General features: G+C 65.3%; 58 protein-coding genes (2 of these 58 cut by a window edge). 25 read left to right on the forward strand and 33 right to left on the reverse strand.

The genetic code is table 11. The annotated features are described in order from the left end of the window. From OSH10_RS15570 to OSH10_RS15585, 4 genes are all read left to right on the forward strand, one after another. Nucleotides 1-279, forward strand: partial view of an ABC transporter substrate-binding protein gene (locus tag OSH10_RS15570; protein WP_407660722.1) — the 3' portion only. Its footprint begins 747 nt before the window's first position; the window shows 279 of its 1026 coding nt (coding positions 748-1026); the start codon falls outside the window, past its left edge; the stop codon is at nt 277-279. Nucleotides 280-461: 182 nt separating this feature from the next. After that, complete coding sequence (locus OSH10_RS15575; RefSeq protein ID WP_266332770.1) at nt 462-1346, forward strand: ABC transporter permease; 885 nt, start codon at nt 462-464, stop codon at nt 1344-1346. Next, entirely contained in the window at nt 1343-2128 is a 786-nt protein-coding gene (locus OSH10_RS15580; protein ID WP_266332771.1) for an ABC transporter permease, read from the forward strand. Before OSH10_RS15575 ends, OSH10_RS15580 begins: the two co-directional genes overlap by 4 nt. A 22-nt stretch (nt 2129-2150) precedes the next feature. After that, the gene (locus OSH10_RS15585) at nt 2151-3221 is read left to right on the forward strand and encodes an ABC transporter ATP-binding protein (RefSeq protein WP_266332772.1); all 1071 of its coding nucleotides are present in this window, start codon (nt 2151-2153) and stop codon (nt 3219-3221) included. Between the two features lie 142 nt (nt 3222-3363). Here OSH10_RS15585 and OSH10_RS15590 read toward each other — a convergent pair whose 3' ends face one another. The 11 genes from OSH10_RS15590 to OSH10_RS15640 all read right to left on the reverse strand — a co-directional run bounded on the left by OSH10_RS15590 (nt 3364) and on the right by OSH10_RS15640 (nt 13314). Next, a complete protein-coding gene (locus OSH10_RS15590) occupies nt 3364-3780 on the reverse strand; it encodes a GFA family protein (RefSeq protein ID WP_266332773.1) in 417 nt (138 codons plus the stop codon). A gap of 23 nt (nt 3781-3803) precedes the next feature. Further along, nucleotides 3804-4268, reverse strand: coding sequence for an SRPBCC family protein (locus OSH10_RS15595; protein WP_266332774.1), 465 nt, complete (start codon nt 4266-4268; stop codon nt 3804-3806). Between the two features lie 2 nt (nt 4269-4270). Next, nucleotides 4271-4585 (reverse strand): ArsR/SmtB family transcription factor, encoded by a 315-nt coding sequence (locus OSH10_RS15600; protein ID WP_266332775.1) that lies wholly within the window; start codon nt 4583-4585, stop codon nt 4271-4273. 180 nt (nt 4586-4765) lie between these two features. Further along, nucleotides 4766-6202 carry an aldehyde dehydrogenase family protein gene (locus tag OSH10_RS15605; RefSeq protein ID WP_266332776.1) on the reverse strand — a complete coding sequence of 479 codons (1437 nt, stop codon included), beginning with the start codon at nt 6200-6202 and terminating at the stop codon, nt 4766-4768. 118 nt (nt 6203-6320) lie between these two features. Further along, a complete protein-coding gene (araD1, locus tag OSH10_RS15610) occupies nt 6321-7325 on the reverse strand; it encodes an AraD1 family protein (RefSeq protein ID WP_266332777.1) in 1005 nt (334 codons plus the stop codon). Nucleotides 7326-7400: 75 nt separating this feature from the next. Continuing rightward, a complete protein-coding gene (locus OSH10_RS15615; RefSeq protein ID WP_266332778.1) occupies nt 7401-8180 on the reverse strand; it encodes a FadR/GntR family transcriptional regulator in 780 nt (259 codons plus the stop codon). Nucleotides 8181-8467: 287 nt separating this feature from the next. Beyond that, the gene (locus OSH10_RS15620) at nt 8468-9178 is read right to left on the reverse strand and encodes a glutathione S-transferase N-terminal domain-containing protein (protein ID WP_266332779.1); all 711 of its coding nucleotides are present in this window, start codon (nt 9176-9178) and stop codon (nt 8468-8470) included. Nucleotides 9179-9403: 225 nt separating this feature from the next. Beyond that, a complete protein-coding gene (locus OSH10_RS15625; protein WP_266332780.1) occupies nt 9404-9565 on the reverse strand; it encodes a hypothetical protein in 162 nt (53 codons plus the stop codon). A 123-nt stretch (nt 9566-9688) separates the two neighbouring features. Then, nucleotides 9689-11170, reverse strand: a complete 1482-nt coding sequence (gene gatB / locus OSH10_RS15630) for an Asp-tRNA(Asn)/Glu-tRNA(Gln) amidotransferase subunit GatB (protein ID WP_266332781.1) — start codon at nt 11168-11170, stop codon at nt 9689-9691. Between the two features lie 109 nt (nt 11171-11279). Next, nucleotides 11280-11795, reverse strand: coding sequence for a CreA family protein (locus tag OSH10_RS15635; RefSeq protein WP_266332783.1), 516 nt, complete (start codon nt 11793-11795; stop codon nt 11280-11282). 82 nt (nt 11796-11877) lie between these two features. Further along, a complete protein-coding gene (locus OSH10_RS15640) occupies nt 11878-13314 on the reverse strand; it encodes an MATE family efflux transporter (RefSeq protein WP_266332784.1) in 1437 nt (478 codons plus the stop codon). A 292-nt stretch (nt 13315-13606) separates the two neighbouring features. On the opposite strand from OSH10_RS15640, the gene OSH10_RS15645 reads away from it, so the two are divergent. Together OSH10_RS15645 and OSH10_RS15650 are read left to right on the forward strand one after the other, a co-directional pair. Next, nucleotides 13607-14692 (forward strand): DUF2865 domain-containing protein, encoded by a 1086-nt coding sequence (locus OSH10_RS15645; protein ID WP_266332785.1) that lies wholly within the window; start codon nt 13607-13609, stop codon nt 14690-14692. Between the two features lie 213 nt (nt 14693-14905). Continuing rightward, a complete protein-coding gene (locus tag OSH10_RS15650) occupies nt 14906-16144 on the forward strand; it encodes an AGE family epimerase/isomerase (RefSeq protein ID WP_266332786.1) in 1239 nt (412 codons plus the stop codon). Between the two features lie 56 nt (nt 16145-16200). On the opposite strand, the gene gltX is transcribed toward OSH10_RS15650, so the two are convergent. The 3 genes from gltX to OSH10_RS15665 form a co-directional block, all read right to left on the reverse strand. After that, the gene (gene gltX, locus OSH10_RS15655) at nt 16201-17568 is read right to left on the reverse strand and encodes a glutamate--tRNA ligase (RefSeq protein ID WP_266332787.1); all 1368 of its coding nucleotides are present in this window, start codon (nt 17566-17568) and stop codon (nt 16201-16203) included. Between the two features lie 10 nt (nt 17569-17578). Further along, the gene (locus OSH10_RS15660; RefSeq protein ID WP_266332789.1) at nt 17579-19030 is read right to left on the reverse strand and encodes a glycosyltransferase family 4 protein; all 1452 of its coding nucleotides are present in this window, start codon (nt 19028-19030) and stop codon (nt 17579-17581) included. A gap of 121 nt (nt 19031-19151) precedes the next feature. Then, nucleotides 19152-20249 carry an ATP-dependent DNA helicase gene (locus OSH10_RS15665; protein ID WP_266332791.1) on the reverse strand — a complete coding sequence of 366 codons (1098 nt, stop codon included), beginning with the start codon at nt 20247-20249 and terminating at the stop codon, nt 19152-19154. A gap of 411 nt (nt 20250-20660) precedes the next feature. Here OSH10_RS15665 and OSH10_RS15670 point away from each other — a divergent pair, with 411 nt between their 5' ends. After that, nucleotides 20661-21476: a L,D-transpeptidase gene (locus tag OSH10_RS15670; RefSeq protein ID WP_266332793.1), complete on the forward strand. Its 816-nt coding sequence runs from the start codon at nt 20661-20663 to the stop codon at nt 21474-21476. A gap of 115 nt (nt 21477-21591) precedes the next feature. On the opposite strand, the gene OSH10_RS15675 is transcribed toward OSH10_RS15670, so the two are convergent. The 3 genes from OSH10_RS15675 to OSH10_RS15685 form a co-directional block, all read right to left on the reverse strand. After that, nucleotides 21592-23259 (reverse strand): NAD+ synthase, encoded by a 1668-nt coding sequence (locus OSH10_RS15675; RefSeq protein WP_266332794.1) that lies wholly within the window; start codon nt 23257-23259, stop codon nt 21592-21594. A gap of 99 nt (nt 23260-23358) precedes the next feature. After that, the gene (locus tag OSH10_RS15680) at nt 23359-24153 is read right to left on the reverse strand and encodes a DODA-type extradiol aromatic ring-opening family dioxygenase (RefSeq protein WP_266332796.1); all 795 of its coding nucleotides are present in this window, start codon (nt 24151-24153) and stop codon (nt 23359-23361) included. A 111-nt stretch (nt 24154-24264) separates the two neighbouring features. Then, nucleotides 24265-24882 carry a TetR/AcrR family transcriptional regulator gene (locus tag OSH10_RS15685; protein ID WP_266332797.1) on the reverse strand — a complete coding sequence of 206 codons (618 nt, stop codon included), beginning with the start codon at nt 24880-24882 and terminating at the stop codon, nt 24265-24267. Between the two features lie 79 nt (nt 24883-24961). Between OSH10_RS15685 and OSH10_RS15690 the strand changes: the two genes are divergently transcribed. Next, nucleotides 24962-26236: an MFS transporter gene (locus OSH10_RS15690; protein ID WP_266332798.1), complete on the forward strand. Its 1275-nt coding sequence runs from the start codon at nt 24962-24964 to the stop codon at nt 26234-26236. A 125-nt stretch (nt 26237-26361) separates the two neighbouring features. Next, nucleotides 26362-26847: a DUF992 domain-containing protein gene (locus OSH10_RS15695; protein ID WP_266332800.1), complete on the forward strand. Its 486-nt coding sequence runs from the start codon at nt 26362-26364 to the stop codon at nt 26845-26847. A 60-nt stretch (nt 26848-26907) separates the two neighbouring features. Here the strand turns inward: OSH10_RS15695 and OSH10_RS15700 are convergent, their stop codons facing one another. From OSH10_RS15700 to OSH10_RS15710, 3 genes are all read right to left on the reverse strand, one after another. Next, entirely contained in the window at nt 26908-28293 is a 1386-nt protein-coding gene (locus OSH10_RS15700; protein ID WP_266332801.1) for a class II 3-deoxy-7-phosphoheptulonate synthase, read from the reverse strand. Nucleotides 28294-28418: 125 nt separating this feature from the next. Beyond that, nucleotides 28419-29234 (reverse strand): LssY C-terminal domain-containing protein, encoded by an 816-nt coding sequence (locus tag OSH10_RS15705; protein ID WP_266332802.1) that lies wholly within the window; start codon nt 29232-29234, stop codon nt 28419-28421. 24 nt (nt 29235-29258) lie between these two features. Next, a complete protein-coding gene (locus tag OSH10_RS15710; RefSeq protein ID WP_266332803.1) occupies nt 29259-30056 on the reverse strand; it encodes a helix-turn-helix domain-containing protein in 798 nt (265 codons plus the stop codon). Between the two features lie 117 nt (nt 30057-30173). On the opposite strand from OSH10_RS15710, the gene OSH10_RS15715 reads away from it, so the two are divergent. Both OSH10_RS15715 and OSH10_RS15720 read left to right on the forward strand, forming a co-directional pair. Next, nucleotides 30174-30575, forward strand: a complete 402-nt coding sequence (locus OSH10_RS15715) for a hypothetical protein (RefSeq protein WP_266332805.1) — start codon at nt 30174-30176, stop codon at nt 30573-30575. A gap of 72 nt (nt 30576-30647) precedes the next feature. Then, a complete protein-coding gene (locus OSH10_RS15720) occupies nt 30648-31010 on the forward strand; it encodes a nuclear transport factor 2 family protein (RefSeq protein ID WP_266332806.1) in 363 nt (120 codons plus the stop codon). On the opposite strand, the gene OSH10_RS15725 is transcribed toward OSH10_RS15720, so the two are convergent. The 4 genes from OSH10_RS15725 to rpiA form a co-directional block, all read right to left on the reverse strand. Then, nucleotides 31007-31894, reverse strand: a complete 888-nt coding sequence (locus OSH10_RS15725) for a DNA-3-methyladenine glycosylase 2 (RefSeq protein ID WP_266332808.1) — start codon at nt 31892-31894, stop codon at nt 31007-31009. The genes OSH10_RS15720 and OSH10_RS15725 overlap by 4 nt on opposite strands. Before the next feature lie 120 nt (nt 31895-32014). After that, nucleotides 32015-33394 carry a glutathione-disulfide reductase gene (gor, locus tag OSH10_RS15730; protein WP_266332810.1) on the reverse strand — a complete coding sequence of 460 codons (1380 nt, stop codon included), beginning with the start codon at nt 33392-33394 and terminating at the stop codon, nt 32015-32017. A gap of 118 nt (nt 33395-33512) precedes the next feature. Beyond that, complete coding sequence (locus tag OSH10_RS15735; RefSeq protein ID WP_266332811.1) at nt 33513-34019, reverse strand: DUF2059 domain-containing protein; 507 nt, start codon at nt 34017-34019, stop codon at nt 33513-33515. A 28-nt stretch (nt 34020-34047) separates the two neighbouring features. Further along, nucleotides 34048-34743, reverse strand: coding sequence for a ribose-5-phosphate isomerase RpiA (gene rpiA, locus OSH10_RS15740; protein ID WP_323181612.1), 696 nt, complete (start codon nt 34741-34743; stop codon nt 34048-34050). Between the two features lie 158 nt (nt 34744-34901). Here rpiA and gph point away from each other — a divergent pair, with 158 nt between their 5' ends. After that, on the forward strand, nt 34902-35573 hold the full coding sequence (gene gph / locus OSH10_RS15745; RefSeq protein WP_266332815.1) for a phosphoglycolate phosphatase: 672 nt from the start codon (nt 34902-34904) through the stop codon (nt 35571-35573). A 24-nt stretch (nt 35574-35597) separates the two neighbouring features. Here gph and OSH10_RS15750 read toward each other — a convergent pair whose 3' ends face one another. Continuing rightward, nucleotides 35598-36476 carry a cell envelope integrity EipB family protein gene (locus OSH10_RS15750; protein ID WP_266332816.1) on the reverse strand — a complete coding sequence of 293 codons (879 nt, stop codon included), beginning with the start codon at nt 36474-36476 and terminating at the stop codon, nt 35598-35600. 186 nt (nt 36477-36662) lie between these two features. Between OSH10_RS15750 and OSH10_RS15755 the strand changes: the two genes are divergently transcribed. From OSH10_RS15755 to OSH10_RS15785, 7 genes are all read left to right on the forward strand, one after another. Then, nucleotides 36663-37127 carry a RidA family protein gene (locus tag OSH10_RS15755; RefSeq protein ID WP_266332818.1) on the forward strand — a complete coding sequence of 155 codons (465 nt, stop codon included), beginning with the start codon at nt 36663-36665 and terminating at the stop codon, nt 37125-37127. Nucleotides 37128-37130: 3 nt separating this feature from the next. Then, on the forward strand, nt 37131-37898 hold the full coding sequence (locus OSH10_RS15760; RefSeq protein WP_266332819.1) for a glycerophosphodiester phosphodiesterase family protein: 768 nt from the start codon (nt 37131-37133) through the stop codon (nt 37896-37898). Nucleotides 37899-38077: 179 nt separating this feature from the next. Continuing rightward, entirely contained in the window at nt 38078-39352 is a 1275-nt protein-coding gene (locus OSH10_RS15765; protein ID WP_266332821.1) for a GNAT family N-acetyltransferase, read from the forward strand. Between the two features lie 6 nt (nt 39353-39358). Continuing rightward, complete coding sequence (locus tag OSH10_RS15770; RefSeq protein WP_266332822.1) at nt 39359-41041, forward strand: sulfatase-like hydrolase/transferase; 1683 nt, start codon at nt 39359-39361, stop codon at nt 41039-41041. A gap of 31 nt (nt 41042-41072) precedes the next feature. Further along, nucleotides 41073-41501 carry an HIT family protein gene (locus OSH10_RS15775; protein ID WP_266332823.1) on the forward strand — a complete coding sequence of 143 codons (429 nt, stop codon included), beginning with the start codon at nt 41073-41075 and terminating at the stop codon, nt 41499-41501. A 68-nt stretch (nt 41502-41569) separates the two neighbouring features. Then, complete coding sequence (locus OSH10_RS15780; RefSeq protein WP_266332824.1) at nt 41570-42040, forward strand: carboxymuconolactone decarboxylase family protein; 471 nt, start codon at nt 41570-41572, stop codon at nt 42038-42040. Between the two features lie 69 nt (nt 42041-42109). Continuing rightward, nucleotides 42110-43012: a sigma-70 family RNA polymerase sigma factor gene (locus tag OSH10_RS15785; protein WP_266332825.1), complete on the forward strand. Its 903-nt coding sequence runs from the start codon at nt 42110-42112 to the stop codon at nt 43010-43012. A gap of 54 nt (nt 43013-43066) precedes the next feature. Here the strand turns inward: OSH10_RS15785 and clpA are convergent, their stop codons facing one another. Then, nucleotides 43067-45502 carry an ATP-dependent Clp protease ATP-binding subunit ClpA gene (clpA, locus tag OSH10_RS15790; RefSeq protein ID WP_266332827.1) on the reverse strand — a complete coding sequence of 812 codons (2436 nt, stop codon included), beginning with the start codon at nt 45500-45502 and terminating at the stop codon, nt 43067-43069. 9 nt (nt 45503-45511) lie between these two features. Beyond that, nucleotides 45512-45841 carry an ATP-dependent Clp protease adapter ClpS gene (gene clpS, locus OSH10_RS15795; protein WP_266332829.1) on the reverse strand — a complete coding sequence of 110 codons (330 nt, stop codon included), beginning with the start codon at nt 45839-45841 and terminating at the stop codon, nt 45512-45514. A gap of 238 nt (nt 45842-46079) precedes the next feature. Between clpS and OSH10_RS15800 the strand changes: the two genes are divergently transcribed. Continuing rightward, nucleotides 46080-46319: a hypothetical protein gene (locus OSH10_RS15800; protein ID WP_266332831.1), complete on the forward strand. Its 240-nt coding sequence runs from the start codon at nt 46080-46082 to the stop codon at nt 46317-46319. 85 nt (nt 46320-46404) lie between these two features. Here OSH10_RS15800 and OSH10_RS15805 read toward each other — a convergent pair whose 3' ends face one another. Then, nucleotides 46405-46737: a phasin family protein gene (locus OSH10_RS15805; RefSeq protein WP_323181611.1), complete on the reverse strand. Its 333-nt coding sequence runs from the start codon at nt 46735-46737 to the stop codon at nt 46405-46407. Nucleotides 46738-47174: 437 nt separating this feature from the next. Between OSH10_RS15805 and OSH10_RS15810 the strand changes: the two genes are divergently transcribed. Beyond that, entirely contained in the window at nt 47175-48716 is a 1542-nt protein-coding gene (locus tag OSH10_RS15810; RefSeq protein ID WP_266332832.1) for a D-alanyl-D-alanine carboxypeptidase, read from the forward strand. A gap of 54 nt (nt 48717-48770) precedes the next feature. Here OSH10_RS15810 and OSH10_RS15815 read toward each other — a convergent pair whose 3' ends face one another. Continuing rightward, a complete protein-coding gene (locus OSH10_RS15815; RefSeq protein WP_266332833.1) occupies nt 48771-49403 on the reverse strand; it encodes a DnaJ domain-containing protein in 633 nt (210 codons plus the stop codon). Nucleotides 49404-49595: 192 nt separating this feature from the next. Between OSH10_RS15815 and panC the strand changes: the two genes are divergently transcribed. Beyond that, nucleotides 49596-50444 carry a pantoate--beta-alanine ligase gene (gene panC, locus OSH10_RS15820; protein WP_266332834.1) on the forward strand — a complete coding sequence of 283 codons (849 nt, stop codon included), beginning with the start codon at nt 49596-49598 and terminating at the stop codon, nt 50442-50444. A gap of 3 nt (nt 50445-50447) precedes the next feature. Here the strand turns inward: panC and OSH10_RS15825 are convergent, their stop codons facing one another. Next, nucleotides 50448-50885, reverse strand: a complete 438-nt coding sequence (locus tag OSH10_RS15825) for a DUF1489 family protein (protein WP_266332836.1) — start codon at nt 50883-50885, stop codon at nt 50448-50450. A 229-nt stretch (nt 50886-51114) separates the two neighbouring features. Here OSH10_RS15825 and OSH10_RS15830 point away from each other — a divergent pair, with 229 nt between their 5' ends. The 3 genes from OSH10_RS15830 (at nt 51115) to OSH10_RS15840 (ending at nt 52376) form a co-directional block, all read left to right on the forward strand. Further along, nucleotides 51115-51306, forward strand: coding sequence for a hypothetical protein (locus OSH10_RS15830; RefSeq protein WP_266332837.1), 192 nt, complete (start codon nt 51115-51117; stop codon nt 51304-51306). A 75-nt stretch (nt 51307-51381) separates the two neighbouring features. Beyond that, nucleotides 51382-52083: a DUF599 domain-containing protein gene (locus OSH10_RS15835; RefSeq protein ID WP_266332838.1), complete on the forward strand. Its 702-nt coding sequence runs from the start codon at nt 51382-51384 to the stop codon at nt 52081-52083. Next, nucleotides 52080-52376, forward strand: coding sequence for a DUF3253 domain-containing protein (locus OSH10_RS15840; RefSeq protein WP_266332840.1), 297 nt, complete (start codon nt 52080-52082; stop codon nt 52374-52376). The genes OSH10_RS15835 and OSH10_RS15840 overlap by 4 nt, the downstream gene beginning before the upstream one ends. On the opposite strand, the gene OSH10_RS15845 is transcribed toward OSH10_RS15840, so the two are convergent. The 3 genes from OSH10_RS15845 to OSH10_RS15855 form a co-directional block, all read right to left on the reverse strand. Then, a complete protein-coding gene (locus OSH10_RS15845) occupies nt 52373-53164 on the reverse strand; it encodes a YdcF family protein (RefSeq protein WP_266332842.1) in 792 nt (263 codons plus the stop codon). The two genes, OSH10_RS15840 and OSH10_RS15845, sit on opposite strands and share 4 nt — an antisense overlap. A gap of 27 nt (nt 53165-53191) precedes the next feature. Beyond that, complete coding sequence (locus OSH10_RS15850; RefSeq protein ID WP_266332844.1) at nt 53192-54010, reverse strand: aldo/keto reductase; 819 nt, start codon at nt 54008-54010, stop codon at nt 53192-53194. A gap of 61 nt (nt 54011-54071) precedes the next feature. After that, a protein-coding gene (locus OSH10_RS15855; protein WP_266332845.1) for a GGDEF domain-containing protein crosses the window boundary here: on the reverse strand, nt 54072-54862 show its 3' portion. 361 nt of this gene lie beyond the right edge of the window; only the last 791 of its 1152 coding nucleotides appear in the window; its start codon lies beyond the right edge, outside the window — the gene reads right to left on this strand; it ends in the stop codon at nt 54072-54074.

A 54862-nucleotide genomic window follows, 5' to 3' on the forward strand; every position in this document is an offset into this window, starting at 1 on the left:
ATCAGCGCCTATGCGCCCCATCCGAACGCTGCCAAGCTGTGGATGGAATATCTCTATTCCGACGAAGGCCAGCTCGGCTGGCTGAAGGGCTATTGCCACCCGATCCGCTTCGACGATCTCGCCAAGAACGGCAAGATCCCGGCCGATCTGCTGGCCAAGCTTCCGCCGGCCGATTCCTATGCCAAGGCGGTGTTCCCGACGGTCGAGCAGCAGAACGCTTCCAAGGAAGTAATCAGCAAGCAGTGGGATTCGGTCGTCGGCGCCGAAGTCGCCAAGTAGTCGACGTCCGCGGGCCACAGCCCCTCGCGAAACGGAAGAGCCTGGTCTTGACCAGGCTCTTTTCCGTTGCTTCGCCGGCTATGTCCGGCTGCGCGGCGCGGTTATTTCGGCCCTGCCCCTTGCCTCTTGTTGGGTGCGCCAGCATCCTGCAATCCTGAACCGACGGCCAGCACAGGGTGCCCATGGCTCAATCGACAGTCGAGATCGCCACCACGAAGCCGCGCCCCATGTCGCTGAGCTGGCTTGGCGTCATGCCGTTCCTGATCTTCGCGCTGATGTTCCTGATCCTGCCGGCGGGCTATCTCGTCATCGGCGCGTTCCAGACCCCGGATGGCAGCTTCACGCTGCAGAACATCGCCAATCTCAACCAGCCGACCATTATCCGGGCCTACCGGATGAGTATCGCGATCAGCGCGGCCTCCGCCCTGCTCGGCTCGCTGCTCGGCTTCGCGCTGGCGCTTGCCATCGTCCTGGGCAAGCTGCCGCGGTGGGTACGACCGATGCTGATGACCTTTTCCGGCGTCGCCTCGCAATTCGCCGGAGTGCCGCTCGCCTTCGCCTTCCTGGCGACGCTGGGCCGAACCGGCCTGGTCACGGCGCTGCTGTTCAACATCTTTGGCATCAACATCTATCGCTACGGCTTCAACCTGCTCAGCTTCTCCGGGCTGACCATCACTTATCTCTATTTCCAGATCCCGCTGATGGTGCTGATCCTCACGCCGGCGCTGGACGGGCTGAAGCGCGAATGGCGCGAGGCGTCGTCGATCCTGGGCGCATCGACCTGGCAATACTGGCGCATGATCGCGCTGCCGATCCTGTGGCCGAGCCTGCTCGGCGCCTTCATGCTGCTGTTCGCCAATTCCTTCGGCGCGATCGCGACGGCCTATGCGCTGACCGGCTCGTCGCTCAACATCATCACCATCCTGCTCTACGCGCAGATCCGCGGCGACGTGCTGCATGATCCCAATCTCGGTTATGCGCTGGCGCTGGGCATGATCCTGATCACCGGCATCTCGAACGGCATCTATATCTGGCTGAGCTCGCGCACGGGACGGTGGATCCGATGAAAGAGTCCCGTCTCTTCCCCTGGCTCGGCGTCATCTTCGGCGCGACCTATTTTCTGGTGCCGCTGATCGCGACGTTCGAGTTCTCGCTGCGGATGGAGCGCGGTCGCTATTCGTTCGAGGCCTATCGCATCGTCCTGGCCGATCCCTATTTCCAGGCGAGCTTCGGCTATTCGGCCGTGATCGCGGTCTGCACCATTCTCGTCGGCATCGCGCTTTCGGTGCCGACGGCCTATGTCGTGCAGCTGAAGCTGCCGCGCCTGCGCCCCGTCGTCGAGTTCATCACGCTGCTGCCGCTGGTCATTCCGGCGATCGTCATCGTGTTCGGCTATCTCCGCATGTACAATTCCTCGTCCTGGCTGCCGCTCACCTCCAGCGCGCGCGGAACCGATCTTCTGCTGACCTTCAGCTATGTGACTCTCGCCCTGCCCTACATGTATCGCTCGGTCGATACCGGGCTTCGCGCGATCGATGTGCGGACCCTGACGGAAGCCGCGCAAAGCCTCGGCAGTTCGTGGCCGCGCATCCTGCTGACCGTGATCCTGCCCAATGTCCGCGTCGCCGTTCTCTCGGGCGCGTTCCTGACCTTCGCGATCGTCATCGGCGAATTCACCATGGCAAGCCTGCTCAACCGCCCGGCCTTCGGTCCGTACCTGCAGCGGATCGGCGCCAACCGCGCCTATGAGCCGGCGGCGCTCGCCATCATTGCCTTCGCCATCACCTGGGCCTGCATGGGCCTGATCAATCTATTCGCGGCCATGGGTCGACAGACCCAGCGCCGTTGAACGAGTTTCCAAGGAAGCGAACATGGCATTCCTGACGATCGAGAAATTGGTCAAGACATTCGGCGCCCAGACGACGGTCAAGGGCATTGACCTTGCGGTCGAACGGGGCGAGTTCGTGACGCTGCTCGGTCCCAGCGGCTGCGGCAAGACGACGATCCTGCGGATGATCGCGGGCTTCGAGACCGCCACGAGCGGCACGATCCGCATCGATGGCAAGGACGTCACCAATCTGCGCCCCAACCAGCGCCATATCGGCATGGTGTTCCAGGCCTACGCGCTGTTCCCCAACATGAGCGTCGCCGACAACATCGCCTTCGGCCTCAAGGTGGCACGGAAGCCCTCGGCCGAGATCGCGGCGCGGGTGAAGGAGATGCTGGAGCTGATCAAGCTGCCGGATCTCGGCGATCGCTACCCCTACCAGCTCTCGGGCGGCCAGCAGCAGCGCGTGGCGCTGGCCCGCGCCCTCGCGGTCAAGCCGCAGATCCTGCTGCTCGACGAGCCGCTCTCCGCGCTCGACGCCAAGATCCGCATTTCGCTGCGCGAGGAAATCCGCGCCGTTCAGCGCGCGCTCGGGATCACCACGATCTTCGTCACGCACGACCAGGAAGAAGCGCTCTCCATGTCAGATCGCATCTGCGTCATCAACGAGGGCAATATCGAGCAGTTGGGCACGCCGTTCGAGATCTACAATTATCCCAAGACCCGCTTCGTGGCGTCCTTCGTCGGCACGCTCAACATCCTGAACGGCCGCGTGCTGGATTCGACCTCGGGCCGGCTTTCGATCGATGATCAGGAAGTCATCACGGCGCGGGGAATCGGGGGAGCCAGCACCGGCGACACCCTGGCGCTCGCCCTGCGGCCGGAGGCGCTGTCGATCGGCCACGCCAATGGCGGCAGCAACAATCTGACCGGCACCATCGACGAGGTGCATTTCCTCGGCTCGGTGGTCCGCATCCGCGTCCGTTTCAAGGACAACATCGTCTCGCTCGACACCTTCAACCGCCCGCACAGCGCTCCCCCCGAGCGCGGCCAGCCGGTCACGGTGAACTTTACGCGGGAAGATATCCTGGTGCTGGACCGCCCGACGATCTGAGGGGCGGACCGGCGGTTTGTCGCGGCGAGTGTCTCGAGAGCTCCCATGTGGTGACAAACGCAGGTGAGCCCCCTCTCCCGCGCGCGGGAGAGGGCCGGGGTGAGGGTCTTGCTTCCCGACGGCTTGGCAGCGACGACCGCCCTTACCCGCTCGGCATGCCGTCGAAACGCGGCAAGGCGGGGTCGATCGCGTCCCAGGCGAGGGCACGACCGGAATAGGTCACGATCTGCGGCTTGAAGCAGGCCGGCTCGTCGAGACCGGCGGCGTGGACCGCGATCAGGTCCGGCATGGCGACGAAGGTGACGTAGACCGGCGTTCCACAGGTCGGGCAGAAGGCATGGACCTTGAGGTTGCCGCTGTCGCCGGCGACCTGCCATTCCCTCGCCTGGCCGGTGATCGTCATGTCGGAGCGCTGGGCAAAGGTGAGGTAGGAGCTATGCCCGGTGCCGCTGCGCTGCTGGCACTGGCGACACTGGCAGTGCAGTTCGACCATCGGTTCGCTGCCGGTTTCATAGCGGATCGCGCCGCACGCGCATCCACCGGTATAGGGCTTCGTCATCGTCTCGCTCCATCGCAACGGAATCACGCGGCCTTGGGCTTGGCGAAGATGTCGAGCGCGCGGCCGGTTTCCAGATAGGATTTGAGGCTGGAAAGAACGATCGGCCAGCCCTTCGTGATCCCCTGCTCCATGCCGCTGCCGGCTTCGAGCTCGTCATGCGTGACGGTCAGCCGGACCATGTCGTCATATTCGGCGATGTCGAATGTCACCCGGCTATGGCTTTCCGGATCGGCGGCCTGCGAGGCGTTCGCCCAGCTGATGACCAGCCGGTTCGGCGGCGTGACTTCCACGACCTTGCCGATCAGCTGGACCGTCCGCTCCGCATCGGCGCGGACATGCTGCCACTCCGAACCGGGCCGCCAGTCGGACACGTTCTCGTGGCCCCAGTAGCGCCGGGCGATCTCCGGCCTGGTGATCGCCTCGAACACCTTTTCGGGCGTCGAGAGGACATAGGTCACGTACACGAAGCGCGTCGTCTCTTTGGGCATGGCTACCCTCCTTCGAGTTCTTGCTTCAGATCATGCAGCAGGCTGAGCCGCTGCCGTTCGAATTTGCGCACCCACCGCTCATAGACTTCGTGCAGCGGCACGGGATTGATGAAGTGCAGCTTCTCCCGTCCCCGCCGGACCGTGCTGACGAGATTGGCCGCCTCGAGGATCCCGAGATGCTGGGTCGCCGATTGCCGGGTCATGTCGAGGTGCTCGCAAAGCTTCCCGAGCGTCTGTCCGTTCTGTTCGCAGAGCAGGTCGAGCAGCCGCCTGCGGGTCGGGTCGGCCAGGGCCTTGAAAACATCGTCGGCGTGCATCGCTCCTCACTCGCGTCGGAGGACAGAATATGCAGGTAGATACCTGCATGTCAAATCACGGCCAGGCCGACGCCCGTCCGGGCTAACGGCGGGGTAACGGGCCGTTACCGTGTTAACCCCTCGCCGAAACGAAAACGGGCGCCCGAAGGCGCCCGTTCGAAACTCGCTTGCGACAGCCGATCAGGGCTGCGTGTAGGACGTCTTGACCGTCGTGAAGAACTCGGCCGCGTACTTGCCCTGCTCGCGCGGGCCGTAGCTCGAACCCTTCCGGCCGCCGAACGGCACATGGTAGTCGACGCCTGCCGTCGGCAGGTTGACCATCACCATGCCGGCCTCGGCATTGCGCTTGAAGTGCGTGGCATGCTTGAGGCTGGTCGTGACGATGCCGGCGGCGAGGCCGAACGGCGTGTCGTTGGCGACAGCCAGCGCTTCCTCATAGTCCTTGACCTTGATCACGCTGGCGACCGGGCCGAAGACTTCTTCCTTGTTGATGCGCATGTCCGGCGTGGTGCCGGTGAACAGCGCCGGCTGCAGGAAGAAGCCGGGATTCTCGCGCTCGATGCGCTCGCCGCCGACGACGAGCGTGCCGCCTTCATCCTTCGCGATCTGGATGTAGTTCTGATCCTGATCGAGCTGGCTCTGGTCGACGACCGGGCCGATATGCGTGCCCTGCTTGATCGCGTCGTCGACGACGAGATCCTTGATGCGTGCCGACAGCGCCTCGACATACTGGTCGTGGATCTTCTCGGTGACGATCAGGCGCGACGACGCCGTGCAACGCTGGCCGGTCGAGAAGAAGGCGCTGTTCGCCGTGGTTTCGACGGCAACCTTCAGGTCGGCGTCATCGAGCACGATGGTCGGATTCTTGCCGCCCATTTCGAGCTGGAACTTGCGCATGACCGCGATCGAGGCCTCGGCGACCTTCTTGCCGGTGCCGACCGAGCCGGTGAAGCTCAGCGCATTGACCTTCTTCGATTCGAGGATCGCCTGGCCGACGACCGAACCGCGGCCCATGACCAGGTTGACGACGCCCTTGGGCAGGCCGTTGCGAACCAGGATGTCGACGATCGTCCAGGCGCAGCCCGGAACGAGATCGGCCGGCTTCATCACGACGGTATTGCCATAGGCAATCGCCGGAGCCAGCTTCCAGGCGGGAATCGCGATCGGGAAGTTCCACGGCGTGATCAGGCCGACGACGCCGACCGGCTCGCGGGTGATCGTGACGTCGATGCCCGGACGCACGCTCGGCAGGATCTCGCCGGCCAGGCGCAGGGTCTCACCGGCGAAGAAGTGGAAGATCTGCGCGGCGCGCATCGTCTCGCCAATGCCCTCGGGAAGGGTCTTGCCTTCCTCGCGCGACAGCAGGCGGCCGATTTCTTCCTTGCGGGCAAGGATTTCGTCGCCGGTCGCCTTCAGGATGTCGTGGCGCTGCTGGATGCCCGAGAGCGACCAGGTCTTGAAAGCGTCGGCGGCCGCGTCGATCGCGGCCTTGGCGTCTGCCGCCGTGCCCTGCGCGTATTCGCCGATCACTTCGTTCGTGTTGGACGGGTTGATGTTGGGGCGCGCATCGCCGCCAACCCACTCGCCGCCAATGTAATTCTTGTGAAGTTCGCTCATCAGATGATCCTTGAACGTCGTGAACGGGATTCGCCCGGACGGAGCCGGGCGAAGGGGGTGTTGGGAGCAAGGCTCGGAGTTACGCTCTTGTATCCCTCCAGCCCCCCATGGCCAACCCTCAAAGCTGGGTGACCGACACCTTCTCTTCCTTGGCGAAGGCGAGCGGGTTCTTCAGCGCGAGGCCGAAGGTCTCGGATTCGATGTCGAAAACGTCGCCGGCCTCCGTCTTGACGCCGAAAGCCACGCTCAACGTCGCCGTGCCATAGGTGTGGACATGCACCTGGCCCGGACGGCGGAAGAAGTCGTACTTGAAGTGGTGATATTCGAGGTTCGCCAGCGTGTGCGACATGTTGGCCTCGCCCGACAGGAAGGGCTCGTCAAAGATCACCTTGTCGCCGCGATGGATGCGCGAACGGCCGCGAACGTCGTCCGGCAGCGCGCCGACCAGCAGTTCCGGGCCGAGCGAGCAGGGACGCAGCTTCGAATGGGCGAGGTAGAGATAGTTCACCCGCTCCATGATGTGGTCCGAGAACTCGTTGGCGAGCGCGAAACCGATGCGGTAGGGCTGGCCATCGTCGCCAACGATGTAGACGCCGGCGACTTCCGGCTCCTCGCCGCCATCCTGGGCGAAGGAAGGCGCGGTCAGCGGCTGGCCGGGGCCAACGAGCAGCGCACCGTCACCCTTGTAGAACCACTCCGGCTGGACGCCCTGCTGACCGGCGGCCGGCTTGCCGTTCTCCAGGCCCATGCGGAACATCTTCATCGAATCGGTCAGCACTTCCGCCTCGTCCGGCGTCTTGTGCATGGCGTCGCGCGCCGAAGCCGAACCGAGATGGGTCAGGCCCGTGCCGGTGATCAGCAGATGCGCCGGATCCTCGTGGTCGATCGGGGTCAGGACGCGGCCGGATGCCAGCAGTGCCGCGCGGTCGACTTCCTCGGTCGCGCCGGCCGAAGCCTTCTCGACGATCGCCTCGATGCCGGTCTTGGCAGCAATTGCCGCCTGGGCCAGCGCATAAACGGTGGCGTAGCCCGGCACGATGTAGGACCGCTCGCCGGCGCCGTTCGGCACCGTAGCGACGACGGCACGTGCGCCGGCCTCGGTCTTGATCTGCATCAGTCTCATCGTTTCTCTCCTGTTGTGCCAAGCGGCCGTCTTCGCATGAGCCCGCGGCCTGTCCTGTATTGCGATCTGTATGAACTAGCCGGCGCTGATCTCGCCGTCGGCGTCCGCGTTGCGGCCGACCCAGATGGAATCGAACACATTGCCCTTCGCGTTGCGCAGCAGGCGGCGCATGGCGAGAAAGGCCTCTTCCGGATTGCGGTCGCGAATGGCCTCGAAGACGTCCCGGTGCTGGAGCACGGCATCGTCTCCCATGACCGTCCGCCAGCCGAGCGAAAAGCTGATGACCAGACCGGATTCGATCAGGCCGCCGACCGAACGAAGCATCGGATTGTGCGAGGCTTCCAGGACCGTCATGTGAAAGGCGAGATCGGCGCGGATCTGCTCGACGCTGCCGCGATCCCGGTTCTTGATGCCGTCCAGCGCCTTGCCGAGCAGTTCGATCTCCTCGGCCGTGGCACGCTCGGCCGCGCGCGACGCGGCGGCCGGCTCGATGATCTCGCGCATCTCGAACAGCGAATGGATGAAATCATCGCTCGGGCGCTGGTCGATCTGCCAATGCAGAACGTCCGAATCGAGCATGTTCCAGTCGACGCGCGGACGAACCTTGGTGCCGATCTTGGGTCGTGAGACCGTCAGCCCCTTGGCCGAGAGCAGGCGGATCGCCTCGCGCACCGCGGTCCGCGACACGCGGAACTCTTCCTGCACCTTCGGCTCCGTCGGCAGCGTGTCGCCCGGATTGTACACGCCGGACACGATGCGGCGGCCAAGCTCGGCTGCGACCTTGTCGGACAGACTCCCGGAACGTTCCCTGCCAGTCGCGCGAAGCTGTCGCGTCTTATCCTGGGCACCACGCATTGCCGGGCCCCTTCCTCGATCCCTGCCTTCAACCAAGACGCGGCACCCCGAGGGAAAGCCGGCCGAATTCCATTATCATAGTATGTTTGATCGGGTGAACTTTCAACTTGAATACCGGAAAGCGGGCGGCTCGATACGGATCGTATCCGCATATAGCCGCTTTCGTCATATGCTTGAAAGCAAAGGTCCTTTGCCGCCCCCCTGCCCCCGCAGGCGCCGGACGGAAAGCAGCCCGGGCCCGCCCTCCCGCTTCCGGGACGGCGAGCCCGCAATGGGCCGCGAAAGGATCAGCGGGCGCGCTGATTGAAGAGGATCTTCTGCGCTTCCGCATCATCCTTCAGGCTGACGGGAGCGACGGGGGCCTGCACCGCCATGCCGCGCGCCACGCCGGGACGCGCGTTCATGCGGTCGATCCAGGCCTTCACATGCGGAAACTCGGTGGTGTCGAACTGCTGGGTTTCCCATCCGGCCGCCCAGCCGAAAATCGCCATGTCGGCGATAGAGTAATCGCCGCCGACGAAATCGCGATCCGCGAGACGACGGTTGAGCACGCCGTACAGGCGATGCGTTTCGTCCTGATAGCGCTTGGTGGCGTAGGGAATGCGCTCCGGCGCATAGACCGAGAAATGGTTGCGCTGGCCGAGCATCGGGCCAAAGCCGCCCATCTGCCACATCAGCCATTCCTCGACCTCGACGCGGGCGCGCTCATCGGTCGTCGGATAGAATTTGCCGAACTTGCGGGCGAGATAGAGCAGGATCGCGCCCGACTCGAACACCGAGATCGGCTTGCCGTCCGGTCCCTCGGGATCGACGATCGCCGGCATCTTGTTGTTCGGCGAGATCGCCAGGAACTCGGGCTTGAACTGGTCGCCCTTGCCGATATTGACGTAGTGCAGGCTGTAGGGAACGCCGAGTTCCTCCAGCATGATCGTGATCTTCTTGCCGTTCGGGGTCGGCCAGTAATGCAACTCGATCGGTTGGGTCTGTGTATGGGTCATACGGAACCTTTGGCTGTTGCAACGGCTGGCGCATCGACAATCGGCCAGCGATAGGTCGGTCCCCATACATGCGTCGCCACATACGGCAAGGCAAGACATGCAACCCGGATTGAAGGGCGCCCGACGGCAGTTGATGCCTTTGGGGAAAGCACGTGACGGCCCCGCGCGCGCCAGGAGCACGGCCGTGATCCTGGAACCCGACCTCGGGCTCGCCCGGGACGGGCGCTACCGATCAGGCTCGCGCACGTCGAGTTTCTCCACGGTGAGCGTGCCCACGGACAATCGCTCGATCCGGGCCTCGAGGATGCGAAGGCGCCCGATGGCCAGTGCGCCGACGGCGATCGCACCGATCGCCGCCGCCCCAACCGCCAATGCGCCCAGCGCCATGGCGCCGCTTGCCCGAGCCCCGGTTACCTGCAACCCCCTGGTCATGGCTGTCCCTCGACAATTCGTTGAATGCAGGGACAACCATAGCGCGGAATCCGGTCCGCGGGAGCGGGCCGGCTGGGGCTATTCCAGGCCGAGCTTCTTCTTCAGAATGTCGTTGACGACCTGCGGGTTGGCCTTGCCGCCCGAGGCCTTCATGATCTGGCCGACAAACCAGCCCGCCAGAGTCGGCTTCGCCTTGGCCTGCTCGACCTTCTCCGGGTTGGCGGCGATGATGTCGTCGACCACCTTCTCGATCGCGCCGGTGTCAGTGACCTGCTTCAGGCCGCGCGCCTCGACGAGCGCCTTCGGGTCGCCGCCCTCGTTCCAGACGATCTCGAACAGATCCTTGGCGATCTTGCCGGAGATGGTGCCATCGCCGATCAGGTCGATGATCGCGCCGAGTTGTTCGGCCGAGACCGGGCTCGACGCGATGTCCTTGCCGTCCTTGTTCAGCCGCGCAGCCAGTTCCTGGGTGACCCAGTTGGCGGCGGTCTTGGCGTCACGGCCCTTGGCGACGGCCTCGAAGTAATCGGCCGTATCGCGCTCCAGCACCAGCACGCTGGCGTCATAGGGCGAAAGGCCGAAATCGCCGATGAAGCGGGCCTTCTTGGCATCGGGAAGCTCCGGCAAGGCGGCCAGCAGCCCGTCGACCCAGGCCGGCTCAAGTTCGAGCGGCAGCAGGTCGGGATCGGGGAAGTAGCGATAGTCATGCGCCTCTTCCTTGGAGCGCATCGACCGGGTTTCGCCCTTGTTCGCGTCGAACAGGCGGGTCTCCTGGTTGATCGTGCCGCCATCCTCGATAATGCCGATCTGGCGGCGCGCCTCATAGTCGACGGCCTGGCCGACGAAGCGGATCGAGTTGACGTTCTTGATCTCGCAGCGCGTGCCGAGCGCTTCGCCCGGTCGGCGGACGGAGACGTTGACGTCGGCGCGCATCGAGCCTTCGTCCATGTTGCCGTCGCAGGTGCCGAGATAGCGCACGATGGTGCGAAGTTTGGTGAGATAGGCCTTGGCCTCGTCGGCCGAACGCAGGTCCGGCTTCGAGACGATCTCCATCAGCGCCACGCCCGAGCGGTTCAGGTCGACGAAGCTCATGGTCGGATGCTGGTCATGCAGCGACTTGCCGGCATCCTGCTCCAGATGCAGGCGCTCGATGCCGACGGTCACGCTCTCGCCGCCGTCGAGATCGATCACGATCTCGCCCTCGCCGACGATCGGCTGCTTGAACTGCGAGATCTGATAGCCCTGCGGCAGGTCCGGATAGAAATAATTCTTCCGGTCGAACACGCTGTAGTTGTTGATCTGCGCCTTGAGGCCGAGGCCGGTGCGCACGGCCTGCGCGACGCATTCCTCGTTGATCACGGGCAGCATGCCGGGCATGGCCGCGTCGACGAGGCTGACATGGGAGTTCGGCGGGCCGCCAAATTCGGTCGAAGCCCCGGAGAACAGCTTCGACTTCGACAGGACCTGGGCATGGACCTCAAGGCCGATCACGATCTCCCAGTCCCCGGTCGCGCCTTTGATCAGCTTCTTGGGATCGGGCTGGCGGACAATGACGTTCATGCGAAAAAGCTCCGAATAGAATACTGATCACCCGGTTAGAGCCTCGCGCGGCTTCCGGCAAGGCTTGTCGGTCAAAACGGCGCGCGAGCCGCGCGCCGTCCTGCCCGCGCTACCGGATGAAATCGCCACATTTGGCGGCGGGCGTGTCGCCCCAGGGCATGATCGGCACGCTGGAAATCGAATTCTTCGGGCTGCCGTCGACCAGCTTGTCGGAGTAGACGAGATAGACCAGCACGTTGCGCTTCGCGTCGCAGCCGCGGGAAATCCGCATCTTCTTGAACCAGATCGAGCGGCGCTGATTGAACATCTCGCTGCCCTGACCGATCTTGTTCTTGAACTGGATCGGTCCGACCTGGCGGCAGGCGAGCGAGACATCCGACGTCTCCTCGGCGACACCGAACATGCCGGCCACGCCGCCGCGCTCGGCGGCTGCGAAATAGCAGGCGACGCCCTCCACTTCCGGGTCATCGATGGCATAGGTCGCGATCTTGTCGTTCGGCGTCACCCATTTGAAGGTGGTCGATTCCTTGAAGATCAGGTCGGGATCGGCCGCCAGCGCCGGCCCGGCACAGGCCAGCAGGGAGACAGTGGTCAAGGCGGCGGTCAGGACGGATCCGAGGCGCATGGTGTTCTCCAGGACAAAGCGGTGCGCCCAATATAGGAAGGCGCAGCGCCACAACGAGAGTGGTACGCAAAAGCTCCCGTGATCAGTGCACCGAGATCGGCGCCACGATCGGCTCGGTACCGCCGCGCATCAGGCCGAGCTGCTCGCGCCGGAGCCAGCGCGCGATCAGGAGCGCCGAGACCACGGCGAGGCCGGTGGCCAGCCCCATCCAGATGCCGATGCCCTCCAGCCTGGCCCAGAAGCCCAGGAGAACGCTGAGGCTGAGGCCGACGCCCCAGAAGCCGAGGCCGGCATAGATCATCGGGACGCGCGCATCATGCAGTCCGCGCAGCATGCCGCCGGCGATCGCCTGCGCGCCGTCGAAGACCTGGAACAGGGCCGCGATGCCGAGGAACGATACGGCGAGCGCGATGACCCCGGCATTGGAGGGATCGGTGCGGTCGAGGAAAATGCCGATCAGCGTTTCGGGAACCAGGAACATCATCACGGCGGTGCAGGCCATGAAGCCGACGCCCAGCACGAAGGGCGTCCAGCCCGCGCGGCGAATGGCGGCCGTATCGCCCGAGCCATAGGCGATGCCGACGCGCACGGTGGCGGCCTGCGAGAAGCCGAGCGGCACCATGAAGCAGAGCGACGCGATTTGGATGGCGATGGCGTGGGCTGCCACCGACGACGCGCCGATCAGGCCCATCAGGAAGACCGCAGCATTGAAGATGGTGACTTCCAGCCCCACCGCGATCGCCATCGGCAGGCCGAGCCGCCAGAGCGCGAGGAAGCGCGGCCAGTCGGCGCGCCAGAAGCGGCCAAAGACGCGATACCGCCGGAACTGGCGATCCCGGACACAGACCAGCGCCATGCCGAGAAACATCAGCGTCGCCGACAGCGTGCTGCCGATGCCAGCGCCGAACATGCCGAGCGCCGGCAGGCCGAAATGACCGAACACCAGCGCCCAGACGATGAGCGCGTTGAAGACGACGCCGGCCATACCGACCACGAGCGACCAGAACGGCCGCTCCAGCGCGGCGATGAAGGAGCGCAGGACCAGATACCAGAGGAAGGGCAGGATCGCCCATTGCATGCCGCGCATGTAGAGCGCGGCGAGATGCGCGAGGCCGGGATCCTGGCCGAGCCACAGCAGCAGCCGCTCGGTGTTCCAGAGCACGATCCAGAATGGCACCGCGATGGCAACCGAGGCCCAGAGTCCCTGCCGGACGGTACGGCGCACTTCGCGCACGGCGTGTCGATTTCGGCCGCGTTCGCGCGCCACCATCGGCGAGACGGCCGAGACCAGACCGATGCCGAAGATCAGCAAGGCAAAATAGAGATTCGTCGCCAGTGCGCTGGCCGCGAGGTGGTTCGCGCCGACCCAGCCCAGAATCACCACATCCGTCGCGGTGATGACCGTCTGCGCCAGATTGGTGAGGATCAGCGGCAGCGACAGCAGGATGGTCGCCCGGATCTCCGTCAGCCAGGGGTAGCCTCTGTCGGTCCCCGCGGGGACCCATTCGCGCACAGTCATGATTCCAACGGCTCTCATGGTGGAGGGTGCGGGGAAACCCGCGACGCCAGCGCGCCACCTAGTCACACCGGAGGCGAAATGACCAACCAAAGATCGTGATATCTGCCATCAGAGCGATGCGAGGCGTCGTTCGCGTCGCCGCTTTGTGGCAAAAGCACGGCCCGCATGATGACCATCCGGCCCATCCATGCTATTGGCGTCTTGCCCTCAGGGCAGCTTTGGCAGGCAGGCGCAGCGCACGCGATTAAGGGCCACATCAATGAGTGTCGAGAGAGTGTTTTCCCGAATTCTGATGGCCGCCATGATCTTCGCCGCCGGCGTGGAAATGGCCGAGGCAGCATCCAGCGTCTGTGTCCGCCTGGAAGGCCGACTTGCCTCCCTGCAGCGCAGCCAGAACTCCAGCGCCGGCAAGGCTGCGAATCAGGACGCCGCGATCAACCAGCAGCGCGCCGCGCTCAATGCGGCCAATGCCGAGGCACGCCGCGCCGGCTGCAAGGGCGGCTTCCTGATGTTCAAGTCGAATTCCGCCGCGCCGCAATGCGCGGGTATCCTGAAGCGCATCAACGGCCTGCAGGCGAATCTGAACCGATTGGAGCAACGCCGCAGCGCCTCCAGCTTCAATCCGGCCACCAGCGCCCGACAGCGCTCGGACATCCTGCAGCAACTGGCCCTGAATGACTGCGGTCCGCAATACGCGGCCTATGCCCAGCAGCGCCCGCGCAACTTCCTGGAGCGCCTCTTCAACCCGGAAAACCGCGTCTACGAGCAGCAGCAGATCGCCCGCGTCCCGGCGACCGCCGAGCGGGACCGCAATTATTCGACGGCCGACACGACCGAGCGTGGCTTCGGTCGCGGCAGCTACCGCACGCTGTGCGTCCGCACCTGCGACGGCTACTATTTCCCGATCAGCTTCGCGACACGCCGGGCCAATTTCGCGACCGACGAGCAGGTCTGCCAGCAGATGTGCCCCGGCACCCAGGTTGCCCTCTACGCGCATCGCAATCCGGGCCAGGACAGCTCCGACGCGCGCGCCGTCTCGGACGAAACGCCCTATAGCGCGCTGTCGACCGCCTTCGCCTACCGGACAAGCTTCAACCCCGGCTGCACCTGCGGCAGTCCGTCGTCGCTGCAGGCCTTCACCGGCGGCTACACGCCGGCGGCCCTTGCCGAGACGCCGATGGCCGAAGCGATGCCACCCATTCCCGGTCCGGCGCCGTTCCTCGGAGAAGACCCCGAAACACTCGCCAATCGCGCCGGTTCGCTCGATCCCGATTCGCTGGGCACCGCCAGCGTCGAAACGCCGGTTGCCTCGCTTTCGCCGTCGCGCCAGGCCGGCGTCACGCGCCGGGTCGGCCCGTCCTATTTTTACGCCCAGTAGATCGGAGCCCTCCGCTCCGCCCGCCTGTGAGGCAACGTCCGTCGCGTCATGGACGGCGGCACCGACTAGATGCTCAACTATCCAAAGCCGGAACGCGACCAACGCAGCGAGGCGTCGGGGTCGCGGTGCCTGGCAGGACCGCGAAGAAGCGACCAGGACGATCGCACTGCCGAAGGCGGGCCGTCCGACAAGACAAGACGGGAGCAGACGCCAATGACCCTTATCACCACGCCGCCCTGGCTCGGGCTGCCGACGCATCGAAACTGGCTGAACGACCAGACCAACCGCCTGATCGGCTTCCTGCAGGGAGCCCGCCTGGAGGTCGGCGGCTTCGGCTATCTGCTCGAGGATGGCACCTGCGATCCGACGCGCCCGCGCGAGCTCTACCTCAACGGCCGCATGACCCATGTCGCGGCCCTTGCCTATCTGCGCGGCATTCCGGGCGCCGGCCCGCTGATCGATCACGGCGTTGCCGCCCTGACGAACGACTTCCACGACAGGGTGAATGGCGGCTGGTACTCGGCGCTCGAGCCTGCCGGCGGACCGATCCCCGGCCGCAAGGCGGCCTATGACCATTCCTTCGTCCTGCTGGCCGGCGCCTCTGCCACGGAAGCCGGGCGACCGGGCGGACGTGAACTGTTCGATGCCGCGATCGAGGTCTTCCTGAAGCACTTCTGGGACGAGGAAGCGGGCATGTCGCGCGAGTCGTTCGCGGCCGACTTCACCGATATGGACAGCTATCGCGGTGCCAACTCGAACATGCATTGGGTCGAGGCCTGCCTCGCCGCCGGCGACGCGTCGGGCGACGCCGTCTGGTACGACCGGGCGCTTTCCATGGCGGATCGCCTGATCAACCGGGCCGCGCGCGAGCACAACTGGTTCCTGCCGGAGCACTTCGATTCCGACTGGAAGCCGCAGCTCGACTACAACACCGACGATCGCGCCCACCCGTTCCGGCCCTTTGGCTCGACGGTTGGGCACTGGCTGGAATGGTCGCGCCTGCTGGTACACATCGAGGCCTCGCTCACCGCGCCGCCGGCCTGGCTACGCGAAGCGGCCACGGCTCTCTTCAACCATGCCATCACCTTTGGCTGGGCCGTCGATGGCCATGACGGCTTCGTCTACACGACGGATTTCGAGGGAGTCGTCGTGACGGAGGTGCGCATGCACTGGTCGCTTTGCGAGGGCATTGCCGCCGCCGCCCTGCTCGGCGCGGCGACGGGTGACGCCCTCTACGAGCACTGGTATCGCAAACTCTGGGACCATGCCGCCCGATACTTCGTCGAGCCCGAGCGCGGCACCTGGAAGCACCAGCTCGCCGGCGACCTCACGGAAGCCGGTTCCGTCTGGCCCGGGCGGCCGGACACCTATCACGTGCTGAATGCGCTGCTTCTGCCGCAGCTTCCGGCAGCGCCGGGCGCCGCCACTGCGCTGGCGCGCGGCCTCGCCTGAACCCACGCGACCACCTGCGATCCAGTCCGAGGCCGGCTTTGCCGGCCTCGTTCATTTCAGGAAGAGAGCGCCGCCTCGAGCCGCGCCAGGGCCTGCTCGCGGCCGATCAGCGGCAGCAGCGCCGCCAGTTCCGGTCCGTGGTCGAGGCCGGTCAGAACCTGGCGGAGCGGCATGAACAGCGCCCTGCCCTTGCGGCCGGTCGATGCCTTGACCGCGTCGGTCCAGGCCTTCCAGCTCTGTCCGTCGAATGGCCCATCGGGCAGGAGGTCGCGTGCCGATGCCAGGAAGGCCCGCTCGTCATCGTCCGCCGGGACATGCGCCGTGACCGGCCCCGTCACCACCGCCCACCAGGCGATCGCGTCCTGGAGCAGGACGAGATTGCCGCGCACGGCGCTCCAGAAAGCCTCGCCGCCTTCGACGCCCAATGCTTTGAGACGGTCTGCGACCTCCGCATAGGGCTTGGCGTGCAGGAGCTTGGCGTTGAGTCCGTCAAGATCGGCCGGCTCGAACTTGGCCGGCGCCTTCGAGACCATGGAGAGATCGACCAGGCTTGCCAGCGTCGGCAGGTCGACAACCGGCTCGACGGAGACAGACGTCCCGATCAGAACGGCGAGCGAGTTGACCGCCATCGGCTCGTAGCCCGCCTCGCGCAGCGAACCCAGCGACAGCGCGCCGGTGCGCTTCGAAAGCCCCTCGCCCGTCGCCGTCGTCAGCGTGTTGTGATGGCCGAAGATCGGCAGGGGGGCGCCGAGCGCCTCGAACAGCTGCAATTGCACGCCAGTATTGGTGACGTGATCGTCGCCGCGAATGATGTGCGTCACGCCCATGTCGGCGTCATCGACCACGGAGGGCAAGGTGTAGAGATAGGTGCCATCCTCGCGGATCAGCACCGGATCCGACAACGAGCCTATATCGACCGTCTGCGGCCCGCGCACCAGGTCGTCCCAGGTCACATGCCCGGCCGACTCGTCGAGCTTGAAGCGCCAGTGCGGCCTGCGGCCTTCCGCTTCCAGCCGGGCGTGGTCGTCCTCGGTCAGCTTGAGCGCGGCGCGGTCATAGACCGGCGGCAAGCCGCGCGCCGCCTGACGCTTGCGCTTGCGGTCCAGTTCCTCGGCGGTCTCATAACAGGCATAGAGGCGCCCCGCCTCCTTCAGCCGCACAACGACCGCATCATAGGAATCGGTGCGCAGCGACTGGCGCTCGAACTGGTGCGGCAGGATGCCGAGCCAGTTCAGATCGCGCCGGATGGCCTCGGCATATTCCTCCTTCGAGCGCTCGCGATCGGTATCGTCGAGCCGCAGGATGAAGCGCCCGCCCGCCTTCAGGGCGAAAAGCCAGTTGAGCAAGGCAGGTCGCGCATTGCCGATGTGGAGAAAGCCGGTCGGAGACGGCGCGAAGCGGACGATAACGGAGGGGCTGGTCATGGCGAAGGCTTTAGCGCGCGCCGCAAGCCCGCGCAACGATCTGCCTGGTCCGCTTCACGAAACGCTCGATCTCCCGCGCGACGCGCCGGATCGGGCCGCGTTTCCGGCGCGGGATCGCCGCCGCCAGCGCGCCATATGCCGCGACGTCGTAGCGGGTGACGTAGCGGTCGATCGCATCCACAAGCGGACGCTCGGCCTCTGGAGGAAATCGCAATGGCCCCGCCTGGGGCAGGCTCGTGCCCAGCCGCTCGACAGCCTTCGCGATTTCCGGATCCGGAACGCCCGGCGAGGGCGCCATCGCATGGCGACCCAGGACGCCCGCCTTCAGTTGGCGGGCAACGATCGCTGTCGTGTAAAAGGAGGTCAGATTATCGTTCTGCCAACGGACAACGGCATCGCGAAGCGATGGGTCCGTCGCTGCCAGGACAAGCTCGGCCGCTTCGTCATAGTCCATGCGGCCTAGCGCCAAGGGGTGATGGGCAAGAAACTCGCCGATCGCGGTCGAGCGCAATCCCACAACGGGAAGCCCACTCCGCATGGCCTCGAAGATAGGGAGGCCAAATCCCTCATGCTCCGAGAGGCAAAGGAAGACGTCGCTGTCGCGATAGAATTCCCGCAATTCGGCAAACGAGACCTCGGCGGGAAAGCGCGCATCCACGCCGCACGCCTCAGCGAGCGCTTTCGCCTCCTGCACATAGGCCGGCATCGTCGGATCGGGCCGGCCGACCAGCGTCAATTGAACCCGCCGGCTGGACCGCTGCTGCAATGCCGCGGCCGTCATGACGAGATGCAGGTATCCCTTGTGCGGCACGATCCTGCCGACGAAGAGGATCCGGATGCATTCATCCGACGCTGCGGGCCGATCCGGCGGAGCGCTCTCTCCCTCGAAGAGGAAAGGCGAGATCGGATAGACGACATGCACGCGCTGCGGCTCGATGCCCAGAACGGCCAGTTGCTTGGCGGAATAGTTGGAATTGGTCCAGAACGAGGCGTTCGACCGGGCGCCGATCGCCATCACGCCCTTGAGCCCGTTCAGGGTATTCAGAGTCGCCTTCGCGGAATACCTGGCGAAGAACCACGGTGGCGTGTTGTTGTGCCAACGAACGATGACGGCCGCCGGCAAGTCCGGGATCTCGGTATCGAACGCGGGCCATCCATCACAAAAATGGTAGATCACCAGGGCTCCCGGCCGTTCCCCCAGCCAGGCGCGCAACGCCCCGATGGGCTCCGTGGGAATGCCGTCATAGTGCCGCCCGTTTCGGTGCTCGCAGAAGATCCGCACCTCGACTTCATCGCCGGCCCATTCGCGAAGCACGCGAAACTGGCCCAGGCAGTCATATCCGATGGAGTCGGAGAGTTCCCACAGATGGCGGATGACCAGCGCTATTCTTGAAACGGTTGCCAGTCCCGCTGTCGCGGGCCCCGATTCAGAGGCTTCACCAAAAGGACTGCGCGGATCCATGGCAGTTCCCTCCCCGACCGGCGCAAGAGAAGGTCGAACCGACATCCTGAGCCCACGCTAAAGTTGCAACCAAAATGAGCGGAATTAAGGAGAGCGCCCCATAGATTGCAAAGGAATCGACTTAGCGGACGATGGTGATCCGCTTCGCGGCCCGGGTCAGTCCGGTGTAGAGCCAGCGGTCGCGGTGCTCGCGAAAGGCGTAGCTTTCGTCGAACAGGACCAGATCATCCCATTGCGAACCCTGCGACTTGTGCACGGTCAGCGCGTAACCATAGTCGAACTCGTCGGAATTGCGTCGCTGCGCATAGGGCAGATCCTCGCCGCCATTCTCGAAGAAGTTCGGATGGACCGAGACCTTCACGGCCTTCCCCGTCGCGTCTTCCTCCGGCTTCAGGCTGAGGCGCAGGAAGCTCTTCCGCGGCGCGCCGAGTTCCGAGACCACCCAGGTGCCGCCATTGAGCAGGCCCTTCTGCTTGTCGTTGCGCAGGCAGACGAGCTTGTCGCCCACCGCCGGCATGGGGCTCAGCAGGCCCTTCAGCTCGCGGATGCGCTGGTTGTAGAGCCGGCGCGTCTTGTTGGTGCCGACGAGAACCTGGTCGGCGGCAAGGATCTGCGCGGCATCGATCTCGCGCCGCGAGATGACGCGGCTCTCGCCATGCTCGCCATATTCAATCGGCTCGCCGGCCCGGACCGACATGGAAAGGCGAATGATCGGATTGTCCTGCGCCTGACGGTGCACCTCCGTCAGCATCGAATCGGGTTCCTGCTCGGTGAAGAAGCCCCCTCCCTTGACCGGGGGAAGCTGCGCTGGATCGCCCAGCACCAGGACCGGCGTGCCGAAGGACAGCAGGTCGCGACCGAGATCCTCGTCCACCATCGAGCACTCGTCGATGATGATCAGGTCGGCCTTCGAGGCGGCGCTGTCATGGTTCAGCGCGAAGGTCGGCTGTTCGTCGTCATCGTCATTGGCGCGCGGCCGATAGATCAGGCTGTGGATCGTGCCCGCACCTTCGCAGCCCTTGGAGCGCAGTACGTGCGCCGCCTTGCCGGTGAAGGCGGCGAAGGCAACGTCGCCGTCAATATCCTCGGCGATGTGGCGGGCAAGCGTCGTCTTGCCCGTGCCGGCATAGCCAAACAGGCGGAAGACGGGACTATCCCCTCGCCGCAGCCATTCGGATACGGCGGAGAGCGCATTTTCCTGTTGGGGCGACCAGCGCATGAAGGCTCCGACACAATGATCGCCCCTGATAGCCGATTCATGCGCTTTGTGCAGGAACGCAGAGGGCGAAAGCCCGCGTCATTTAAGCAACAGTGCCCGGCTTCTCAAGGTGCCGGGGCAAAACATGCTTAACGTGCCTTGGTTTGGGCCAATCTGCGCCCCAGACAGGGGCGAATGGAAAACGGATACAGCCGTGGGTGCACTTGGATTGGCCCGCTGTGTGGCGAATTTGTCATTGCGACAAAATGCGAAAGCAACCAGTAAGGATCGATATCATTCTTATTGGATCGCGCCGCCAGGGCGTCGGCGGAATTCGAGCCAGTCGAGACGATCGGGTTCGGAAATGCTTCCCCCGAGGCGTTCCGGTTTTAATTGGGTTCTTCCCAGTATGATGATGAAAAGGAACAGGCTTTGAACGAGACGAAGCCTCTGAAGGCGGCCGGAAAGCTGAGCCGCCGAACATTCATGATCGGCCTGCCGGTCGTGCTTGCAGCATGCCAGACTTCGCAGCCGGGTGGCCCCGTCGCCAGCGGTGGCGGCATGGGCGGCGCCCCGGTCATCGACCAGGGCTTTGCGACGATGTACGGCCCGATCACGGATGAGCCGTTCCCGATCGCCGCCATCGACCTGACCAAGATCAACCCGCGCTTCTATCGCCAGGTGGTCAACCTGCCGAGCGAGATCAATGCCGAGCCGGGCACGATCGTCGTCGATCCGTACAACCACTTCCTGTATCTCGTTTTCGAGAACGGCACCGCGCTGCGCTACGGCGTCGGCGTCGGCCGACAGGGCTTCGCCTGGTCCGGTGACGCGACCATCCAGGCCAAGCAGCAGTGGCCGAAGTGGCATCCGCCCAAGGAGATGATGGCGCGCGATCCGGAAGCCGCGAAGTGGCCCGACGGCATGCCCGGCGGCCCCGGCAACCCGCTCGGCGCCCGCGCGCTGTACCTCTATCAGGGCAAGGTCGACACGCTGTACCGCATCCACGGCACGACGCAGCCCTGGTCGATCGGCAAGTCGCTCTCGTCCGGCTGCATCCGCATGATGAACCAGGACATCATCGACCTCTACAGCCGCACGCCGATCGGCACGCGGGTCAAGGTTCTCGGCAATTCGACGCCGGATCCGGTCGCGGTCTATGACTCCAAGGGTGGCGCACGCCCCGATCCGGAACCCGCTTCGACCGCCGGCTACGTTCCGATCCCGCCGGATAGCGTCCACGGCTGATCCGGCACGCGGCAGCGAATATGAAAAGGCCCTCCATCGGAGGGCCTTTTTCTTTTGCGCAGACGTTCGAACGCAGGGACTGGAGCCCGCCATTGCGGTCTCCACCAGAACGGATTCAGGCCCTGTCGCGGAACTTGTTGGTGATCGGGTAGCGGCGGTCGCGGCCGAAGTTGCGGCGGCTGAGCTTGACGCCCGGCGCGGCCTGGCGGCGCTTGTACTCGGCGATCGCCAGGAGGTGCTCGATCCGCTGCACCGTCGCGGCCTCATGCCCCCGCGCGATCACGTCGCCAACGCGCATCTCGCCTTCGACGAGGCTCTCGAGAATATCGTCGAGAATGTCGTAGGGCGGCAGCGAGTCCTGGTCCTTCTGGTTCTCGCGCAACTCGGCAGTCGGCGGCTTGGTGATGATCCGCTCGGGGATCACCTCGCCCGACGGGCCGAGGCAGCCTTCCGGGACCACCGTGTTTCGGAAATGCGAGATCCGGAAGACCTGCGTCTTGTACAGGTCCTTGATCGGATTGAAGCCGCCATTCATGTCGCCATAGAGCGTGGCGTAGCCGACCGACATCTCGGACTTGTTGCCTGTTGTCACGACCATTGCGCCGAACTTGTTGGAGATCGCCATGAGGATGGTGCCGCGCGCGCGCGATTGCAGGTTTTCCTCGGTGATGTCGGCCGCCTTGCCGGCGAACATCGGCGCCAGAGCATGCATGAAGCCCTCGACGGGTTCGGCAATCGGCACGATGTCGTAGCGCACGCCGAGCTTCTCGGCGCAGGCCTTGGCATCGACGAGGCTGTCCTGCGAGGTGTATCGATAGGGCAGCATCACGCAGTGGACGTGATCGGCGCCCAGTGCATCGACGGCGATCGCCGCAACCAGCGCCGAGTCGATACCGCCCGACAGCCCCAGCACGACGCCGGGGAAATTGTTCTTGCCGACATAATCGCGCAGGCCTAGCACGCAGGCGAGATAATCCGCCTCGTCACCCTCCTCGAGGCGCGCCTTCGGACCCTCTACGCAGCGCCAGGCGCCATCGACCAGGGCGAACTCGACGATTTCGATCGCATCGCGGAAAGCGGGCAACTGGACGGCGAGCGAGCCGTCGGCGTTGAGAACGAAGGATGCGCCGTCAAAGACGAGCTCATCCTGGCCGCCTACCTGGTTGAGATAGACCAGCGGCAGGCCCGATTCCGTGACGCGCGCGACCGCAACGTTGAAGCGCTGGTCCATGACGCGGCGGCGGAACGGCGAGCCGTTCGGCACGAGCAGGATCTCGCCGCCCGTCTCCGAGATGCACTCGACCGGATCGGGACCCCAGATGTCCTCGCAGATGGGAACGCCGATGCGCACGCCGCGCAGCACGATCGGTCCGGGATGCGGACCGGGCGTGAAGACGCGCTTCTCGTCGAACACGCCGTAATTCGGCAGATCGACCTTGAAGCGCACCGTCTCGATCCGGCCGTTGTCGCAGAGCGCATAGGCGTTGTAGAGCGCCTCGTCCTCGCGCCATGGCAGGCCGATCAGCACGGCCGGCCCCCCATCGGCGGTATCGGCGGCGATCGCCTCGCAGGCGGCGCGGCAGGCGTCCTGGAACGCCGGCTTCAGCACGAGATCTTCCGGCGGGTAGGCCGAAAGGAACAATTCGCTGAACATGACGACGTCGGCGCGGCCCGCCGCGGCGGTCGCGCGCGCGGCGCGCGCCTTTTCGAGATTGCCGGCGATGTCGCCGACAACCGGATTGATCTGGGCAAGGGCGATGCGGAGCGTGTCGGGGCGGGTCATAGTCTGCCTTTACCGCGCCGCCACAGCGGCGGCAACGGCTAGTCGTCGGCAGGCTTAAAAACGTCGCTCCGCCGCCCTCGCCGCTGCCCGCTGCGGTGCCTAGCCGAAGCGGTACATATCCATCGACAGGGCCTGATACTCGTAGGAATTGTGGATGCGCTCGCCCCTGGCGCCCTCGCCCGCGGCGCCCAGAGCGACGAAGAACGGCAGGAAGTGGTCATCCTCCGGATGCGCCATCACCGCATGCGGCGCCTTCGCGCGATAGTCGATCAGGCTGGCGGCATCGCCGGCCGCCGCCCGGTCGGCGACCCAGTCGGCGAATTCGCGCGCCCAGTCCACCGGGGGCGCGTCGACCGCCGGCATGCCGCCGGGATTGCGGAACAGCACGCGCAGATTATGCGTCGCCGCGCCCGTGCCGATCACCAGCACATCCTTGTCGCGAAGCGCCGCGATCGCCCGGCCGAGCGCATAGTGATAGGCGGCATCGCGATGCGGCTGGATCGACAGTTGTACCAGCGGCACGTCGGCCTCCGGCCAGACCAGCGACAGCGGAATCCAGGTGCCATGATCGAAGCCCCGCTTGGGCGCCACGTCGACGGGCAGGCCAGCTGCGCGCAGTTCGTCCGCGACTTCGGCCGCCACGGCGGCGTCGCCGGGTGCGGGGTAGTTGATCTCGTAAAGCGGCTTCGGGAAGCCCCGGAAATCATAAATCATTTCCGGATGGGGGTCGGAGACGACCATCGGCCGATCGGTCTCGAAATGGGCCGAGACGACCAGCACCGCGCGGGGGCGCGGGATGGTGGAAGCGAAGTGCTGGAGAAAGCGATGCGCCGGCGTGTCCGTCAGCGCCAACATCGGCGAACCGTGCGACAGGAAAAAGGTGGGAAGCGACATCGGACTATCCTTTGCGTGTTAGCCGAAAGGTAGTCTCGCAGGCCCTCACCCAGTAGATGCACAACCAAGCACGCAGTGTTCAATCCACGTGACCAATGCCCGGCTACGCGCTCAAGTCTTCAGGCTGTCCGTGATCAATCGATCGGCGGCGGCCGCCAACGACCGCGAAGGGCCGCCTTCTCCGAACAACTGGCCACTGGCATAAGCGCCCTCGGCGAGCAGATACAATCCGTCGCCCAGCATCTCCGGCTCCGCCGCGCCCATTGCCTTGGCCATCCCGGTAAGCCGGCGGCGCAGTTCGCGCTTGTTCTCGACAGCAACGAGCCGGGCCGGATTGTCCCTGGCCGGAAACTCGACCGCCGCATTGGTCATGCCGCAACCGCGATAATCGGCGCTCTGGGCACGCTCGCCGACGCTGGAGAGATAGGCGAGGATCTGCGCGCGCGGATCAACGGGATGCCTGGCCAAGATGGCGTCGAACCGCTTCCAGAACTCGGCGTCATAGTCGCGCATATAGTCGGCGGCCAGTTCGTCCTTGGAGGCAAAATTGCGGTACAGGCTGGGCTTTGTGACCCCGGCCCGCTCCACGATCTCCTCGATGCCAACGGCGCGGATGCCCTGACGATAGAAGAGGTCTCGCACCGTCGCGCGGATCCGGTCGGCGGCGCGCGGCGGCGCATCCGCCCGCTGGCCTGCTTTCGTCACCTGTCGATCGCTGCTGCCTGCCAAACTTATTCTCCTGCCCCGCTTGACGATGTAACTGAACGGTACGTATCATACTTTCAACTGAAACGGAACGGTCAGTAACATGAATATGGTCCGCCGTCGGCCCTATGGCCAGAACTATGCGTTCGTGGTCGCGGGCGTGATCTTCTTCTGCCTGCTGGCCGGCGCGGGACTGCGCGCCGCGCCGGGCGTAATGATGCTGCCGATCGAATCGGCTTTTGGCTGGAGCCGCGAGACGATCTCGCTCGCCGCCGCCATCGGCATCTTCCTTTATGGCCTCACCGGGCCCTTCGCCGCCGCACTCATGCAGAGCTTCGGCATCCGCCGCGTACTCATCGGCGCCCTGCTGCTGATGTCGGCCTCGACGGGCCTCAGCGTCTTCATGAGCGCGCCGTGGCAGTACGTCGCCACATGGGGCGTGTTTTCCGGCGTCGCTTCCGGTTCGGTGGCGATGGTCCTCGGCGCGACAGTCGTGAACCGCTGGTTTGTCACCAATCGCGGCCTGATGATGGGCCTGCTGACCGCCAGCACGGCGACGGGAACACTGATCTTTCTGCCGGGCATGGCGGCGCTGGCGCAATGGGGCGGCTGGCAGGCCGTCGTCATCTCGGTGGCGGTCATCTCCGCGGCGCTGGTGCCGCTGGCCTATTTCTTCGTGCCCGAGCGGCCGCAGGACATCGGCATTCGCCCTTATGGCGCGCCCGAGGGCGAACTGGCGCCGGCCGGCCCGCAAGGCAACGCACTCGCCAACGCCTTCAACGCCCTGTTCGAAGCGGCCCGCACGAAGACCTTCTGGTATCTGTTCGCCACCTTCTTCATCTGCGGCTTCACCACCAACGGCCTCGTCGGCACGCATATGATCGCCTTTTGCGGCGACATGGGCATGCCGGAAATCCAGGCCGCCAGCCTGCTGGCGATGATGGGGCTGTTCGATCTGGTCGGCACCACCGCGTCCGGCTGGCTGACCGACCGTTTCGACCCTCGCAAGCTGCTGTTCGCCTATTACGCGCTGCGCGGCATCTCGCTGATGTTCCTGCCCTTCACCGATTTCAATTTCTACAGCCTGTCGATCTTCGCCGCGTTCTACGGCCTCGACTGGATCGCCACCGTGCCCCCGACCGTCAAGCTCGCCAATGAGGCATTCGGCGATCGCAAAGCCCCGATCGTGTTTGGCTGGATCGCGGCAGGCCACCAGTTGGGGGCTGCCTCGGCCGCCTATTTCGCGGGATACATGCGAACGACGCAGGGCAACTATCTCGACGCCTTCATCATCGCCGGCGCTACCGGCATCCTCGCCGCGCTGCTCTCGCTGATGATCGGCCGCCGGAAGCGGGAACTGGCTCCGGTTGCAGCCTGACGAAACGGCCTCAAGGAAAATTGCTTTCCCCGCATGGCCCATCCGCACGTTTCGCGTGTAGAAGCATGCTTGGTTCACAGCCGTTTCGGTGAGCCCAAACGAAGCAAATTTCCACGAGGTCGACTATGTCGAATCTGCACAAGACTCTCCTCGCAGCCGTCGTCGCCGTGACGGCTGCCCTGCCGATGGCCACCGCGGCTCAGGCCGCCGTCAAGACCGGTGCGCTGACCTGCCGGGTCGCATCGGGCGTTGGCCTCGTCTTCGGCTCCCGCCGCGCCGTCAACTGCGAGTTCAGGTCCAATCGCGGCACGGAGTTCTATACGGGCCGTATCGACCGCGTCGGTCTCGACGTCGGCTTCACCCGCAACAGCGTCATCGTCTGGAACGTGTTCGAGCCGACCCGCCGCCATGGCGATCTCTCCGGCCGCTACACCGGCGCCACGGCGCAGGCGACGGTCGGTCTCGGCCTGGGCGCCAACGTGCTCGTCGGCGGCGGCAAGAACAGCGTCGCGCTGCAGCCGCTTTCGGTGACGGCGCAGACCGGCCTGAACCTCGCCGCCGGCGTCAGTTCGCTGCACCTGACGCGCGTCAAGGCGCCGGCGCGCCGCTAAACGAAAACGGCGCGTGCCCAGGGGCACGCGCCGGATCTGTCAACGGCGGGATGTCGTCCTCTAAAGGCCCACGACGTCACGCTGCTGCACGATGCCCTGCCGGCTAGTCTTCAGCAGTTCCGCGACCAGGAACGCCAGTTCGAGCGCCTGGTCGGCGTTGAGGCGGGGGTCGCAATGGGTGTGGTAGCGATCCGAAAGATCCTCGTCGCTGATGGCCCGGGCGCCGCCCGTGCATTCCGTCACGTTCTTGCCGGTCATCTCGATATGGATGCCGCCCGGGAAGGTTCCCTCGGCCCGGTGCACGTCGAAGAAGTTCTTCACTTCCCGAAGGATCAGGTCGAAAGGCCGCGTCTTGTAGCCACTGGACGCCTTGATCGTGTTGCCATGCATGGGATCGCAGGACCAGACGACGGAACGGCCTTCCTTCTCCACGGCGCGGATCAACTGCGGCAGGTGGTCGAACACCTTGTCGGCGCCGAAGCGGCAGATCAGCGTGAGCCGGCCCGGCTCGTTGTCGGGATTGAGCACGTCGATCAACTGCAACAGGCCATCCCCGGTCAGCGACGGCCCGCACTTCAGGCCGATCGGGTTCTTCACGCCGCGCATGTATTCGACATGGGCATGGTCGGGCTGGCGGGTGCGATCGCCGATCCACAGCATGTGGCCGGACGTGGCGTACCAGTCGCCGGTCGTCGAATCGACGCGGGTCATCGCCTGCTCGTAGCCGAGCAGCAGCGCCTCGTGCGAGGTGAAGAAATCGGTCGAGCGCAGCGACGGCGTGCTCTCGGGATCGACGCCGCAGGCGCGCATGAACGCCATCGACTCGGAAATGCGATCCGCGATCTCCTGGTAGTGATGGCCCTGCGGGCTATCCTTGACGAAGCCGAGCATCCACTGGTGGACATGCTCGAGATTGGCGTAGCCGCCCTGGGCGAAAGCGCGCAGCAGGTTCAGCGTCGCCGCCGACTGGCGATAGGAATCCTCGATCCGGCGGGGATCGGGGATGCGCGCCTCGGGCGTGAATTCGATGCCGTTGATGATGTCGCCGCGATAGCTCGGGAGTTCGACGCCATTGATCGTCTCGGTCGAGGCCGAGCGCGGCTTGGCGAACTGGCCGGCGATGCGGCCGACCTTCACCACCGGCATGGAGCCGGCGAAGGTCAGAACGACCGCCATCTGCAGGAAGGCGCGGAAGAAGTCCCGGATGTTGTCGGGGTGATGCTCCATGAAGCTCTCGGCGCAATCGCCACCCTGCAACAGGAAGCTCTCGCCGCGCGATACGGCGGCCAGGCTCTTCTTGAGCTTGCGCGCTTCACCGGCGAAGACGAGCGGCGGGTAGCTCGAAAGCCGTCCCTCGACCGCGGCGAGCGCCGCTGCATCCTGATAGTCCGGCACCTGCTGGATGGGCATCGACCGCCAGCTATCCGGCTTCCAACTCGTCTTCATCGTGATCACTCCACACCCCTGCCCGTCTTCGCGCAGCTCCAGCGCGAGACGAGGCTCATCGGGTCTCGAAAGGTGCGGCTTTATACACGCATGCTCGGGAGGAGGCTACCGGCGCGTCATCCCCTTCAGAGCCATGACGCAACCCAGTGCCAGAGCCGGTCCTTGAAGCCGACAAAGGCCGGCGGCGGCAGAATCTCTGGCGGCCTGGACGTCTTGACGCCTTCCGGCACGAGGCGCGACATCCAGATCTCGCCGTCCGTATAATAGGGATCGCCCTCGCCGTTGCGTCCGTTCAGAGTCGGGCCGATGCCGGTGACTTGATAGGTCGCCTCGACCATTCCCGCCTTCTGCAGGTCCTCGGTCAGTTCGTCACGCACCGCGTCGATGTCGGGACCGATGTGATGCGTCACCTGGCCGGTGTCATGGCTGAGGCCGACGCCGCGATCGAAGGTCGCCGAACCGAGCCAGACCGGGCGATTCTCCGCCCCCTTGTCCAGCACCTGCCAGAATCGCACATGGTTGCGCCTGTCCGCACTGGTACCGACAGGTTTCTCAAAGGCGAAATCCTCGCGCCGGCCGTCATAGTAGAGCGGACTGACCGGCGCATCGTGATAGGGCCGGTCGAGCACGACGCTGCCGACGATCTCGATGCTGGATCGCCAGGTGATCGGATCGGCCGGATACCAGCCCGCCGCATGCATGGCCCGGAGCACATCCTCCTTGACGCCGACGAGCCCCACATTGAGCGGATCGCCGGGAATGCCCTGCGCCGTATGCGTCACCATCGGCCGATCCGCCAGGCCGGGCTGCCGCTCGTAATGCGTCCAGGCAATCGGGAGCACGACATAGGCGGCGAGCCCCCAGACGGCCAGCACCGCAACCGCCCCGGTCGCCAGATTGCGCAGCCTCAACCGCCTGCGAAGCCCCTTGTCCGCCGCCATCGCACGTCTCCCTTGTGGCGGATATCATGACGCCACCGCAAGGCGGCGCAAGGCCTCCGCGGTATCATCATCGGCTGGAAAGAAGGATTCGATCGCCAGCTCCGACAAGGTGACGTCGACCGGGGTCCCGAACAGGGTCGTCGCGGAAATGAAGGAGAGCGTCTCGTCGCCGAGGCGGACCCGATACGGCACGGCGATACCGCCCAGATCGTCCCGGACAACCGGCCGCCCGGCACCGCCGGAAGGATAGGCGCGCAGCTCTTCCAGCAGGTCCGCGAGGCCCGCATCGCCCGTCAGGTCTATCTCATGCGCCAGGCGCGCGAGCAGATGCGCCCGCCATTCCGGAAGATTGAGCGTGCGCGGAGCGAGTCCCTTCGGGTGCAGCGCCAGACGCAGGACGTTGACCGGCGGCTCCAGCAGGCTGGCATCCACACTGGCGACAAGCCGCATGATGGCGGCGTTGGCGACAACGAGGTTCCACTGCCGATCGATCGCCAGCGCCGGATATGGCTCGTGCCCCACGATGATGCGCTCGACGGCCTTGCGGACGACCGTTAGGCCAGCATCGTCCAGCCTTCTCTCCTGGTAAACGGGGGCAAAGCCCGCAGCCACCAGCATCCGGTTTTGCTCCCGCAAGGGAACCTCCAGCTCGGCGGCGAGCCTCAGCACCATGTCGCGGCTCGGTCGCGATCGGCCGGTCTCGATGAAGCTCAGATGGCGTGTCGACATCTCTGCGTCGCCGGCAAGGTCCATCTGGCTCCGGCGACGCCGCTGGCGCCAGTCGCGGATCTGTTCGCCGATCGGGCGTGGATTCGTGGCCATGCGCCGACGATAGCGAGAAGTCCGGCAGCGATCCAATTACCTCCGAGGTAATCGACTTCATGCCCCCGGCCCACAAATCTCCGGCCCGTCAGCAACGACGAGCCGAGGAACCGGATCATGAACATCACCCGCCATCCCAACTTCCTACGCCATCTGCTTGTGGTGGACGCCGCCAGTTGCCTCGCCATGGGCGGCGCACTGGCGCTCGGCGCCGGGTTCGTCACCGACTGGCTCGGACTGCCGGCCGGCCTGCTGCGGGCAGCCGGCCTGGTGCTTCTACCCTTCGCCGCCCTCGTGCTGTTCGTCGCCACACGGCCGATCCTCTCGCGGTCCGCCGTGTGGGGGATCATAGGCTGCAACGCCGTCTGGGTCGTCGGCAGCGTCCTCTTGCTGATCGGCGGCCTCGCGGCGCCGACGGCACTCGGCATCGCCGTCGTGATAGCGCAGGCCGTCGTCGTCGCCTTCATGGCGGAACTGGAGGCCATCGGCCTGCGCGCCGCTTCGCCGATCCCTGCCTGACCTTTCCACCTTCTGCGCGAGCGGCGGCCCCGACTCGCGCCCCCAACCTCAAATCAACCTTGGAGACAGACCATGACCAACCCCGCAGCCCTCGTCGAACGCTACATCGCCAGCTGGAATGAAACCGACCCCGCCAAACGGCGCGAACTGATCGCAGCGACCTTCACGGAATCGGCCAGCTATGGCGACCCGATGATGAAGAGCGACGGCCATGGCGGCATCGACTGCATGATGGCGGCCGCTCAGGAGCGCTTCGCCGGCTTGCGCTTCAAGCAGGTTGGCAGGATCGACGCGTATGAAGATCGCGTCCGCTTCTCCTGGGAGCTCGGTCCCGATGGCGGCCCCTCGGTCGCCGGCGGCACAGACTTCGCGACCGTCAATACCGGCCGGCTGGCCCATGTCGTCGGCTTCCTGGACTTTGCGCCAGCCGCCTAGTCGGCGAGACTTGCCCAGAGATGGGTCGTGGCGAGGCTTCGATGCGGGGCAAAGGCCTGCATCGAAGCCTCCTGCGCCTTGAGGTCGGGCCGCTCGGCGAGGCCATGCAGCCGCTGCAGCGCGGTGGCGAGGCCGGAATCGCCGATCGGCGCCATGTCGGGAAAGCCGAAGCCGCGCAGCAGGATGTAGCGCGCCGTCCAGGTGCCGATGCCGCGCACGGCCACCAGCGCGGCCTCGGCCTCGCCGGCCGATCCCTGCGCCAGCGCTTCGAGCGAGAACGCGCCTTCCTCGATTTGCCGCGCGACCCCGATCAGGTAACTGGCCTTCGACCGCGAAAAGCGCAGCGAGGTCAGATCCTCCATGTCCAGCGCGGCGACGCGGGCCGGGTCGGGGTTGGCATAGAGCCCGCTGATGCGATGAAGAACACCCGCCCGCTCGATCATGGCGCGACGGAGGGCGGCAGCGAAGGTCAGGTTGATCTGCTGGCCGATCACCGCCCAACAGACGGCGTCCCAGATATCGGCGGTAAGGGGGATGCGCAGGCCGCGGCGCGGGCCCAGGATGCGCGCCGCATCCTCGCGCGCGGCCACCAGCGCCTCGAAGCCGACGGGATCGCTGCCGAGGCCGAGCATGCGCGACACGATCCGCTCCACCGTCTCCGGCGGCAGGACGTCTCCGTCGAGACGAACCTCGGCATGCGGGTCCGTGGCGCGGTCGGAATGAGCGAGGTCGATCTGGAGACAATACGCTGTTCCGTCGACCAGTACGGTCTTGGCGAGGATCCGCCCTTCGACCCGCTCGCTGACACTGAGCCGGTCACGACCGTGATAGGCGAGCGCATACTCGGGCCGGAAGCCGGCCGGCAGCGCAAGGGTCAGCTTCATTCCGCGCATTTCCTTCGTACCGCCGCGATCGCGGAATGGCACCGGTCGCCCAGCGCTAACGCGACCCCAGCGGCACGGCCATCCGTTTCTTGCTCCGCAATCGATGCGGTCTCGAAGCGATCAGCCTTGGCGGCGGTGGCGAACGCTCGGCTCGCGCATGGTGACGAGTTCTTCGGCCGCGGTCGGATGCAGAGCCATGGTGGAGTCGAAGTCGGCCTTGGTCGCGCCCATCTTCAGCGTGATGGCGACGATCTGCACGATCTCGCCGGCATCGGGGCCGAGTATATGGCAGCCGACGACGCGGTCGCTGTCCGCATCGACGAGAAGCTTCATCAGCGTCTTCTCGTTGCGTCCCGAAAGCGTGTGCTTCATCGGCCGGAAGCTGGTCTGGTAGACATCGACCGCCGCGAATTCGACGAGAGCCTCTTCCTCGGTCAGGCCAACGGAACCGATTTCCGGCTGCGAGAACACGGCTTTGGGAATACCGAGGTGATCGACCGAGATGCGCTTGCCGCCGAACACGGTGTCGGCGAAGGCATGGCCCTCGCGAATGGCCACCGGCGTCAGGTTGACCCGGTTGGTGACATCGCCGACCGCATAGATTGACGGCACGTTGGACTGCGAGAATTCGTCGACGATGACGGCGCCCGCGCCATCGAGCTGGACGCCGGCACTCTCCAGGCCGAGGCCGCGCGTGTTGGGAGCGCGCCCGGTCGCGATCATAACCTCGCCGGCGGAAAGGGCTTCGCCGCTACGGGTATGCGCCAGCAGGCCGTCCGCCGACTTCTCGATCGACGTGATGACATCGCCGGTCAGGACGCGGATACCCTTCTTCTCGATCTCTTCGCGCAGGGTGCGGCGGAGATCGGCGTCAAAGCCGCGCAAGAGCGCATCGCCGCGATGGACCAGCGTCGTCTCGACGCCGAGACCATTGAAGATGCCGGCAAATTCCACCGCGATAAACCCGCCGCCGACGACCACGATCCGCTCCGGCAGACGCTCAAGATGGAACGCTTCATTCGACGAAATCGCCAGTTCGCGGCCCGGCAGATCCGGCACGATATAGGGCGTCGCCCCGGTCGCGACGAGAATGTACTTCGCCGTGACGAGGCGATCCTCCGCCACGAGCCGCACCGTGTGAGGATCGATGATCTCCGCGCGGCTCTGGACCAGCTTGGCGCCGGAGCGCTCCAGATTGCGGATATAGATGCCATTCAGGCGATCGATCTCGGCGTCCTTGGCAGCCACGAGGCGCGGCCAGTCAAAGGTTGCCTCCCCGGGATTCCAGCCGAATCCGACCGCATCCTCGAACTCCTCGGCAAAGCGCGAGGCGTAGACGAACAGCTTCTTCGGCACGCAGCCCCGGATCACGCAGGTGCCGCCGACGCGGTATTCCTCCGCCACCATCACGCTGGCGCCGTAACTGGCGGCAATCCGCCCCGCACGAACACCGCCGGAACCGGCGCCGATGATGAAAAGGTCGACGTCGAACTGGTTCATGATCAGGCTCGGTCCCAGGGCATTTTCAGGCGAAGTGGACGGCGGTTCGCGCAAGCAGATCGCGATCCGCCCAACAAAGGGCGCATCGTCGCCGGTGAAGGCGAGACGGCGAAGTGGCCTAGAACTCGATGCCCTTCTTCTTCAGGTCCTCGCGGGACTTTTCGAACAGTTCCTCGCCGACGCGATCCGACCAGCCCTTGACCGACTGCAGGGTCTCGCCGACGACCTTCGGGCCGATTTCCGCCAGCTTGGAGCCGGCCGGGCTCTTGTAGAAGGTCGAGATCGCGTTCAGCTCGTCTTCGGAGAAGTGCTTGGCCCAGATGCGGGCGACGTCGTTGTCGAGGTCCTTGCGACGCGAAACGAGTTCGAGCGCCTGGGCGTCGACCACTTCGGCGATTGCCTGATGCTGGTCGGGACGCATGCGGATCAACTTGTTCTGGGTCTGCTGCGACAGGAGCGGCAGCAGGTTGTCGAAACCGCGCGAGGTCTTGGCCGCATGTACGGCCTCGAGCGCCGCGGCGACATGCGCGTCGGTCACTTCCTGCGCCTGAGCGAAACCGGCCGTGCCCATGGCGAGGCCGGCAGCCAGCACGACGGCGCCAATGGATTTGCGGATGAAGGTCATGGAGAAACTCCCGATGGGCGAAATAATGTTAAGCCACCAACCAGCTTATGCCTTCCGGCCGAGCGATGACGGCAGCAGATGCAAGTCCAATGAAGAGACCGTGCTCCACGACCCCCGGAATCGCGGCGAGGGCGAGACTCAAGGCTTCTGGATCGCGAATGAGGCCAAAAGATGCATCGATGATGGCGTGGCCACCATCCGTTACGAAGGGTGAGCCGTCCGCCGCGAGACGCCGCGTCAACGTGACGGGCATGGCCAGACGCGCGGCCGCGTCGGCGATCGCCGCCGTGGTAGCGCCGATGCCAAAATGATTGACCTCGACCGGCAACGGAAAGGCGCCGAGGGTGTCGACCAGCTTGGAGCCGTCGGCGATCACGATCATCCGGCTCGATGCCGCCGCGACGATCTTTTCGCGCAGCAGCGCACCGCCGCCGCCCTTGGTCAGCCGCAGCCGGCTGTCCAGTTCGTCGGCGCCATCGATGGTCAGATCCAGGCGAGGCAGTTCTTCCAGCGTCGCCAGCGGAATGCCCTCCGCGCGCGCCAGCGCCGCCGTGCGTTCCGAGGAGGGAACGCCGACAACCGAGAGCCCGTTTCGCACGAGAGCTCCGAGCCCGCGAATGAAGTGGTTTGCCGTCGAGCCGGAGCCAAGGCCAAGCTTCATGCCGTCCTCGACCTGTTCGAGGGCCGCAAGCGCCGCCTGCTTCTTGAGTTCGTCGCTGGAGATCATCAGGCACTTCGAATTTGTGGAGTTGACGCCGATGCGGCGCCGCTTGTTAGCATGGGGCGCGGCCGTCGCCAACGTCCACGCGACATCGTCCCGCCTTTCAGAGGTCGGAGGGAGTTGGTAGGTTCGCACACCTCCACCGACGGATTCCCCTGCTGATGCGCCCCATCCTCGTCTTCGATCTCGACGGCACGCTCGTCGATACGGCCACCGATCTCGTCGCGACCCTCAATGTCGTGCTCGAACAGGAGGGCCTCGCCGCCCTTCGCTACGAGGATGCACGCGCGATGGTGGGGCATGGCGCCCGCGTCCTCATCGAGCGCGGCCTCGCCGCCAATGACGTCACCCGCGACGCGGCCACCATCGATCGGCTGTTCGACACCTACATTGCGTATTATGCGGCCCACATTGCCGACACCAGCCGGCCCTTCGAAGGCGTCGTCGCGGCGCTCGACCATTTTGCCGCCGAAGGCTGGCTGCTCGCGGTCTGCACCAACAAGCTCGAGGGTCTTTCGATGCTGCTGCTCGATGAGCTTGGCCTGTCGGACCGGTTCGCGGCGATCTGCGGCGCCGACACCTTCGCCGCGCGCAAGCCCGATCCGCTGGCGCTCAACGAGACCATCCGCCGCGCCGGCGGCGATCCCCGTCGGGCCGTGATGATCGGCGATTCGAAGACCGACATCGACACGGCCAAGGCGGCTGGCATTCCCGTCGTGGCGGTGGATTTCGGATATACGTCGGTTCCGGTCACCGAACTCGGCCCGGATATCGTCATCGGCCACTTCGACCAGTTGGCCGCGGCGGTGGCCGAGCTGACCGTCCGCGTTTAGAGGTCAGTCGCTCGAAGAGCGCTTCTACCGGCAGCGCTTGGCGGCGATCTTGACCGGCTTCATGTCGAGCCGAACCAGCTTTCCCGTCAGCGCGAAGTCGCCATAGTCGAGCCGCATCCGTCGCGTGACGCCATTCTCGTAGACGATGAAGGACAGCTCATAGGCCGGCGACTCCTCCCCGGACCCCTTCTGGTCAAAATAGCTGAGTGTCACGGGCCAATGGCGCACATTGGCGATTCCGGCCGATTTGGCGGCTGCCTCGTCACCGAGATCATCAGCGCCCGAATTGGCAGCGCCGATGACGGCAGCCGTCGCGTAGGGCTTCTCGCCCTTTTCCGACCCATCGAACAGCCCGACCTGCACGAAGCGATCGCCGCGCATCGCGGCTTCGATAATGGTGGAGAGATGCTGGTTGGGGAACTGGAACGAGGGCGCAATGTCGAAGCGCTCAGTCTTGGGCTTGGCCAGCGTGACATGGAGCTTGCCGTCCTCGCGTTCGGCCGATCCCGTCGAATCCTCGGCCAGCGTACCGTCCACATAGCTCTTGGTGGCGAAGCTGAAGCTCTTGCCGTCGGCATCCTCGAAGGTGGAGGTCGCCACGTCGGTCAGCCGCGAATTGCCATCGCCATCGCTGATGCGCGTCACGAAACGCAGCTTGGTCGTATAGCCGTCGCAGCGAGAGCCGGCGAAATCATAGACCATGCGGCCTTCGGCATCGCTGACGGACTCCGCCTTGCCGCCGGAATCGAGGCGCAGATCATAGACGGCCTGGTGCGTCGCGAAGGGAAGTTTGGCCGGCGCGGGCGAGATGGCTGCGGCCGAATCCGCCATGACCATCCATGATGCGGCGGCGGCAACCAGCGCCAGCCCCGTGCGACCTGCACCCAGTGATACGGACTTCATGCGAGCTCCCATCGTCGTCAAGCCGACATAGGGCTGACATAGAGCGCCATTTCAATCAGCAAAACGCCAAAACGTCTACGGACCAGCATATACCTTGTCGCCGCATCGGAACATGAGCGTCGCTTGCGGTCGCCCCGGAATCGGGCGAAACCCAAACGAATGAATGCCATGCCTTGGGAGAACCCTATGACGAGCCTGATCGATAGCCGACTGGAAGCTCTCGGAATCGTGTTGCCCGCGGCGGTCGCACCGGCCGCTAACTATGTACCGGCTGTGGAAAGCCGAGGCTTTCTCTATATCTCGGGCCAGATTCCGGTTGGAGCCAATGGCATCGAATATGTCGGCAAGCTCGGGCGCGAGCTGACGCTGGAAGACGGCCGCGCCGCCGCGCGTCTGTGCGCCATCAACATTCTAGCCCAGGCGAAAGCCGCGCTGGGCGACCTCGATCGCATCGGTCGCGTGGTCAAGCTCGTCGGCTTCGTCAATTCGGATCCGGAGTTCGGCGACCAGCCGAAGGTGGTCAACGGCGCTTCCGACCTGATGGTTGAGGTGCTGGGCGACAAGGGACGTCACGCCCGCTCGGCCGTCGGCGTCGCGGCCCTCCCCTTCGGCGTCGGCGTCGAAGTCGAAGCCATCCTCGAAATCGCCTGATCCATGTCCTCGGATCGCCCGATCGCCCCCGCCTGGCTTACCGCGCGCCCGATCGCCCACCGCGCCTATCATGACGCGGCCGGCGGCCGGATCGAGAACACGTTCTCGGCCGTCCGGGCCGCGATCGAACGCGATTTCGCGATCGAGGTGGATCTGCAACTCACCGCCGATGGCGCGGTCGTCGTCTTCCACGACGACACGGTCGACCGCCTGATGCAGGCCAGCGGCCGCGTCGACGCCATGACGCTGGCAGACCTGAAGGCGACCGCCTTCCGGCAGGGCAGCGACACGGTGCCGACGCTCGCTGAACTGCTGGAGACTGTTGCCGGCAAGGTCCCGCTGGTGATCGAGCTCAAGAGCAACTGGAATGGCGATCGACGTCTCGAAGCCGCGGTCGCGCCGATCCTCGCCGCCTATGAAGGGCCGGCGGTGGTGATGTCGTTCGACCCGGACTCGATGGCCGCCATGCAGAAGCTTCTGCCCTCCATGCCGCGCGGCATCGTGGCCGACCGCTACACCGAGCTTGAGGAATGGGGCTTCCTGCCGCCCCGCCGCCGCTTTGCGCTGCGCAACCTGTCGGCGGTGCCCAAGGTCGGCGCCAGTTTCGTCTCCTATGACCTGAACGGCCTGCCCGCTTTCGCCCCCTCGAAGGTCCGGGCCAGCGGACTGCCGCTGATCACCTGGACGGTACGAACGCCTGAACAGGCCGCCAAGGCGAAGCTCTATACCGACCAGATCACCTTTGAAGGGTTCGACCCGGACAAGCTCTGACGTCTCGGTCCGACCTTTCCTGCACGCCGGGTCGGCAACAGTCTGGATGAGGCGGAAGCCGCAGGGGCGCGCCTGCCCTTCTCGCCGCAAGACGCCGTTCACAAGGCGTCTTGCGCTTGCGGCGTTGCGCCTTAGATGCTGGGATAGTCCATGCGCCCGAGCGAGAACGTCCTCCCCTCATGACAGCCACCACCGATGCGCGCCTCAGCGTCCTCTCCTCGCTTGCCGAAATCGACCGGCAGGAATGGGATGCCTGCGCCAATCCGGGCTGGGCTTCGGCCCGCCCGTTCGGCGAGGATCCCTCAACGTTTCTAAAGACTTATCACGGACGAGCGGAATCAGGACCTGAAGCCGACGCGCCTGAATCAAAATCTCAGCGGACGTCCTATAACCCCTTCATTTCCTATGATTTTCTGCATGCGCTGGAAGAATCCGGCTCGGCAACCGGCCGAACTGGCTGGCAAGCGCGCCACCTCGTGCTCGAGGACGAAAACGGCAAGGCCGCCGGCATCGTACCCTGCTACCAGAAGGCCCATTCGATGGGCGAGTATGTCTTCGACCAAGGCTGGGCCGATGCCTATGAGCGCGCCGGTGGCCGGTATTATCCGAAACTGCAGGTCTCGGTTCCCTTCACCCCCGCCACCGGTCGCAGACTGCTGAGCCGCGCGGACGCGCCGCCCGCCACGCGCGAACTGCTGGTGGCCGGATTGCTGGAGCTTTGCCGCCAGCTCGGCACCTCCTCGATCCACGCAACCTTCCTGGAAGATCCGGACGCCGACCTGCTCGACGAGAGCGGCTTTCTCGCCCGGATGGACCAGCAGTTCCATTTCATCAACGAGGGCTATCGCGACTTCGATGATTTCCTTGAGGCGCTCGCCTCGCGCAAGCGCAAGGCGATCCGGCGTGAGCGGCGCGAGGCGCTCTCCGACGGCATCACGGTCGAACACCTGACGGGCCCCTCGATCACCGAACGGGACTGGGATGCGTTCTTCGGCTTCTACATGGATACCGGCGCGCGAAAGTGGGGCCGCCCCTATCTCAACCGGCGCTTCTTCTCGCTGCTCGGAGAGCGGATGGCCGACCGGGTCCTGCTGATCGTCGCCAGGCGCGACGGCGTGCCGATCGCCGGCGCCCTGAACATGATCGGCTCGGACGCCCTCTATGGCCGCTACTGGGGCGCGTCGGAGGAAGTGCCCTTCCTGCATTTCGAGGTCTGTTACCACCAAGCCGTCGACTGGGCGATCGCGCACGGCCTGCCGCGCGTCGAAGCCGGCGCGCAGGGCGACCACAAGCTCGCGCGCGGCTATCGCCCGATCGTCACCCGCTCGGCCCATTTCATCGCCGATCGCGGCCTGCGGCGCGCCGTTGCCGACTATCTGTCGCGAGAACGCGAAGCCGTTGCCGCCGATCACGAATTCCTCGACGAGCACACGCCCTTCAAAGCTGATACGTGACGTTGCATGACTGCGATTCTTCTCTGGGTCGGGGCTGCGGCCATCCTGCTCGTGACCGAACGGCAAGGGACGCGGCCGGCCTTCGCGCTGCTCGCCTTTGCGTTCCTGACCGCCTGTTGCCTGCTGGTGGTCGGAGACGAGGAACGGGCAACCCTCCTGGCCTTGATCCTGGCGCTCACCATCGTCGGCGCGTCCGCCGTCAAGCATCACCATAGCGGCATGAAGCTCGCGGTCGCGGATTTGGGCCTGACCTTCGCCGGCACCATTCCCTTCATGCTGCGGCAATACCGGCGCACGGCGACGCTGACCATCGCCGGGGCCGTCCTGCTCTTTCTCGCCGCGCTGGCGACGCTGGCACTGGTGCGCGGCGCCCCCTATCCCTTCACCTCCCGGCTTCTGATCCTCGGACTGACGGCGGTGGCGCTCTATGCGCTCTGGCGCGCGAATGGCGGCACGGCCTATCGAACCGACGTGACGCAGCAGAAGCGCTTCTTCTCGTTCTTCATCGCTTCGCTGGTGGATGTCGCCAGTTGGTGGCCGACCGGCGGCCTGCGCATGCTGGACGTCGCCGCGACGCCGCTTCCCCTGGCCGCGCCGATCGCGGCACGCAGCGACATCCGGCCGGATATCATCGTCATCCAGCATGAATCGGTGTTCGACCCGCGCCTGTTCGGCCTGCCCGTGGACGACGGAATCGCGGAATTCCTGACGCCGAAGGATGCGCTCCACGGCACGCTGCATGTCGACATCTATGGCGGCGGATCCTGGCAGACGGAATTCAGCCTGCTGACGGGATTGTCCTCCGCCAGCTTCGGCCCCGATTCCTATTTCCTGTTCAAGAAAGGCGTTGGCCGCTTCCGCCACTCACTGCCGAGCGAACTCGCACAGCTCGGCTACCGCACCATGCTGTCGACCAGCTGCCGGCGCGAATTCATGAACTACAACGCCTTCTATGCCGGCATCGGCGTGGCGGAGCGCCTGTTTTCCGATGACTTTCCGCCCCCCTTCGATCTCGCCGCCTTCGAGGTCAACAATTCCGACGCCGCCTTTTTCGCGGCGACCCGGGGGGCGCTGGAGCGTTCGATCGACCACGACCCCGCTCCGCGCTTCCTGATGGCTCTCACCAATTTCAACCACGGGCCGCATGAGACGCGCCTGGTGCCCGCAGGCCGGTATGAGGCGGCGCGCCGCTTCGCCACCACCGCCCTGCCCGATGCGAACTACGGCGAATATTACGCCCGCATGACGGAGACGGCCGAGAGCTACGCGGCCTTCAAGGCAGCGCTGAAGCAACGCTATCCCGACCGGCCGATGCTGATCGTGCGCTATGGCGACCACCAGCCGACCCTGACGCGCGCCATCGAGGAGGCACGCGGCATCGCTTCCGACGATCCGCGCCAGTTCGAGACCTTCTACGCGATCGAGGGCATCAACTTCGAACCGAAACTCGCCAGCGTGCCGGCGCGGCTGGACATCGCCATGCTGGGCACCGTCGCGCTGCAGGCCTCGGGCCTGCCGCTTGACGCCGTCTCCGCAACCCGTGCCAGTCTCATCGGCGAGTGCGGCGCGCTCTATATCGCAACGCCATCGGAGCGTAAGAACCGCTTTCACCGTGCGCTGATCGATCAGGGCCTGATCGAACTCGGCAGGACGACCCCGCAGGCCTCGGGCGTGCCCGAGCGGGCCTGACCGAACGGAACCACAACGACCGGAGATCCGCATGACCCCGTATGACGACACCAACATCTTCGCCCGGATCCTGCGCGGCGAGATCCCGTCGCAACGCGTCTACGAGGACGCCGAGACGATCGCTTTCATGGATGTCATGCCGCAGGGCCCCGGCCACTTGCTCGTCCTGCCCAAGACGCCCTCGCGCAATATGCTCGACGCGGATCCGGCCGTGCTGGCGCGGCTGATCGCCATCGTGCAGAAGCTCGCCCGCGCCGCCAAGCGCGCCTTCGCGGCCGACGGCGTGACGGTCATGCAATTCAACGAGCCGGCCGCCGGCCAGACGGTCTTCCACCTGCATTTCCACATCATCCCGCGCTTCGAGGGCGAGCCGCTGCACCCGCATACGGGCGCGATGGAAAAGCCGGAAATCCTGGCCGAAAACGCCGAACGCGTGCGCACGGCGCTGGCAGCGGAATAATTTCGCTCGGGTCGTGTCACAGATCCTGCGGCTGGCTCGTCTTACTCCGTCAACCAACGGAGACGATGATGCACGAGAGACTGAACCCCTATATCGCTGCCCCCGACGCCGTGAAGGCGATGCAGGAAACGAGCCTGAAGCTCGCGGCTTCCAGCATCGAGCACAGCCTGCAGGAACTGGTGAAGATCCGCGCCTCGCAGATCAATGGCTGCGCCAATTGCCTGCACATGCACACGGCCGACGCGCGCAAGCATGGCGAGACCGAGGAGCGGATCTATCTGCTCAGTGCCTGGCGTGAGTCGCTGCTCTACACGCCGCGAGAACGGGCAGCACTCGGCTGGACCGAAGCCCTGACGCTGATCGCCCAAACGCAGGCACCTGACGCCAACTATGAGGCCCTGAAGGCCGAGTTCACGCCAAAGGAACAGGTCGAGTTGACCTTGCTCATCGGCACGATCAACGCCTGGAACCGGCTTTCCGTCGGCTTCCGCACGGTGCATCCGAACGATCGCAAGCAGGCGGCGCGCCAGGCTGCCTGAGCAACACCGCATCCGGATGGGTTCGCTCGGCGGCCCATCCGGCCGAAATCGATGGTCAGAGGGAGCGCAATGGTCGACGCGTCGACGGCCGAGTTCGAACAGCACAGGCGATTTCTGACCGGCCTCGCCTATCGGATGCTGGGTTCGCTGGCGGATGCACAGGATATCGTCCAGGAAGCGTTTCTGCGGTGGCACGGCGCCGCGCCGTCCGGACTGGCGAGCCCGCGCGCCTGGCTCGGCAAGGTCGTGACGCGTCTCTGCCTCGACGCCATGAAGTCGGCACGCGCGCGGCGTGAGACCTATGTGGGCCAATGGCTGCCGGAGCCGATCATCGAACCGATCGACGCTCCCCTGTACGCTGCCGCGGACGACCGCATCGATGCGCCCGTGGCGCTGATGCTGGCGCTCGAGCGCCTTTCGCCGCTCGAACGCGCCGCCTTCATCCTTCACGATATCTTCGAGATCGCATTCAAGGACGTCGCCGACGCGCTCCACCGGAGCGAAGCCGCGTGCCGTCAACTGCTGGTTCGCGCGCGGTCCCATGTCGGCGAGCCGAAACCCCGCTTCGAGGTCGACGCCGAGGAAGCGACCCGGCTGACCTCGGCCTTCTTCGCCGCGACCAATAGTGGCGACGCCACAGCGCTGCGCGATCTACTGGCGGATGCCGCCCGCCTGCACGGCGACGGCGGAGGCAAGCGTCCTGCCACCTTGAACATCCTCTACGGCGCGGAAAAGATCGGCCGCTTCTTTGCCGGCCTCGCCCAGAAGCCGACAGCCCATCCGAACCCGATCTGGTCGGGACCGCTGCGCATCAACGGCTTGCCCGGCTTCGTGGCCATGGACCTGTTCGGCGCGCTCCAGGTGACCGCGCTGGAAATCGAGGATGGGCGGATCGGGGCCATCTACAGCATGCGCAATCCCGACAAGCTCGCCGGCGCCGAAGCCTTCCTGCCAGCCACCATCCATCCGTAAAAAAAGCGAGGCGCAGTTCTGCGCCCCGCTTTCATCTCGTTCAGGCCGGACGGATCATTCCGTCTTCAGGGGTACCTTGGGCACCAGCCCGCCACGCTTCGGCGGAGTCGGCGTCTCGGCGGCCGCCTTCTTGGCGCTGGCCGCCTTGCGGCGGGGCTTCGCCTTGGCCTTCGGCTCCTCGGGTTCGGGCTTCGGCGTCACCGGACCATCCTCGATCGGGTCGAGATGCAGGCCGGTTTCGCCGTTTTCCTTGGTCTCGACCGTGATCTTGACCGTACCGCCCTTGCGCAGCTTGCCGAACAGCACCTCGTCAGCCAGCGGCTGCTTGATGTACTGCTGGATCACGCGGCCAAGCGGGCGGGCGCCCATCTGCCGGTCGTAACCCTTGTGGGCCAGCCAATCGACCGCCTCGGGCGAGAGATCGAAGGTGACGCCGCGATCGGCCAACTGGGCCTCGAGCTGCAGCACGAACTTCTGCACGACATTGTGCACGACCTCGATCGGCAGATTGCCGAACTGGACGATCGCGTCGAGACGGTTGCGGAACTCCGGCGCGAACAGGCGGTTGATTGCCTCCTGGTCGTCGGGGTCGCGCGTCGTCGACTTGAAGCCGATGGCGGGCTTGGCGAGATCGGCCGCGCCGGCATTGGTGGTCATGATCAGGATGACGTTCCTGAAATCGACCTGCTTGCCGTTGTGGTCGGTCAACTTGCCGTGATCCATGACCTGCAACAGGATGTTGAACAGATCCGGATGCGCCTTCTCGATCTCGTCGAGCAGCAGCACGCAATGGGGATGCTGGTCCACGCCGTCGGTCAGCAGGCCGCCCTGGTCGAAGCCGACATAGCCCGGAGGCGCGCCGATCAGCCGCGAGACCGTGTGGCGCTCCATATATTCCGACATGTCGAAGCGGATCAGCTCGACGCCGAGGCTCGCCGCCAACTGCTTGGCGACTTCGGTCTTGCCGACGCCGGTCGGTCCGGCGAACAGATAGGAGCCGATCGGCTTCTCCGGTTCGCGCAGGCCGGCACGGGCCAGCTTGATCGCCGAGGTGACCTGGGCGATAGCGCTGTCCTGCCCGTACACGACGCGCTTCAGCGTCGTCTCCAGGCTCTTCAGCACTTCCTGGTCGTCCTTCGACACCGTCTTGGGCGGGATCCGCGCCATGGTGGCGATGGTGTCCTCGATCTCCTTGACGCCGATGGTCTTCTTCCGGCGGTTCTCCGGGATCAGCATCTGCGAGGCGCCGGTCTCGTCGATCACGTCGATCGCCTTGTCCGGCAGCTTGCGGTCATGGATGTAGCGGGCCGACAGTTCGACCGCCGACTTGATCGCGTCATTGGTGTAGCGGACGCGGTGGAAGTCCTCGAAATAGGGCTTCAGCCCCTTCAGGATTTCAATCGCATCGGGAATCGTCGGCTCGTTGACGTCGATCTTCTGGAAGCGCCGGACGAGCGCCCGGTCCTTCTCGAAGAACTGCCGGTATTCCTTGTAGGTGGTCGAGCCGATGCAGCGGATCGCGCCGCCGGCCAAGGCCGGCTTCAGCAGGTTGGAGGCATCCATCGCCCCGCCCGACGTGGCGCCCGCACCGATGACGGTGTGGATCTCGTCGATGAACAGGATCGAACCCGGATATTCCTCGATCTCCTTGACGACCTGCTTCAGCCGCTCCTCGAAATCACCGCGATAGCGAGTCCCGGCGAGCAGCGTGCCCATGTCGAGCGAGAAGATGGTCGAACCGGCCAGCACGTCGGGGACATCGCCCTCGACGATGCGCTTGGCCAGGCCTTCGGCGATCGCGGTCTTGCCCACGCCCGGGTCGCCGACGAAGAGCGGGTTGTTCTTCTGACGGCGGCAGAGGACCTGGATCGTGCGCGCGATTTCGATGTCGCGGCCGATCAGCGGGTCGATCTTGCCCTTCTTCGCCTTCTCGTTGAGGTTGACGCAATACGCATCCAGAGCGTCGGCCTTCTTCTTGTTCTCCTCGCGGCTGTCGACCGTGGCGGCGTCATCGTCGACGCCATGCACAGGCCGGCTCTCGCTCATGCCGGCGCGCTTGGCGATGCCGTGCGAGATGTAGTTGACCGCGTCGTAGCGGGTCATGTCCTGCTCCTGCAGGAAGTAGGCGGCATGGCTCTCGCGCTCGGCGAAGATCGCGACGAGCACGTTGGCGCCGGTGACCTCCTCACGGCCAGACGACTGCACATGGATGACGGCGCGCTGGATGACGCGCTGGAACCCGGCGGTCGGCTTCGAGTCTTCCTCGGGGCCGTGCGCCAGATTGGCCAGTTCCGTGTCGATGTAGTCGATAAGGCTGCGCTTCAGCATGTCGAGATCGACATTGCAGGCACGCATGACGGCAGCCGCGTCCTGATCTTCGATCAGAGCGAGCAGGAGATGTTCGAGTGTCGCGTATTCCTGATGGCGTTCGTTCGCGAAGGCGAGCGCCTGGTGGAGGGCCTTTTCGAGGCTTCGGGAGAATGACGGCACGTTAGGACCTCACTTCCTTTCCATCACGCATTGCAGCGGATGTTGGTGTTTGCGCGCGAAATCCATCACCTGGGTGACCTTGGTCTCGGCCACTTCATAGGTGAAGACACCACACTCCCCCACACCATGCTGATGCACATGCAGCATGATCTGCGTCGCCTCTTCCCGGTTCTTGTTGAAGAACCGTTCGACGACATGCACGACGAATTCCATCGGCGTGTAGTCGTCGTTCAAAAGCAGAACGCGATACAGGTTCGGCCGTTTGATTTTCGGCCGTGTCTTGGTGACGACGCCAATGTCGTTGTCGCCATCATCGGAACGACGAGGTTCTTTGCTCATATGGTTCGATCGATACGTCGCTAAAACGGAATCCTGCCGATAATCACGCTGCAGCGCAATCGCTCATTTCGAGGATCCGCGCTACCGCTCGCCAGACAGGCGGGAAGGTGTCGACGCTTTATATGGGGAGGCTTCTCACCGATGGAAGTGCAGCCGGCCCGACGCATGGACATCGCGCCACTTTCGGTCCTATCTCAACCGGCCGGTCGCCCCCGACACGGAATGGATCGGAGCCTGAATGGCCGTTACCACACAGTTCATCGTGCAGCCCTACCGCCTGAACAAGCGCGGCAAGCTCGAAGCAGAGCCAGCCGTGGCAGCCAGTTCGGCGGAAAATGCGAAGCAGAGAGCGCAGAAGCTCTCGGACAGCCGCGCTGGCGTCATCGCCTTCCAGATCGCCGTCGATGCGGAGATGGGCGACTATGGCGAGCCGGTGACGCTGGCCCGCTACGGCACCCTCCCGGAGGAAATGGACTAGCGGGCTACCGGGCCGGCAAGTGGGGCCACGCCAGCAAAAAGCCCGGCTCGAAGGCCGGGCTCATAATTCCAGGAACGCCGACAGGCTAGCTCGGGAACTTTCCGAAAAGCCCTTCGAACGGCTTGTAGGCCTCGCGCGTCATTTCCGTCATCATCGAACTCAGCTTCGTCATCTGGCCGACATAGCCCTCATAGGCCGTCTTGACGTATTCGCTCTGCGCCTCGACGGCCTTCTCGACACTGGTCGAGGACAGGATCTTCTCGAGCGCTGCCGAACCCGTCTCGAAGCTCTTCTTCGAATAGTCCGCCGCCTCGACGGCAATCGCCTGGAGGCCCTCGCTCATCGAACCGAAGCTCTTCATCGCGAGATCGATGCTTTCCTTGCTTGCCTTCTGCACGCCGTCGAAATTCTGGATCAAAGAGAGGCCCTCCGCAGATAAACCCGCGCCATAGCAGGTTTCATATCGAGCACGTTCAGGCAGGGCAGGACTGAAGTCAAGAAAATTTGCTGCACCGCACAATGCCAGGCTGGCAAGCGCGACGCTGCGGCATCCTGCGCAAGCCCCAAAACGGGACCCAAACCAGATCCGCAATTTTTACGGATTCGTAACGGCGTTTCCTTAGCTTCCATTCATAAGGCCGGAAAGCGACGCCGAACTGGCGTGAGCACGCTTTCAGGGGCCGGGAATGGAAATCGGAAACGAAACTGCTGGCGGCCGCCATTTCGGTCTGTCGGCGGCAAAATTTCAGAACCGCCATTCCTGCCTCAAAAAAGTTCCGGTCTTGCGGTCAGTTGGTAATTGGGCACTGCCGGAGTTGACGCTCCGGTTCTGCGAGACGCGGAGAGATCACTCACATGTTGATGGGCCTGAACCCCCTCGGCCGGCATTGCGTCCGCTCGGTTCGTCGCGCTCTGGCGGGCATTCTTGTCGCCGGCGTTGCGTTGACCGCGGTGACCGTCGAAGCCGCCGCAGCGCCCAACTCTTCCATCGTCGTCGACGCCAAGACCGGCAAGGTCTTGTACTCGAAAGAGCCCGACGCGCTGCGCCGGCCCGCTTCGCTCACCAAGATGATGACGCTTTATCTGCTTTTCGGCGAACTGGAGAGCGGCCGGCTCACCATGTCGTCGCGCTTGAAGGTCTCGGCCTTTGCCTCGCGCCAGAGTCCCACCAAGCTTGGCCTCAAGCCTGGCTCGACCATCGCGGTCCGCGACGCGATGCTCGGCCTGATCACCCGTTCCGCCAACGACGCCGCCGTGGTCATCGCCGAGAACCTCTCCGGTTCGGAAGCCGCCTTCGCCCAGCGCATGACCAAGACCGCCCGCTCGATCGGCATGAGCCGCACCACGTTCCGCAATGCCTCCGGCCTGCCCAATGACGGCCAGTGGTCGACGGCGCGCGACATGGCGACCCTCGGCCGTGCGCTCCAGGACCGCTATCCGCGCTATTACAAATATTTCGCGACCAAGAGCTTCGTCTACAATGGCCGCGTGATCAGAGGTCACAATCGCTTGCTCGGCCGCGTCGATGGCGTGGACGGCATCAAGACCGGCTACACGAACGCGTCGGGATATAACCTCGTTTCCTCCGTGAAGCGCGACAACCGCGCCCTGGTCGCGACCGTCATGGGCGGCAACACAGGCGCCGCCCGCGACAAGCAGATGGCGACGATGCTCGAGAAGTACCTGCCCGTCGCCTATGCAGGCCCGGCAAAGTCGCGGTCGCTGTTCGCACGCGCCCAGAATGCTCCGGCGGCCGATGTCGAAACCGAAGTCGCGGTCGCAGCGCCGGCGCCGGTTCCCACCGCGCGTCCTTCTCGAGTGGAGACCATCCTCGCGACGGCCATGCCGCTCGCCAAGCCGCTGCCGCTCGCCGAGGCTGTGCCAATTCCGACGCCCGCCCCGGTCCAGGTCGCCGATGCCGAGGATGAAGAGCCCGTCTCCGTCCAGGCCTATGCGGCAGAGCCGATCGAACCGGCCGCCGCTCGCGGCCCCCGGATGGTTTTCCAGACCGGCCCGGCCGGCAAGCCGATCGCCCGGCCTTCCGTGAAGACGGCAGCGATCGTCCAGCCGGTTCCGACCGCCGACGACGATGCCGGCGACAGCTTCACCGGCAGCATCACCGCTTCGGACGCTCCGACCGCCGAGATCGACGATGGTTGGAAAATCCAGATCGCCGCCGCGCCGGATCAAGACGGTGCCAAGCTGATGCTGGATCGCGCCAGGTCCAAGGCCGGCAAGATGCTGGCCAGCGCAACGCCGAGCGTCGAGCCCGTCGCCAAGGGATCCTCGACCCTCTACCGGGCCCGCTTCGCGGGGTTCGACAACAAGGATCAGGCCCGCGCTGTTTGCGCATACCTGACGAAGCGCGATGTGTCCTGCCTTGCCATCCGTCAGTAAAGGCAGGCCACGCCCGAGAATTTCGCCCTCCTTTTTTGTACCTGCGTCCGGGAGCTAGCGATGTCCGCCGAGGAGTCTTTCCTTCGCCTCGTTGATTTGGGCGGCCAAGAACGTCGATCCTCCCTGGTCGGGATGGACGCGTTTCATCAGCCGTCGGTAGGCCGCTCTGATTTCGGCCTCGGAAGCGCCGGCCGAAAGGCCAAGGATCTGGTAGGCCTGCTCATCTGTCATGGCGCCCGCGCGCGCCGTGCGGCGCGACCGGCCTGTCGGGTCACTCTCGACGTGTTCACGCCAACCGGGAATGCGGCGGTCGAGATAAGCTTCGAGTAAGACGCGGTCACGGGCCCTGCCCGCGACTTCGGAATAGAGAACCACCAACTCTTCGGGGCTCAAGCTCTGGAGGGAACGTCCGGCATACCGGCCCTGCCGAACCTGGCCAGCCTCGATCCATGGCTTCCTCGATTCGAGAAGCTTCGGCTTGAGCAGCCAGAGACCGATCGCCAGAAGCGGGATGCCCGCTCCCAGACGTCCGGTTGCCGCCGTGAAGATCCCCGTCGAGATCAGGGCACCGGCGGCGCCGCGCCGCACGGCCCGGCCCAGGGCATGCGCCCCCTTCTCACCGCCGAACAGGAAAGCGATTCCGATCGATACCGCAAGCACGCCCAGAAACGGAATAATCAGGCCCATCGGCACTCCAAACCGGCCGATTCCTTCCGGCCCTCTCCTCTCTATTGCGGGCAACTCTCCCTCGCGGCAAGGGCCCGCGCCGCAATGGATGATGCCCGCGTGATTTGCTAGACAGGCGCGGCACGGTAGCCAGCGCCGCCCTCGCCGTCACGAGGCGGTTTTGGCCGCCGCGCTGCGCAATGAGGACATGCCATGCCTGCCAGCCCGATCATCCACCGCACCGTCGACGACCTGCGCACCGCCGTCGCCGCATGGCGACGCGAAGGCCATCGCGTTGCCATGGTGCCTACCATGGGCGCGCTGCATAGCGGGCATCTGGAGCTTGTCCGCGCCGCGCGCGAACGAGCCGACCGCATCATCGTGACGATCTTCGTCAATCCGACCCAGTTCGCGCCAACCGAGGATTTCGGCTCCTATCCGCGCACCGAGGCAAGCGATGTCGCCAAACTGGCGGAGCTTGGCGTCGAAGCGGTGTTCGCCCCCAACGCCAACGAGATGTATCCGGCCGGCTATGCGACGACCGTATCGCTCGCGGGCCCGGCGATCGGGCTGGAAACGGATTTCCGGCCTCATTTCTTTTCGGGCGTCGCGACCGTCGTTTCCAAACTACTGATCGCCGGTTTCCCTGACGTCGCGATGTTTGGCGAAAAGGACTACCAGCAGCTGATGGTCGTGCGGCAAATGGCGCGCGACCTCCGCCTGCCGACGGACATTGTCGGCCTGCCGACCATCCGCGAACCCGATGGCCTCGCCCTCTCCTCCCGCAACGCCTACCTCTCGGCCCAAGAGCGACAGACCGCGACGACGATCTCGCGCGCCATGCGCAAGGCAGCGGACGCGATCCGGGCCGGCGGCGACGTCGAGGCGGCGCTTGCCGAAGGCCGCGAGACGCTGACGGCGGCGGGCTTCCGGGTCGACTATCTGGTGCTGCGAAATGCCGAGACGCTGGCGGAAATCGGCGACCTCGCGCAGGAACCGCGCCGGATGCTGGCGGCCGCCTGGCTGGGCAAGACCCGCCTGATCGACAACATCGCGGTGTGAGGGTCAGAGAAGGCCGAGTTCGGCGAGTTCGGCCTTGAGGGCGGAAGGCAATTCGTCGCCACCACCACCGATCGATGCCAGGTCGCGCGGCGCGTCCTTCTCCAGCAGATAGCGCCAGCCCTGGAAGGGCCGCCTGGGCTGCCACTCGGTCGGCACCACCTCGGGTTCGAACACGATCCGGCAACGCTGGATGCCGTCAGCCCCGGTGACGGCCTGCAGGTCGAGCAGGGGCTGGCGCGCCTGGACCTGGCCCTTGATCACCCAGTAGAGCGAGCCACCGTCCAGCAGCTCGGGAATGCGCTTCGGCATCATGCGCGTGGTGTGCGTGTCTTCCGGATCGAGGCCCATGCCGCGCTGGCGGGCGATGTCCTGCTCGATCCAGTCGGCCAGTTGCTCGATCGATTCGACGCCGACGCAAAGCTTGATGAGATGCAGGGCCATGCCGGAACACGTGTCCTCAAACGGGAGCGCGGCGAGAGCCGCGGCAATTTTTCCACAAGGATGAATTGGCGCTCAGCTTCGGACTGGCCTATGAGCCTGTCTGGAAACGGCGCAAACTAGCATAAGCGTTCCGCCTGTCCCGCGAAAGCGTGAAGGGCGCTCGAACATGGCGCTGACTGGACATCGACGGCCGGCCCCCGCTGTGCCGCCCCCGGACCACGAGGCGAAAATGACGGACCCGAAGCCCTCTCTTGACGACAAGGCAAGCCGCGTGGCGATGGTCGGCATCATCGCCGGCATGGCGCTGACGGCGGCCGGCATGTTCGCCCGCGAACCGATCCTCGGCGCGCTTGGCCTTGGCATCCTGTTCGCCGCCGTCGTGCTGAGGCGGCCGATCGCACGGTTGCTGCCGCCGCGCTGAACCGCGAGTTGCCTAGCCCGCGCCGGTTTGGCACGATCACGGCCGCCGACATGGGCTGGCAGGGAGCTGCGTATAGTGATCGAGATCTCCACGGTCGATAGCGTCGCCATCATCTTCTTCGTGACGTCGTGGATCCTCTATTCGGTGATCCTGACCCATCTGGCCGGCAGCGGCCGCACCCTGTCCTCGGCCATGGATATCCAGCGCCGCCAGTGGATGCGCACGATGATGCACCGCGACCTCCGCATGATCGATACCGGCATCATGAGCGGGCTGCAGAACGGGACGGCCTTTTTCGCGTCGACCTCCCTGCTGGCGATCGGTGGCTGCTTCGCGATGCTGAACGCCGCCGATCACGTCTATGGCGTCATGCGCGACCTCGCCCTGGTCGAGGCGATCCCGAAGGGATTGTTCGAGGCCAAGGTCGTGGGGCTGATGCTGATCTTCGGCTATGCCTTCTTCAAGTTCGGCTGGTCGTACCGGCTGTTCAACTATGCCTCGATCCTGATCGGGGCGACGCCGACGGCGGCCCACGCCGCGGAACCCGAGACGATCGCGGCGGCCGAGCGCGCCGCGGTTTTCACCATCACCGCCGGCCGCCACTTCAATCACGGCCTCCGGGCCTTCTTCTTTTCCATCGGCTATCTGGGCTGGTTCGTGAATGGCTGGACACTGATCGTCACCACGCTGGTGGTCGCGCTCGTCCAGCTGCACCGGCAGTTCTTCTCGGATTCGGCCAAGATCGTCATCGCCGCAGCGCGTCAGGAACCGACATGAAAGTTAGCCACGAGCAGATCGAGACCGTCCTGGTCGGCCTGCTCACCTCCCTCCCCGCGGGCAAGAGCCTCGATCCGACCGAGGTCGCGCGGGCGCTGGCCGGCAATGACGAGAAGGTCTGGCGCCTCCTGATGGTGCCGATCCGCGCCACGGCGATCCGGCTCGCCGATGACGGCCGCGCCTCGATCCTGCGCAAGGGTCGCCCGGTCGACCCGCATGATTTCAAGGGCGTCTATCGCATCGCGGCGGCCGTGCCGGGTGCCACGGCAGGCAAAACGGAGTCGACCGGCTAGGGCTTGGGAAACAGGGCATTGGTTCGGCCCGAAAGCCTGTAGGCGACGAGGCCGATCCATTCCTTGGTGGCGACATCGACGCGCTGCAGCCCGACCGAGGGCTGCGACACGAACCGCGTGAGATCACCGGATCCGCTGGTGCGGAAATCCGACGGCCACGGCAGCACGTCCCAGCCCACCGCCCGGAAGCATCCCATCGAGCGCGGCATGTGGAAGGCCGACGTGACGAGCAGCCATCGCTCGCCGGGCTTCGGGTCCAGCAGCGCCTTGCTGAGGCGGGCATTCTCGGCCGTGTCGCGGCTTTGGTCCTCGATCGTGACCCGGCTGTCAGGAATGCCCATGGCGCGGAAAAAGCGCTGGGCCGCCTCGCCTTCCGTGGGACCGTCCGGCACGAACTGGTCCGAGCCGCCAGTGAAGACGAGCCGCGCCTCCGGATAGCGCAGCGCCAAGGCCACGCCTTCCGTCAGCCGGTCGCCCGCTTCGGTGAGGGTCACCGCCTGCCGGTCCTCGCCGATCCGCTGGTCGATGCCACCACCCAGCACGAGAATGCCGGTCACGGGGCCATCCGGCTCGACCCGCGTAAAGCGTTCCTCGAGCGGCAGCATCAGCGCCGCGCCGAGCGGCGAGAAACCGGCGATCAGAAGCCCGATCGCGGCAAGCATCACGAGACCTGCACCGACCCGCACCGCTCCGAAGCCAATGGCAAGCACACCCGCCGCAAGCGCCAATATCAGGGCGGCGGAAGGCTGGAGAAAAAACCAGACCAGCTTGGCGGCATAGAAGAACATCAGCAGGGACTCTCGACTCGGACGGGATCAATCCCAATCCGGCGAAAATGCCGAATTGCAGATGCGGGAATCCTCGGTCGCGAGTGCGTCTATGGCAGCCATATCGGCATCCGGCAACTCGAAGCTTTCCACATCGAGATTCTGCTTGATCCGGGCCGGATGCGCGCTCTTGGGAATGGCGACGCAGCCCTTCTGGATCTGCCAGCGCAGCACGATCTGCGCCGGGGTGCGGCCGAAGCGGCCGGCGATATCCTTGATCACCGGCTCGTCCAGCGCATCGGCCTGGCCGAGCGGGCAATAGGCGACGAAGGCGGTGCCGTGCGCCAGCGTCGCGGCGCGCAGCTTGGACTGATCGAGATAGGGGTGATGTTCGCACTGGTTGACGACGATCGGCTCCTCGGTCGCGGCCCAGGCCTCGTCGAGCAGGCGGATGGTGTAGTTGGAAACGCCGATATGCCGCGCCAGGCCTCGCTGCTTGACGCGGCTCAGCGAGCGGATCGTCTCCGCCGCCGACAGCGCCCGGCTCGGCCAATGGATCAGCACGAGATCGAGCTGGTCGATGCGCAGCCGACGCAGCGAGCCTTCGGCCGCCCGCATCATGTCGTCGGCGCCCAGTTGCTCCGGCGGGATCTTCGAGGTGATGAAGACCTCGTCGCGGGCGATGCCGGAGCGGCGCAGCCCCTCACCCACCTCCGCTTCGTTTCCATAGCCGATGGCGGTATCGATATGGCGGTATCCCGCCTCCAACGCGGCAGCGACCGCCATGCTCGCGGTTTCCCCCGAGAGCTTCCAGGTTCCAAGGCCGATCACCGGCAAGATGGCGCCATGCGCCTCAACCGTTTGCATGAGAGTTCTCCGCGGGGGGATAAGGCGGCTACCATCGGGCGCGGCCGTGACAGCGTCAAGCTCAGCTTGCCGCCTGGAACACCAGGTCCCGACCACCGCGCTTGGCGGCGTAGAGCGCCTCGTCGGCGGCGACCATCAGGCTTTCGAAGTCGGCCCTCTGGCCGCAGACCGTCATGACGCCGACGCTGACCGTGACGGTGATCCTGTGTCCGGCATGGCGGATCGGATCGCCGGCGAACTCGGCGCGAATGCGCTCCGCCACCTGCCGGCCACGCTCGGCACCGCAGCCGATCAGCAGGGCCGCGAACTCCTCGCCACCCACCCGTCCGACGAAATCGGCCTTCGTGACGCAGCGCTGCACGATGGTCGAAAAGAACTTCAGCGCCTCGTCGCCGGCCGCATGGCCATAGCGGTCGTTCAACTGCTTGAACCGATCGAGGTCGAACAGGAGCAGCGTGATCATCTCGTTCTGGTCACGGGCGCGCTCGACGCGCTCGCGGGCCAGGTCCATGAACGCCCCGTGATTCAGCAGCCCGGTCAGCCCGTCAGTCAGCGCCGCCCGCTTGAGGATGTTCTTTAGCCGCTCGTCGGAAAGGCGCAGGCCGATGATCGTCGCCGCGAACATGACGAGGATCGGCTCCAACAGGCCGATGCCGATGAACGGACCGCCCTGCAAGAGATCCGACGGCAGGTCGAGGGTGAGCGCCGCGACAAAGCGAAACACGAGAAAGACCGCGTGCAGGGCCGGGACGCAGGCAAACGGCACCCGCCAGACCAGTTGATCCTTACCCTTCGCCCAGATTTCCCAAGCAAGCATCAGCGACAAGATCAAGCTCAGCACTGACCCGAGCG

Origin of the sequence: Kaistia defluvii (assembly GCF_026343955.1) — a bacterium.
GTDB lineage: Bacteria > Pseudomonadota > Alphaproteobacteria > Rhizobiales > Kaistiaceae > Kaistia > Kaistia defluvii.

What these genes read in the sequence shown, in the direction of transcription:
- OSH10_RS15575 (WP_266332770.1), top strand. Translation starts at nt 462, where the DNA reads ATGGCTCAATCGACAGTCGAGATCGCCACCACGAAGCCGCGCCCCATG.
- OSH10_RS15580 (WP_266332771.1), top strand. Translation starts at nt 1,343, where the DNA reads ATGAAAGAGTCCCGTCTCTTCCCCTGGCTCGGCGTCATCTTCGGCGCG.
- OSH10_RS15585 (WP_266332772.1), top strand. Translation starts at nt 2,151, where the DNA reads ATGGCATTCCTGACGATCGAGAAATTGGTCAAGACATTCGGCGCCCAG.
- OSH10_RS15590 (WP_266332773.1), bottom strand. Translation starts at nt 3,780, where the DNA reads ATGACGAAGCCCTATACCGGTGGATGCGCGTGCGGCGCGATCCGCTAT.
- OSH10_RS15595 (WP_266332774.1), bottom strand. Translation starts at nt 4,268, where the DNA reads ATGCCCAAAGAGACGACGCGCTTCGTGTACGTGACCTATGTCCTCTCG.
- OSH10_RS15600 (WP_266332775.1), bottom strand. Translation starts at nt 4,585, where the DNA reads ATGCACGCCGACGATGTTTTCAAGGCCCTGGCCGACCCGACCCGCAGG.
- OSH10_RS15605 (WP_266332776.1), bottom strand. Translation starts at nt 6,202, where the DNA reads ATGAGCGAACTTCACAAGAATTACATTGGCGGCGAGTGGGTTGGCGGC.
- araD1 (WP_266332777.1), bottom strand. Translation starts at nt 7,325, where the DNA reads ATGAGACTGATGCAGATCAAGACCGAGGCCGGCGCACGTGCCGTCGTC.
- OSH10_RS15615 (WP_266332778.1), bottom strand. Translation starts at nt 8,180, where the DNA reads ATGCGTGGTGCCCAGGATAAGACGCGACAGCTTCGCGCGACTGGCAGG.
- OSH10_RS15620 (WP_266332779.1), bottom strand. Translation starts at nt 9,178, where the DNA reads ATGACCCATACACAGACCCAACCGATCGAGTTGCATTACTGGCCGACC.
- OSH10_RS15625 (WP_266332780.1), bottom strand. Translation starts at nt 9,565, where the DNA reads ATGGCGCTGGGCGCATTGGCGGTTGGGGCGGCGGCGATCGGTGCGATC.
- gatB (WP_266332781.1), bottom strand. Translation starts at nt 11,170, where the DNA reads ATGAACGTCATTGTCCGCCAGCCCGATCCCAAGAAGCTGATCAAAGGC.
- OSH10_RS15635 (WP_266332783.1), bottom strand. Translation starts at nt 11,795, where the DNA reads ATGCGCCTCGGATCCGTCCTGACCGCCGCCTTGACCACTGTCTCCCTG.
- OSH10_RS15640 (WP_266332784.1), bottom strand. Translation starts at nt 13,314, where the DNA reads ATGACTGTGCGCGAATGGGTCCCCGCGGGGACCGACAGAGGCTACCCC.
- OSH10_RS15645 (WP_266332785.1), top strand. Translation starts at nt 13,607, where the DNA reads ATGGCCGCCATGATCTTCGCCGCCGGCGTGGAAATGGCCGAGGCAGCA.
- OSH10_RS15650 (WP_266332786.1), top strand. Translation starts at nt 14,906, where the DNA reads ATGACCCTTATCACCACGCCGCCCTGGCTCGGGCTGCCGACGCATCGA.
- gltX (WP_266332787.1), bottom strand. Translation starts at nt 17,568, where the DNA reads ATGACCAGCCCCTCCGTTATCGTCCGCTTCGCGCCGTCTCCGACCGGC.
- OSH10_RS15660 (WP_266332789.1), bottom strand. Translation starts at nt 19,030, where the DNA reads ATGGATCCGCGCAGTCCTTTTGGTGAAGCCTCTGAATCGGGGCCCGCG.
- OSH10_RS15665 (WP_266332791.1), bottom strand. Translation starts at nt 20,249, where the DNA reads ATGCGCTGGTCGCCCCAACAGGAAAATGCGCTCTCCGCCGTATCCGAA.
- OSH10_RS15675 (WP_266332794.1), bottom strand. Translation starts at nt 23,259, where the DNA reads ATGACCCGCCCCGACACGCTCCGCATCGCCCTTGCCCAGATCAATCCG.
- OSH10_RS15680 (WP_266332796.1), bottom strand. Translation starts at nt 24,153, where the DNA reads ATGTCGCTTCCCACCTTTTTCCTGTCGCACGGTTCGCCGATGTTGGCG.
- OSH10_RS15690 (WP_266332798.1), top strand. Translation starts at nt 24,962, where the DNA reads ATGAATATGGTCCGCCGTCGGCCCTATGGCCAGAACTATGCGTTCGTG.
- OSH10_RS15695 (WP_266332800.1), top strand. Translation starts at nt 26,362, where the DNA reads ATGTCGAATCTGCACAAGACTCTCCTCGCAGCCGTCGTCGCCGTGACG.
- OSH10_RS15700 (WP_266332801.1), bottom strand. Translation starts at nt 28,293, where the DNA reads ATGAAGACGAGTTGGAAGCCGGATAGCTGGCGGTCGATGCCCATCCAG.
- OSH10_RS15705 (WP_266332802.1), bottom strand. Translation starts at nt 29,234, where the DNA reads ATGGCGGCGGACAAGGGGCTTCGCAGGCGGTTGAGGCTGCGCAATCTG.
- OSH10_RS15710 (WP_266332803.1), bottom strand. Translation starts at nt 30,056, where the DNA reads ATGGCCACGAATCCACGCCCGATCGGCGAACAGATCCGCGACTGGCGC.
- OSH10_RS15715 (WP_266332805.1), top strand. Translation starts at nt 30,174, where the DNA reads ATGAACATCACCCGCCATCCCAACTTCCTACGCCATCTGCTTGTGGTG.
- OSH10_RS15720 (WP_266332806.1), top strand. Translation starts at nt 30,648, where the DNA reads ATGACCAACCCCGCAGCCCTCGTCGAACGCTACATCGCCAGCTGGAAT.
- OSH10_RS15725 (WP_266332808.1), bottom strand. Translation starts at nt 31,894, where the DNA reads ATGAAGCTGACCCTTGCGCTGCCGGCCGGCTTCCGGCCCGAGTATGCG.
- gor (WP_266332810.1), bottom strand. Translation starts at nt 33,394, where the DNA reads ATGAACCAGTTCGACGTCGACCTTTTCATCATCGGCGCCGGTTCCGGC.
- OSH10_RS15735 (WP_266332811.1), bottom strand. Translation starts at nt 34,019, where the DNA reads ATGACCTTCATCCGCAAATCCATTGGCGCCGTCGTGCTGGCTGCCGGC.
- gph (WP_266332815.1), top strand. Translation starts at nt 34,902, where the DNA reads ATGCGCCCCATCCTCGTCTTCGATCTCGACGGCACGCTCGTCGATACG.
- OSH10_RS15750 (WP_266332816.1), bottom strand. Translation starts at nt 36,476, where the DNA reads ATGAAGTCCGTATCACTGGGTGCAGGTCGCACGGGGCTGGCGCTGGTT.
- OSH10_RS15755 (WP_266332818.1), top strand. Translation starts at nt 36,663, where the DNA reads ATGACGAGCCTGATCGATAGCCGACTGGAAGCTCTCGGAATCGTGTTG.
- OSH10_RS15760 (WP_266332819.1), top strand. Translation starts at nt 37,131, where the DNA reads ATGTCCTCGGATCGCCCGATCGCCCCCGCCTGGCTTACCGCGCGCCCG.
- OSH10_RS15765 (WP_266332821.1), top strand. Translation starts at nt 38,078, where the DNA reads ATGACAGCCACCACCGATGCGCGCCTCAGCGTCCTCTCCTCGCTTGCC.
- OSH10_RS15770 (WP_266332822.1), top strand. Translation starts at nt 39,359, where the DNA reads ATGACTGCGATTCTTCTCTGGGTCGGGGCTGCGGCCATCCTGCTCGTG.
- OSH10_RS15775 (WP_266332823.1), top strand. Translation starts at nt 41,073, where the DNA reads ATGACCCCGTATGACGACACCAACATCTTCGCCCGGATCCTGCGCGGC.
- OSH10_RS15780 (WP_266332824.1), top strand. Translation starts at nt 41,570, where the DNA reads ATGCACGAGAGACTGAACCCCTATATCGCTGCCCCCGACGCCGTGAAG.
- OSH10_RS15785 (WP_266332825.1), top strand. Translation starts at nt 42,110, where the DNA reads ATGGTCGACGCGTCGACGGCCGAGTTCGAACAGCACAGGCGATTTCTG.
- clpS (WP_266332829.1), bottom strand. Translation starts at nt 45,841, where the DNA reads ATGAGCAAAGAACCTCGTCGTTCCGATGATGGCGACAACGACATTGGC.
- OSH10_RS15800 (WP_266332831.1), top strand. Translation starts at nt 46,080, where the DNA reads ATGGCCGTTACCACACAGTTCATCGTGCAGCCCTACCGCCTGAACAAG.
- OSH10_RS15810 (WP_266332832.1), top strand. Translation starts at nt 47,175, where the DNA reads ATGTTGATGGGCCTGAACCCCCTCGGCCGGCATTGCGTCCGCTCGGTT.
- OSH10_RS15815 (WP_266332833.1), bottom strand. Translation starts at nt 49,403, where the DNA reads ATGGGCCTGATTATTCCGTTTCTGGGCGTGCTTGCGGTATCGATCGGA.
- panC (WP_266332834.1), top strand. Translation starts at nt 49,596, where the DNA reads ATGCCTGCCAGCCCGATCATCCACCGCACCGTCGACGACCTGCGCACC.
- OSH10_RS15825 (WP_266332836.1), bottom strand. Translation starts at nt 50,885, where the DNA reads ATGGCCCTGCATCTCATCAAGCTTTGCGTCGGCGTCGAATCGATCGAG.
- OSH10_RS15830 (WP_266332837.1), top strand. Translation starts at nt 51,115, where the DNA reads ATGACGGACCCGAAGCCCTCTCTTGACGACAAGGCAAGCCGCGTGGCG.
- OSH10_RS15840 (WP_266332840.1), top strand. Translation starts at nt 52,080, where the DNA reads ATGAAAGTTAGCCACGAGCAGATCGAGACCGTCCTGGTCGGCCTGCTC.
- OSH10_RS15845 (WP_266332842.1), bottom strand. Translation starts at nt 53,164, where the DNA reads ATGTTCTTCTATGCCGCCAAGCTGGTCTGGTTTTTTCTCCAGCCTTCC.
- OSH10_RS15850 (WP_266332844.1), bottom strand. Translation starts at nt 54,010, where the DNA reads ATGCAAACGGTTGAGGCGCATGGCGCCATCTTGCCGGTGATCGGCCTT.